The organism is Gordonia zhenghanii (genome assembly GCF_021738965.1).
GTDB lineage: Bacteria > Actinomycetota > Actinomycetes > Mycobacteriales > Mycobacteriaceae > Gordonia > Gordonia zhenghanii.
In genome coordinates, this window is sequence record NZ_JAKKOQ010000008.1 from 288,358 (window position 1) to 336,504 (window position 48,147).

General features: G+C 66.6%; 47 protein-coding genes, 1 pseudogene and 1 riboswitch (1 of these 49 only partly in view). Of the genes and pseudogenes, 21 read left to right on the forward strand and 27 right to left on the reverse strand.

The genetic code is table 11. The annotated features are described in order from the left end of the window. Both L5G32_RS11580 and poxB read left to right on the forward strand, forming a co-directional pair. Positions 1-2,309, forward strand: the 3' portion of a protein-coding gene (locus L5G32_RS11580) for a DEAD/DEAH box helicase (protein ID WP_237011179.1). 1,093 nt of this gene lie to the left of the window's left edge; the window shows 2,309 of its 3,402 coding nt (coding positions 1,094-3,402); its start codon lies beyond the left edge, outside the window; its stop codon occupies positions 2,307-2,309. Between the two features lie 48 nt (positions 2,310-2,357). Further along, positions 2,358-4,091, forward strand: a complete 1,734-nt coding sequence (poxB, locus tag L5G32_RS11585; protein ID WP_237011180.1) for a ubiquinone-dependent pyruvate dehydrogenase — start codon at positions 2,358-2,360, stop codon at positions 4,089-4,091. 26 nt (positions 4,092-4,117) lie between these two features. On the opposite strand, the gene L5G32_RS11590 is transcribed toward poxB, so the two are convergent. From L5G32_RS11590 to L5G32_RS11600, 3 genes are read right to left on the reverse strand one after another with little or no spacing between them, the layout of a single operon-like run. Further along, complete coding sequence (locus tag L5G32_RS11590; RefSeq protein WP_372491689.1) at positions 4,118-5,521, reverse strand: acyl-CoA synthetase; 1,404 nt, start codon at positions 5,519-5,521, stop codon at positions 4,118-4,120. A gap of 26 nt (positions 5,522-5,547) precedes the next feature. Then, positions 5,548-6,837, reverse strand: a complete 1,290-nt coding sequence (locus L5G32_RS11595; RefSeq protein WP_265738961.1) for a deoxyguanosinetriphosphate triphosphohydrolase — start codon at positions 6,835-6,837, stop codon at positions 5,548-5,550. Continuing rightward, positions 6,812-7,315: a cold-shock protein gene (locus L5G32_RS11600; protein ID WP_237011252.1), complete on the reverse strand. Its 504-nt coding sequence runs from the start codon at positions 7,313-7,315 to the stop codon at positions 6,812-6,814. The genes L5G32_RS11595 and L5G32_RS11600 overlap by 26 nt, the downstream gene beginning before the upstream one ends. 229 nt (positions 7,316-7,544) lie before the next feature. Here L5G32_RS11600 and L5G32_RS11605 point away from each other — a divergent pair, with 229 nt between their 5' ends. Together L5G32_RS11605 and L5G32_RS11610 are read left to right on the forward strand one after the other, a co-directional pair. Beyond that, the gene (locus tag L5G32_RS11605; protein ID WP_237011183.1) at positions 7,545-8,528 is read left to right on the forward strand and encodes an ATP-binding cassette domain-containing protein; all 984 of its coding nucleotides are present in this window, start codon (positions 7,545-7,547) and stop codon (positions 8,526-8,528) included. A gap of 3 nt (positions 8,529-8,531) precedes the next feature. Continuing rightward, positions 8,532-9,344 (forward strand): ABC transporter permease, encoded by an 813-nt coding sequence (locus L5G32_RS11610; protein WP_237011184.1) that lies wholly within the window; start codon positions 8,532-8,534, stop codon positions 9,342-9,344. Here the strand turns inward: L5G32_RS11610 and L5G32_RS11615 are convergent. The 5 genes from L5G32_RS11615 to L5G32_RS11635 form a co-directional block, all read right to left on the reverse strand. Beyond that, on the reverse strand, positions 9,323-12,433 hold the full coding sequence (locus tag L5G32_RS11615) for an ATP-binding protein (RefSeq protein ID WP_237011185.1): 3,111 nt from the start codon (positions 12,431-12,433) through the stop codon (positions 9,323-9,325). The genes L5G32_RS11610 and L5G32_RS11615 overlap by 22 nt on opposite strands. Positions 12,434-12,535: 102 nt before the next feature. Beyond that, a complete protein-coding gene (locus L5G32_RS11620; protein WP_237011186.1) occupies positions 12,536-13,303 on the reverse strand; it encodes an ABC transporter ATP-binding protein in 768 nt (255 codons plus the stop codon). Then, positions 13,300-14,319 (reverse strand): FecCD family ABC transporter permease, encoded by a 1,020-nt coding sequence (locus L5G32_RS11625; RefSeq protein ID WP_237011253.1) that lies wholly within the window; start codon positions 14,317-14,319, stop codon positions 13,300-13,302. Before L5G32_RS11625 ends, L5G32_RS11620 begins: the two co-directional genes overlap by 4 nt. A gap of 5 nt (positions 14,320-14,324) precedes the next feature. Then, entirely contained in the window at positions 14,325-15,356 is a 1,032-nt protein-coding gene (locus L5G32_RS11630) for an ABC transporter substrate-binding protein (protein WP_372491690.1), read from the reverse strand. A gap of 80 nt (positions 15,357-15,436) precedes the next feature. Beyond that, positions 15,437-15,632, reverse strand: a riboswitch (cobalamin riboswitch). Between the two features lie 85 nt (positions 15,633-15,717). After that, the gene (locus L5G32_RS11635) at positions 15,718-16,425 is read right to left on the reverse strand and encodes a hypothetical protein (protein ID WP_237011188.1); all 708 of its coding nucleotides are present in this window, start codon (positions 16,423-16,425) and stop codon (positions 15,718-15,720) included. Between the two features lie 204 nt (positions 16,426-16,629). Between L5G32_RS11635 and L5G32_RS11640 the strand changes: the two genes are divergently transcribed. The 4 genes from L5G32_RS11640 (at position 16,630) to L5G32_RS11655 (ending at position 19,886) form a co-directional block, all read left to right on the forward strand. Further along, complete coding sequence (locus L5G32_RS11640; protein ID WP_237011189.1) at positions 16,630-17,529, forward strand: alpha/beta fold hydrolase; 900 nt, start codon at positions 16,630-16,632, stop codon at positions 17,527-17,529. Positions 17,530-17,568: 39 nt separating this feature from the next. Further along, complete coding sequence (locus L5G32_RS11645; RefSeq protein ID WP_237011190.1) at positions 17,569-17,964, forward strand: VOC family protein; 396 nt, start codon at positions 17,569-17,571, stop codon at positions 17,962-17,964. A 171-nt stretch (positions 17,965-18,135) separates the two neighbouring features. Further along, a complete protein-coding gene (locus L5G32_RS11650) occupies positions 18,136-19,032 on the forward strand; it encodes an alpha/beta fold hydrolase (protein ID WP_237011191.1) in 897 nt (298 codons plus the stop codon). Then, entirely contained in the window at positions 19,029-19,886 is an 858-nt protein-coding gene (locus L5G32_RS11655) for an SDR family NAD(P)-dependent oxidoreductase (RefSeq protein ID WP_237011192.1), read from the forward strand. Before L5G32_RS11650 ends, L5G32_RS11655 begins: the two co-directional genes overlap by 4 nt. 31 nt (positions 19,887-19,917) lie before the next feature. Here the strand turns inward: L5G32_RS11655 and L5G32_RS11660 are convergent, their stop codons facing one another. Then, positions 19,918-21,339, reverse strand: coding sequence for a WS/DGAT/MGAT family O-acyltransferase (locus L5G32_RS11660; protein WP_237011193.1), 1,422 nt, complete (start codon positions 21,337-21,339; stop codon positions 19,918-19,920). Between the two features lie 137 nt (positions 21,340-21,476). Between L5G32_RS11660 and L5G32_RS11665 the strand changes: the two genes are divergently transcribed. Beyond that, positions 21,477-22,091, forward strand: a complete 615-nt coding sequence (locus tag L5G32_RS11665) for a pyridoxamine 5'-phosphate oxidase family protein (protein ID WP_237011194.1) — start codon at positions 21,477-21,479, stop codon at positions 22,089-22,091. 44 nt (positions 22,092-22,135) lie between these two features. Here the strand turns inward: L5G32_RS11665 and L5G32_RS11670 are convergent, their stop codons facing one another. Next, complete coding sequence (locus L5G32_RS11670) at positions 22,136-22,291, reverse strand: hypothetical protein (RefSeq protein WP_237011195.1); 156 nt, start codon at positions 22,289-22,291, stop codon at positions 22,136-22,138. Positions 22,292-22,321: 30 nt separating this feature from the next. Next, positions 22,322-23,713, reverse strand: a complete 1,392-nt coding sequence (locus L5G32_RS11675) for a glycine--tRNA ligase (RefSeq protein ID WP_237011196.1) — start codon at positions 23,711-23,713, stop codon at positions 22,322-22,324. Positions 23,714-23,933: 220 nt separating this feature from the next. On the opposite strand from L5G32_RS11675, the gene L5G32_RS11680 reads away from it, so the two are divergent. Beyond that, positions 23,934-24,326 (forward strand): hypothetical protein, encoded by a 393-nt coding sequence (locus L5G32_RS11680; protein WP_237011197.1) that lies wholly within the window; start codon positions 23,934-23,936, stop codon positions 24,324-24,326. A gap of 5 nt (positions 24,327-24,331) precedes the next feature. Here L5G32_RS11680 and L5G32_RS11685 read toward each other — a convergent pair whose 3' ends face one another. Next, positions 24,332-24,781 (reverse strand): nitroreductase family deazaflavin-dependent oxidoreductase, encoded by a 450-nt coding sequence (locus tag L5G32_RS11685; protein WP_237011198.1) that lies wholly within the window; start codon positions 24,779-24,781, stop codon positions 24,332-24,334. Between the two features lie 140 nt (positions 24,782-24,921). Between L5G32_RS11685 and L5G32_RS11690 the strand changes: the two genes are divergently transcribed. Further along, on the forward strand, positions 24,922-25,254 hold the full coding sequence (locus L5G32_RS11690; RefSeq protein ID WP_237011199.1) for an ArsR/SmtB family transcription factor: 333 nt from the start codon (positions 24,922-24,924) through the stop codon (positions 25,252-25,254). Next, complete coding sequence (locus L5G32_RS11695) at positions 25,251-25,661, forward strand: Fur family transcriptional regulator (RefSeq protein WP_237011200.1); 411 nt, start codon at positions 25,251-25,253, stop codon at positions 25,659-25,661. Before L5G32_RS11690 ends, L5G32_RS11695 begins: the two co-directional genes overlap by 4 nt. Here L5G32_RS11695 and L5G32_RS11700 read toward each other — a convergent pair. From L5G32_RS11700 to hrcA, 12 genes are all read right to left on the reverse strand, one after another. Then, positions 25,658-26,542 carry a hypothetical protein gene (locus L5G32_RS11700; RefSeq protein WP_237011201.1) on the reverse strand — a complete coding sequence of 295 codons (885 nt, stop codon included), beginning with the start codon at positions 26,540-26,542 and terminating at the stop codon, positions 25,658-25,660. The genes L5G32_RS11695 and L5G32_RS11700 overlap by 4 nt on opposite strands. A gap of 185 nt (positions 26,543-26,727) precedes the next feature. Then, complete coding sequence (locus tag L5G32_RS11705) at positions 26,728-27,531, reverse strand: isoprenyl transferase (protein ID WP_237011202.1); 804 nt, start codon at positions 27,529-27,531, stop codon at positions 26,728-26,730. Continuing rightward, entirely contained in the window at positions 27,531-28,301 is a 771-nt protein-coding gene (recO, locus tag L5G32_RS11710; protein WP_237011203.1) for a DNA repair protein RecO, read from the reverse strand. Before recO ends, L5G32_RS11705 begins: the two co-directional genes overlap by 1 nt. Positions 28,302-28,373: 72 nt before the next feature. Then, positions 28,374-29,204: an alpha/beta fold hydrolase gene (locus L5G32_RS11715; protein ID WP_237011204.1), complete on the reverse strand. Its 831-nt coding sequence runs from the start codon at positions 29,202-29,204 to the stop codon at positions 28,374-28,376. 178 nt (positions 29,205-29,382) lie between these two features. Continuing rightward, the gene (era, locus tag L5G32_RS11720) at positions 29,383-30,300 is read right to left on the reverse strand and encodes a GTPase Era (RefSeq protein ID WP_237011205.1); all 918 of its coding nucleotides are present in this window, start codon (positions 30,298-30,300) and stop codon (positions 29,383-29,385) included. Then, a complete protein-coding gene (locus L5G32_RS11725; protein WP_237011206.1) occupies positions 30,297-31,646 on the reverse strand; it encodes a hemolysin family protein in 1,350 nt (449 codons plus the stop codon). Before L5G32_RS11725 ends, era begins: the two co-directional genes overlap by 4 nt. Positions 31,647-31,652: 6 nt before the next feature. Further along, the gene (gene ybeY / locus L5G32_RS11730) at positions 31,653-32,198 is read right to left on the reverse strand and encodes an rRNA maturation RNase YbeY (protein ID WP_237011207.1); all 546 of its coding nucleotides are present in this window, start codon (positions 32,196-32,198) and stop codon (positions 31,653-31,655) included. After that, positions 32,195-33,259, reverse strand: a complete 1,065-nt coding sequence (locus L5G32_RS11735; RefSeq protein WP_237011208.1) for a PhoH family protein — start codon at positions 33,257-33,259, stop codon at positions 32,195-32,197. Before L5G32_RS11735 ends, ybeY begins: the two co-directional genes overlap by 4 nt. A gap of 108 nt (positions 33,260-33,367) precedes the next feature. After that, a complete protein-coding gene (locus L5G32_RS11740) occupies positions 33,368-34,135 on the reverse strand; it encodes an alpha/beta hydrolase family protein (RefSeq protein ID WP_237011209.1) in 768 nt (255 codons plus the stop codon). A gap of 3 nt (positions 34,136-34,138) precedes the next feature. Continuing rightward, a complete protein-coding gene (locus L5G32_RS11745; RefSeq protein WP_237011210.1) occupies positions 34,139-34,891 on the reverse strand; it encodes a 16S rRNA (uracil(1498)-N(3))-methyltransferase in 753 nt (250 codons plus the stop codon). Further along, the gene (gene dnaJ, locus L5G32_RS11750; protein ID WP_237011211.1) at positions 34,888-36,048 is read right to left on the reverse strand and encodes a molecular chaperone DnaJ; all 1,161 of its coding nucleotides are present in this window, start codon (positions 36,046-36,048) and stop codon (positions 34,888-34,890) included. The genes L5G32_RS11745 and dnaJ overlap by 4 nt, the downstream gene beginning before the upstream one ends. Positions 36,049-36,155: 107 nt before the next feature. After that, positions 36,156-37,190 (reverse strand): heat-inducible transcriptional repressor HrcA, encoded by a 1,035-nt coding sequence (gene hrcA / locus L5G32_RS11755; RefSeq protein WP_237011212.1) that lies wholly within the window; start codon positions 37,188-37,190, stop codon positions 36,156-36,158. 76 nt (positions 37,191-37,266) lie between these two features. Between hrcA and L5G32_RS11760 the strand changes: the two genes are divergently transcribed. After that, positions 37,267-37,788 (forward strand): type II toxin-antitoxin system VapB family antitoxin, encoded by a 522-nt coding sequence (locus tag L5G32_RS11760; protein ID WP_237011213.1) that lies wholly within the window; start codon positions 37,267-37,269, stop codon positions 37,786-37,788. 13 nt (positions 37,789-37,801) lie between these two features. On the opposite strand, the gene L5G32_RS11765 is transcribed toward L5G32_RS11760, so the two are convergent. Further along, on the reverse strand, positions 37,802-38,518 hold the full coding sequence (locus L5G32_RS11765) for an HD domain-containing protein (RefSeq protein WP_237011214.1): 717 nt from the start codon (positions 38,516-38,518) through the stop codon (positions 37,802-37,804). Beyond that, the gene (locus tag L5G32_RS19390; protein ID WP_308192037.1) at positions 38,515-39,102 is read right to left on the reverse strand and encodes a TetR/AcrR family transcriptional regulator; all 588 of its coding nucleotides are present in this window, start codon (positions 39,100-39,102) and stop codon (positions 38,515-38,517) included. Before L5G32_RS19390 ends, L5G32_RS11765 begins: the two co-directional genes overlap by 4 nt. A gap of 32 nt (positions 39,103-39,134) precedes the next feature. On the opposite strand from L5G32_RS19390, the pseudogene L5G32_RS11775 reads away from it, so the two are divergent. Then, positions 39,135-39,488: pseudogene (locus tag L5G32_RS11775) on the forward strand (PaaI family thioesterase); the annotation flags it as partial. Between the two features lie 27 nt (positions 39,489-39,515). Here the strand turns inward: L5G32_RS11775 and hemW are convergent. Then, positions 39,516-40,736 (reverse strand): radical SAM family heme chaperone HemW, encoded by a 1,221-nt coding sequence (gene hemW / locus L5G32_RS11780; protein ID WP_372491687.1) that lies wholly within the window; start codon positions 40,734-40,736, stop codon positions 39,516-39,518. 346 nt (positions 40,737-41,082) lie between these two features. Here hemW and L5G32_RS11785 point away from each other — a divergent pair, with 346 nt between their 5' ends. The 7 genes from L5G32_RS11785 to L5G32_RS11815 form a co-directional block, all read left to right on the forward strand. Next, positions 41,083-42,798, forward strand: a complete 1,716-nt coding sequence (locus L5G32_RS11785) for a nitrite/sulfite reductase (protein ID WP_237011217.1) — start codon at positions 41,083-41,085, stop codon at positions 42,796-42,798. A 7-nt stretch (positions 42,799-42,805) separates the two neighbouring features. After that, entirely contained in the window at positions 42,806-43,591 is a 786-nt protein-coding gene (locus tag L5G32_RS11790) for a phosphoadenylyl-sulfate reductase (RefSeq protein ID WP_237011218.1), read from the forward strand. Further along, a complete protein-coding gene (gene cysD, locus L5G32_RS11795) occupies positions 43,588-44,541 on the forward strand; it encodes a sulfate adenylyltransferase subunit CysD (protein WP_237011219.1) in 954 nt (317 codons plus the stop codon). The genes L5G32_RS11790 and cysD overlap by 4 nt, the downstream gene beginning before the upstream one ends. Next, positions 44,541-45,863: a sulfate adenylyltransferase subunit 1 gene (locus L5G32_RS11800; RefSeq protein WP_237011220.1), complete on the forward strand. Its 1,323-nt coding sequence runs from the start codon at positions 44,541-44,543 to the stop codon at positions 45,861-45,863. The genes cysD and L5G32_RS11800 overlap by 1 nt, the downstream gene beginning before the upstream one ends. Next, positions 45,863-46,594: a sirohydrochlorin chelatase gene (locus L5G32_RS11805; protein ID WP_237011221.1), complete on the forward strand. Its 732-nt coding sequence runs from the start codon at positions 45,863-45,865 to the stop codon at positions 46,592-46,594. The genes L5G32_RS11800 and L5G32_RS11805 overlap by 1 nt, the downstream gene beginning before the upstream one ends. A gap of 132 nt (positions 46,595-46,726) precedes the next feature. Continuing rightward, a complete protein-coding gene (locus L5G32_RS11810; protein WP_237011222.1) occupies positions 46,727-47,542 on the forward strand; it encodes a hypothetical protein in 816 nt (271 codons plus the stop codon). After that, positions 47,529-48,147, forward strand: a 619-nt coding sequence (locus L5G32_RS11815; RefSeq protein ID WP_237011223.1) for a helix-turn-helix domain-containing protein, incomplete at its 3' end; no start/stop codon positions are given. The genes L5G32_RS11810 and L5G32_RS11815, both read left to right, overlap by 14 nt.

The following is a 48,147-nucleotide window of genomic DNA, read 5'->3' on the forward strand; positions in this document are numbered from 1 at the left end:
CGTTCGGGGACGACGTCTTCCCTCCCGACGACGTCGACGGGCCGCACCCGGTACTGGTCGTCGACTATTCCGGGTACGGAGCCACCACACGCTGGGAGGCCGAGTACATCGCTGAAGGCGAGTCGATCCGCGGAGCACCCGACGACCATTCGAATCCCCGCCGGGTCCGGCGCCGCAAGGACGAGCAGCGGATGTGGAAGTCGCTCGTCCCGGAGCTCGCGGACGTCGCCCAGGTCTACGGGGAATGGTTCGACGAGACCGCCGAGCACCTCATGCGACGCGTCTACCAGGCACCCAGACCGGACGACGCCACCAAACTCGTCGACCTACGCCGACGACTCGCCGAGGCGAACACCGTCGCGGAGACCGCCGACTTCCTCCCGGTCAGTCACTTCCTACGCGATTGGTCCCTCGACCCGGTCGAGGCCGCCGTCCTGTCCGGCGAAGTGCTTCCCGACCTCGTCGAAGGCGGCAAGGTTCGCGTCGAGGTGATCGGCGAGCAGCCCGACTACCGCCGCCCGGACCAAGCGCCGGTTCTCCGTTTCAGTGGCGACGCGACCACCGATTGGTTCGACCTGTCGATCGCGCTCGACGTCGACGGCCATCAGGTCCCGATCGCCGACATCATCGCTGCGCTCGCACGCGGCGAGACGCACATGCTGCTGTCCGACGACACCTACTTCCCGCTCGACACCCCAGAACTGACGACGCTGCGCGACCGTCTCACCGAGGCTCGTGAACTCGGGGACCTCACCAGTGACGGCGTCTCGGCGTCGACGTTGAACGTCACGCTGTGGGAGGAACTGCTCGAACTCGGCGTGGTCGACGAGCAGCTCGCGGACTGGCGGGATCGGCTCGCTCGGCTCGCGATCGCCAAACCGCCTGCCCCGGTGACACCGCCCGCCAGGTTGGACGCCGACTTGCGAAGCTACCAGCAGGACGGACTCGATTGGCTCACGTTCTTGTGGGACAACGGCCTCGGCGGCATCTTGGCCGACGACATGGGACTCGGCAAGACCTTGCAGACTCTCGCACTCTTCCAACACGTCGTCGACGACGATCCGATCGCTCGCTTCCTGGTGGTCGCGCCGACCTCCGTCGTCGGCAACTGGGCGGCCGAGGTCCGACGGTTCGTCCCCGATCTGCGGGTCGCAGTGGTCGGTTCCACCGAGAAGCGCGCGGGGACCTCCCTGTCCGAACAGATCGCAGGCGCGCAGATCGTCGTGACGTCGTACGCGTTGCTGCGGATCGATTACGAAGCGTTCGAGGACATCACGTGGTCGGGCATGGTCCTCGACGAGGCACAGTTCGTGAAGAATCGGGCGTCCAAGACCCACCAGGCGGCTCGACGTCTGCCCGCCGCGTTCAAGCTCGCGATCACCGGCACCCCGCTGGAGAACCGCGTTATGGAGCTGTGGTCCCTGGTCTCGATCGTCGCGCCGGGACTGTACAGCTCGCCGAAGACCTTCAACGAACACTTCGCCGACCCGATCGAGAAGGGTTCCGAGCCCGAGCGGCTCGCCGTCCTACGACGACGCCTGCGGCCGATCATGTTGCGCCGCACCAAGGCTCAAGTACTCGCCGACCTGCCCGAGAAGCAAGAGCAACTGCTCCCCCTCGACCTGAACGACGACCACCGCAAGATCTACGACACGTTCCTCGCCCGCGAGCGCCAGAACATGCTCGGCCTCCTCGACGACTGGGAGGGCAACCAGATCAAGATCCTGCGCGCCCTCACCCGCCTGCGTCAGCTCAGCCTGCACCCGGGCCTCGTCGACGAGCAGCATGCCGGGCTGGAGTCGGCGAAGATCGCCTACCTGTCCGAGCAGATCCCGATCCTGGCCGCAGAGGGGCACAGCGCCCTCATCTTCTCCAGCTTCACCGGGTTCCTGAAACTCGTCGCCGCTCAGTTCGAGAAAGACTGCGTCGAGTACAGCTACCTCGACGGCACGATGTCGGCAGCCAAGCGAGCCGAACAGATCGAGCAGTTCACGGCCGGGCACACCGGCGCGTTTCTGATCAGCTTGAAGGCAGGCGGTTTCGGACTCAACCTGACGGCGGCCGACTACTGCTTCATGACCGACCCGTGGTGGAACCCGGCAGCCGAAGCGCAGGCCGTCGATCGCGCCCACCGCATCGGCCAGCACCGTGCCGTCACGGTCTACCGCATGGTGTCGACCGGCACGATCGAGGAAAAGGTCATCGACCTGCAGGAGCGCAAGCGCGAACTGTTCAACGCACTCATCGACGACGGCGCGGCCTTCTCGGGCAAGGTCACCGCCGCCGATGTCCGCGGCCTGCTGGAGTAACCGCGCATGCCCTGTCGAGACGAGACAGTCGGCGTACCGTGAGATGTCATGAGCTACACCGTCGCTGACCTCATCGTCGAGACCGTCGAAGCCGCAGGTGTGGAGCGGGTGTACGGCATCCCCGGAGACTCGCTCAACGGTTTCACCGACTCGCTGCGCGAACACCCGCGCGTCGCATGGCAGCACGTTCGCCACGAAGAGGCTGCGGCTTTCGCAGCGTCCGCCGAAGCAGCGATGACCGGTTCGCTCGCGGTCTGCGCGGGCAGCTGCGGCCCGGGCAACCTCCACTTGATCAACGGCTTGTACGACGCCCACCGGTCACGGGTCCCGGTGCTCGCGATCGCCGCTCAGATTCCAGGGTCGATGGTGGGCACCGGCTATTTTCAGGAGACGCACCCCGAGAGCGTCTTCGCCGAATGCAGTTCGTACTGCGAGACGATCAACACCGTCGACCAGCTGCCGTATGTGCTCGACATCGCGATCCGCACCGCAGTCGAAGAAGGCGGGGTGTCGGTGCTGGTGATTCCCGGCGAGCTGTTCCTCTCCGCCATCGATCGACCCGCACGGGTCACCCGGATCCGCGCGACGGACACGGTGGCCCGACCGAGCGACGAGTCGCTCGCCGTCGCGGCGACCCGGCTCAACGAGTCCGAGCGGGTGACCATCCTCGCGGGCGCAGGCGTTCAGGGCGCGCACGACGAGCTCGTCGCACTCGCCGACACCCTCCAGGCCCCGATCGTTCATGCGCTGCGCGGCAAGGAGTTCGTCGAGTACGACAACCCGTTCGACGTCGGCATGACCGGACTCCTCGGATTCTCGTCCGGTTACCGCGCCGTGGAACACTGCGACACCCTGGTCATGGTCGGCACCGACTTCCCGTATCCGCAGTTCCTGCCGTCTGACGCCTACGTGATCCAGCTCGACATCCGAGGCAGGCAGATCGGTCGGCGTACCCGCGTTGACCTGCCTCTCGTCGGGTCCGCGCGAGACACTCTGCCCGCGCTCACCGCGTTGATCCGCGGCGGCCGCGACAGCAAACACCTGTCCAAGTCGGTCGACCACTACCGGCGTACCCGTGCATCTCTCGACGACCTGGTGACGCCGTCGGACGCAGGCGACGCGGTGCACCCGCAGTATCTGACCCGGCTCGTCTCCGACTCCGCGGACGCCGACGCAGTGTTCATCCCGGATGTCGGATCCCCGGTCGTGTGGGCGGCCCGCTACCTGGAGATGAATGGTCGACGACGCCTGATCGGCTCGTTCAGCCACGGGTCGATGGCCAACGCGCTGCCGCAGGCGATCGGTGTGGCGTCGGCGTGCCCCGGCCGTCAAGTGGTTGCACTCGCGGGCGACGGCGGCCTGTCGATGCTGTTCGGCGAACTGTTGACGCTGGTTCAGGCCAAACTGCCGGTCAAGATCGTGGTCTACAACAACTCGTCGTTGAACTTCGTCGAGTTGGAGATGAAGGCGGCGGGCTTCGTCAACTTCGGAACCGAGCTGGAGAACCCCGACTTCGCGCGAGTCGCCGATGCGATCGGGATACGCGGCTTCCGCGCAACCGACTCGCAGACCCTGTCCGAGACCGTCCAGGAGTTCCTCGCGCACGACGGCCCCGCGCTCCTCGACGTCCGAACCACCCGGCAGGAGCTGTCGATCCCGCCGACGATCTCGGCGGCTCAGGCCAAGGGCTTCGCGCTCTACGCCCTGCGCACCGTGATGTCCGGGCGCGGCGACGAACTTGTCGATCTCGCCGAGACGAACCTGCTGAAGCGACTGTTCTGAACCAGCCGCCCGATGCGGGCCAGCCCTCAGATGCGATCTAGCAGCGCCTTCTTCTGCACCTTGCCCATGGCATTGCGCGGCAGTTCGTCGACGACGCGCACCTCACGGGGACGTTTGTGAACTGACAGTTCCGCGGCGACCGCGTCGATCAGGTCCTCGGGTCGGCCGAGGCCGCCGACGACGAACGCGACGATCCGCTGCCCGAGATCGGGATCGGGCACGCCAACGACTGCGGCTTCGCGGACCCCTGGCTGGGACAGCAGGACGTGCTCGATCTCCCCTGCCCCGATCCGATAGCCGCCGGACTTGATCATGTCGACGGACTCGCGCCCGACGATCCGGTGAAAGCCGTCGGAGTCCACCGCGGCGATGTCGCCGGTCCGGAACCACCCGTCCTCGGTCGTCACCTTCGCGGTGGCCTCCGGGTTGCCGAGATACCCCCCGAACACGGTCGGCCCGGTCACCTCGAGTTCGCCGAGAGTCTCGCCGTCGTGCGGCGCCAACTGACCGTCCTCGCCTCGGATCCGGGTCTGCACGCCGGCGATCGGCAGCCCGACCCAGCCGGGGCGTCGCTCCCCGTCGGCCCTGACCGACAGGGTGATGACGGTCTCGCTCATCCCGTAACGCTCCACCGGCGGCTTCCCGGTGAGCGCGGTGAGCTTCTCGAACACCGGGACTGGGAGCGGCGCACTTCCGGACACAAGCAGCCGGGCCGACGACAGCGCTCGCGCCGCAGTCTCGTCGTCACAGACGCGGCTCCACACCGTCGGGACACCGAAGTACAGGGTTCCACCGGCGGCGGCGTACGCGGTCGGAGTGGGGCGCACGGTGTGGACGAGCGGCGACCCCACGCGCAGCGCACCGATGACCCCGAGGACGAGTCCGTGCACATGGAAGAGCGGGAGGCCGTGAACGAGGACGTCGTCGGAGGTCCACTCCCACGCGTCAGCGAGCCCGTCGATGGATGCGGCGAGTGCACGCCTGGCGAGTCGGACGCCTTTCGGCTTGCCGGTGGTGCCCGACGTGTAGACGATCAGTCCTATCGCCGCCTCGTCCGGCTCCTCGAAGCGATGTTCGCTGCGTGCCGTCACATCGACCTCGTGTCGTTCCATGCCCGGATCGGTGTCCGTGCCGGGCGCGCACAACCACATCTGTGCGCCGCTGTCGCCGAGGATGTGTGCACGTTCGGAGTCACCTGCGTCGGCAGGCACCGGAACTGCGGGCACGCCTGCCATCAGCGCTCCGACAACAGCGACGACGGTTTCCATGCTTGCGGATCCGTCGACGGCCACGGCGCTCTTGCCCGCCACCGCATCGGCGACTACCGCTGCGGCACTGAGTAATTCACCGCGAGTCAGTTCACCGCCACTCGATGCGTGGTCGCCGACGCGCACCGCTCGCCGATCGAGATCACCGGTCAGTGATGTCAGCAGTGGTCCGTACACGGATTCCTCCTCTAACCCAGATGTGCCTGCACATCGGCACTCGACTTGTCCAAGCGTTCGAGTCGCCCTTCGGTCATCGATGCGATCTGGTCGACCACGACCCGGACCTTCTGCTCGTCTGTCTCCGCCCGCGTCCACCGGGCCGCGAAGAACGGGTCCAGTCCGCCCGGCGATGTCACGAGCAGCATCTCGGCCACCCGGTGAATGCGTTCGCGCTGACGGTCCTGTCGTGCGCGGTGGCGGGGATCGGAGAAGATGAACCGCAACGCGACGGTCTTGAGGACGGCCACCTCGGCGGCCACATCGTCGGGGACGCTCAGGTCCGCGTCGTACCGGCAGACTGGACGATCGTCGACAGCGGCGCGCGTGGAGGCGATCGCGGTGGTCGCGAACCGGCCGATCAGCTCGGAAGTGAGCCGCTTCAACCGGACAGACGCGTCGAGTGATCCGTCGAAGCCGCCGAGTCGGGCAAAGATGTCCATCTCCGAGAGTCGTTGCGCGGCATCGACGAGCAGCGTCGGATCGTCGCCGCCGAAGTACCTCATTCCGAGTTGCGCGAGCTCGTCCTGATCGTCTCGAGACCCCAACTGCTGCAAGTCGATACGGCCACCGATCACGCCGTCTTCGAGATCGTGGACGGAGTAGGCGACGTCGTCGGACCAGTCCATCACTTGAGCTTCGAGGCAGCGCCGACCGTCCGGAGCACCGTCACGGACCCAGGCGAGCGCTGCCTCGTCCTCGACGTAGGCGCCGTACTTGCTGCCGGGGGCCGTCCGCGACCACGGATACTTCAACGTCGAGTCCAGCGAGGCGCGAGTCAGGTTCAGGCCCGCGCTCTCGCCGTCGGGCAACAGGATCTTCGGCTCCAACGCCGTCAAGATCCGCAGGTTCTGAGCGTTGCCCTCGAACCCGCCGTGACCGCCCGCGAACTCTTCGAGCGCACGTTCACCGTTGTGCCCGTACGGCGGATGACCGATGTCGTGGGCCAGTCCGGCCAGTTCGACGAGGTCCTGATCGCAGCCCAGACCGGCCGCGATACCGCGGCCGATCTGGCCGACTTCTAACGAATGCGTCAGACGCGTGCGCGGGTTGTCGCCCTCACGCGGGCCGACGACCTGCGTCTTGTCCGCGAGGCGCCGCAATGCTGCCGAATGCAGCACACGGGCGCGGTCGCGGGAGAACGCGCTTCGATGTTCGGTGGCGGAACCGGTGTCGGCGAGCTTGCGCCCTTCGACGACCATCCGCTCCACATCGTGAGCGCGATACGCAGCCGAATTAATCGTTCGACCACCCGCGCGCAGCGGCCAGGTCCAGGATCCGCGAACGGATCGACGTGATCTGACGTGCCGTCAGGTCCGGCGACGAGTCGAGCAACAGTTCGGTGATCTCGCTTGCCAGCGGACCACCCGAGTGCCGGGGGCGACGCGGCGCACGGTCGTCCCGGCTGCCGCGATCGTCACGCCCGCCACGATCATTACGGTCACGGCGGTCGCCGCGATCCCGATCGCCGAACCGGCCGCGGGTCTCTTCGCGACGGTGAGCGCGCTCGCCCGCGGCGTCGCCTGCGGGAGCTTCCTCGGTCACCTTGACGTTCATGGCCTTCGAGCCACGGTCGGTGCTCTCGACTTCGAACTCCACGACCGCGCCGGGGCGCAGCAGGTTCTCATCGATGCTGATGTCGTTGATATGCAGGAACACGTCGTCCCCGCCGTCCTCCGGTGCCAGGAATCCGAACCCGCGATTCGAGTCGAAATGCACAACTTTGCCGCTGACAGCCACCACTTGCTCACTCTCTGTAGGACGCCTTGGTCGCGGACCCCTTGCCCGCGCGACGCACACTGCCTCCCATTGTGCCTCATCGGCCCGCCCGCACGTAGCCGAAACACCTGGTCTAGACGCGAATCACGTTGCGTGGTCGCCCGTCGACGTCGGCTCTGCGTCGAGCACACGTAAGGCGACGTAAGCGCATGTAAGGACGACGACAGAATGCCGGCGCATCGTCGTCGCCATGACATCCACACTCTCGGCACACACAGCCGCCACCAACCAGGGCCCGGCAGCCGATCTCGCGATCGACGCGCAGGGTCTCGTCAAACACTTCGGATCCACGAAAGCAGTCGACGGCGTCGACCTCACCGTCCCGACCGGGTCGGTCTACGGCGTCCTCGGCCCCAACGGAGCAGGAAAGACCACCACGGTCAGCATGCTCGCCACTCTCCTCCGGCCCGATGCGGGCAGCGCCAAGGTGTTCGGCCTCGACGTCGTCGACGACGCGGTCGCCGTGCGCTCGCTGATCGGTGTCACCGGCCAGTACGCATCGGTCGACGAGGATCTCAGCGCTCGACAGAACCTCATGCTGTTCGGTCGACTCCTGGGCAAGTCACGCGCTCAGTGTCGTTCGCGCGCCGAGGAACTCCTCGCCGACTTCGCCCTCGAAGAAGCAGCGGATCGACCGCTGAAGGAGTTCTCCGGCGGCATGCGGCGCCGCCTCGATCTGGCTGCGAGCCTCGTCGACACACCGCCGCTGCTCTTCCTCGACGAACCGACCACAGGTCTCGATCCGCGGACACGGGCACAGATGTGGGAGACGATCCGCAAGCTCGTCGCCGACGGATGCACCGTCCTGCTCACCACCCAATACCTCGACGAGGCCGATCAGCTCGCCGACCGGATCGCCGTCATCGACCGCGGCCGCGTCATCGCCGACGGCACCGCCGACCAACTCAAGCAGTCGGTCGGAACCAGCACTCTGACCCTCACCCCGGTCGACCGCGACCACGCGTCCGTCGTCGCCGAACTCGCCGAGTCCGTTCTCGGCGAGCCCGCGGTACTCAGCGCCGAAGCCGGCCGCGTCACCGCACCACTGCACCGCCAGGACCTCGTTCCCGACCTGCTCGTCGCACTGCGCGACCGCGGAATCACGGTCGACGAGATCACCGTCTCCAAGCCAAGCCTGGACGAAGTGTTCCTGACCATCACCGGAAAGGCCTGATCAATGACCACCACATCCATCGCCATCGGCACCGTCCGCGAGCCTCAGCGCTCGGTGAGTCTCGCCCAGACCGTCACCCAGTCGTTCTCGTTCGCCTATCGCGGGCTCATCAAAGTCCGCCGAAACCCCGAACAACTCTTCGACGTCGTCCTACAGCCGATCATCTTCACTCTGATGTTCACGTACATCTTCGGCGGCGCGATCAGCGGCGACATCTCCAGCTATCTGCCGGTGATCATCCCCGGCATCCTCGTGCAGACCGTCATCACGACGTCGATCGTCACCGGAACCCAATTGCGGGAGGACATGAACAAGGGAGTCTTCGACCGGTTCCGTTCGCTGCCGATCGCTCGGATCAGTCCGCTCGCCGGAGCACTCCTCGCCGATGTCGTCCGCTATCTGATCGCGTCCGTCATCACGTTCGCCGTCGGCTTCGCGATGGGCTGGCGCCCCGAACTGCTCGGCGTCCTCGGGTCCGTGCTCCTCGTGCTGGTCTGCAGCTTCGCTGTGTCGTGGATCTTCGCACTCATGGGCTGCCTGGTGAAGAAGGCATCGGCCGTGCAGGGCATCTCGATGCTCATCATGTTCCCGCTGACCTTCATGTCGAACGCCTTCGTCCCCGTCGACACCATGCCCGGTTGGCTGCAGGGCTTCGTCAACGTGAACCCGATCAGCCACCTGATCACCGCGATCCGCGAACTGTGCAACGACGGCCACGTCGGAACCCACGTCGTGTGGAGCCTCGTCGGCGCCGCCGTACTGGTCGCCGTGTTCGCCCCGCTGGCCGTTCGCGCCTACATTCGCAACGCCAAGTAGCCGATCGCCTCGTCCAGGGCTCGTCTGCGCGCCGACCGGTGCGCAGACGAGCTGATCTGTTCCCACGCGTCCGCTTCGCAGCCCGACAGCCGTCGAGCATCGACGAGCAGTTCGTGCAGTGCCGGATAGTCGTGGCGCGCACCGAGCCGGATCGCCAACGCCATCAGGCGTGCACCGGTCTCGTCCCCTGGCGACGCTATGCATTCGAGCGCACCGAAAGTGAAGATGACTCCAGCCGTCTGCGGAACGTCGACCCACCCGGTGTCGGCGGCGACCACGGCCTTGGCAAGGCCGGTGACATACTTTCGCGCGCGGTCGTAGGCGCCGACTCGGATCAGCCCGGCGATCGCCGCCGTGACGGTGCCGAGGACGCCGGGGTCGAGACGTTCGGTCGCCTCCTCGCCCACCAGCAGGTCGGCGGCGCGGCACAGAAGCGCGGCGACGGCCTCGTCGGATGCGGTCGCAGTGATCCGCTGATATTCGGCCAGGACGGCCATGGTGCCGGCGACCGACTCGGCGCTCCCCTGCGGTGTCGGATCGCCCGGCTTCCAGCCGCCGGTCAGATCGTCGAGGTGTTCGCGGGCGCCGTCGACGTCGCCGAGCGCGAGCAGAGTCGCCACGATGTAGACGCCGACCTGCTGCGCGTCGTCGTCGGCTCCGAGTTCCGCGAAGTGCACCGCGGTCCGTTGATACAGCTCCAGCGCCCCGGCCCACTTCCCCTGCTGCCCCAGCAGACTCGCCGTCGTCATGTCGGTCATCGCCGCAGCGAACGAGTCCGAGGCCCCGGCCGTCTCCGCCACTTCCAGGCTGTCGCGCAATGCCCCCTCGAGGTCGCCGATGTTCTCCCGCACGTTGAATCGGAGACTCAAGGCCACCCACCGCACCAGATCGGGCCGTCCAGGCTCCAAGCCGCGCAACATAATCCGGTAGGCGGCAGGCATCCGGTGCGCCAGGAGGACTGCGACGACGAACTCGACCGGGTCGGTGTACGCACTCTCCGGGCGATGAAGTCGGCGCAGAATCAACAGTGCCCGTGCGAGTGGGCGCCGAGCTCCGACCGCCATCAGGTGCGCCACCGACGCGACTGCCGTCATCTCCCACGCCTCATGGAGACGGCCGACGTCACCGGCGGGGATCGGCAGCATCTCGATCACCCGCACGGCCCATGCCCCCGCTTCGGCGTGCAGACCGCGGCTCGCCCAGAACGCGACGACGACAGGGAAAACGGTCACCGCCGTCTCGACGTCCGCGTCGTCGACGGCGCGACGCAGCACCCACACGAAGTTCTCGATCTCGGTCACGGTCTCGGCGATCAGCACCCGGTCGGGCTCGTGACGGTACCGATTCCGTAGGTCGCCGCACACCAGCCGCGCCCACGTCGCCATCGCCGCTGCCACGCTCGCGGTCTCCCCCGCGGATTCCAGACGCTCCTCACCGAACTCGCGCACCATCTCGAGCATTCGATACCGCGTACGCCCGTCCGCCTCGTAAACCTGCAGCAACGACTGGTCGACCAACGCGGTCAGCACGTCGGCCAACGCCACGCCCGACATACCGGTCGTGTGTTGGGCTGCGACCGTCGAGAAGCCGTTCGGGAACAGACACGTCCGACGCAGCGCCGCACGCGCGTCGTCGTCGAGCAGATCCCAACTCCAGTCGATGACGGCCTCGAGGGTGCGGTGGCGGTCGGGAGCGTTGCGATCGGCTGAGCGCAGCAGCGCGAACCGTTGCGCGAGGCCCCCGACGATCTCGTCCACTCCCATCACCCGGATCCGTGCGGCGGCGAGCTCGATCGCCAGCGGGAGTCCGTCGAGTTGGGCACACAGCGTCGCGACGGCGTCCGGATCGAGGGCTGCGTCGGGGCGCACCGATCGTGCGCGCAGGGTGAACAGTTCGACGCCCGCCGACATGGCTCCCTCGGTCGGTAGCACCGGGAGTTGATAGACCTGTTCGGCCGCGATGAGCAGCGGCGACCTGCTCGTCACCAGAACCCGAAGGGACGGGAGGGTCGCGATCAGTTCGCCGATGAGTGCGGCTGCCGCGTCGATCACCTGCTCGCAGTTGTCGAGGATCAGCAGGGTGTCGTTGCCGCGAAGCGCGTCGCCGAGTCGCTGCGACAGGTCGCCTGCGAGTCTCGGCACGGCACTGGTCCGCACATCCGATTCGCCGACGCCGAGGGTCGCCGCGACCACTCCGACGAGGTCGGCGGCGTCGCGGACTGCGGCGAGCGGCACGAAGTACACCGACGTGCCGCCGTCGGCGAAGGCATCGCCCACGGTCGAGGCGATAGAGGTCTTTCCCACTCCGCCCGGCCCCTGCACGGTGACCACTCGGTGCTCGGCGAGGAGGCCGGCCAGTGCGGTGAGGTCGTCATCGCGGCCGATCAGCAGGTCCGATCGGAGACGGTGTGCGCGATGTGCGGGTCGCGCTGCCCCGGCGAGGAGATCGGCGCTGAGCGCTGCCGCTTCGGATCCCGGGTCGGCGCCGAGTTCCTCGGCGAGCGAGCGCCGTAGACGCGCGAAGACGGCGAGCGCTTCGGAGGTCCGGTGGCTGCCCGCCAACGCCCGCATCCACGCGACGTGCGCCGCCTCGTCGATCGGGTCGACTTCGGCGCGGACGGCGGCGAGCCGCTCTGCCGTCGCATAGTCGCCTGCGGTGAGCGCGTCGTGCATGCGCCGATCGTCGATTCGGCGGCGGAGGCGTTCTGCGTCCGCGCGCACCCCGTCGGCTGGATCGCCCCGGAAATACCCCGCGGCCGTCTCTGGATCACCTTGTGTCAGAGCTTGTTCGGCAAGCGCGAGATCGGTTGTCGCGCCGTCGATCCGGTACCGCCCGTCCGATCCGCTGATCCCGACGAGCCCACGCAGCCGTGAGATCTGGGTGTGCAGCGCTGCCTGAGCGGACTTGGGCGGATCGTCGCCCCACACCTCGTCGATCAACCGGTCGCTCGAGACCGGACGACCGGCCGCAGCCAACGCGACGAGCAGCCGTTGCGCTCGCGCCCCAGCTACCTCGTGGCCGTCCACGGTGATCGGTCCGAGCACGCCGATCACCGGCACAGCACGCGGATTCGAGGTGTCGGACGGCATTGGTTCAAGCGTAGTACGGTCCGGTCGCCGCACTGCCCCTCGTGCGGCCAGGACTTCGGCACTTTTCATCGGCCTGGCGCCGATGAACAGTGCCAAAGATTTCTAACTGCGATGTACCCGTACCCACACGCCGTCGTCGTCGACGATTCGGGCCTGTACTCCGAAGACTTCGTCCAAGATCTTCTCGGTGATCGTGTCGGCGGGTGCGCCCTCCCCGACGACGCGGCCACCCGCAAGCACCACGATGCGGTCACAGAACATCGTCGCGAGGTTCAGATCATGCAGGGCGATCACCGCCGATGCGTCGGTGTCCCGCACATGGGCGGCCACCAGTTCCAGCAGACTCAGCTGGTACTTGATGTCGAGATGGTTGGTCGGCTCGTCGAGGATCATCACCTCCGGCTCCTGCACGAAGGCACGCGCGATCTGCACGCGTTGTCGTTCGCCGCCCGACAGCGCGCCGTACCGTTCGCCGAGCATCTCGTCGACCTCGGTCTCCTGTGCCACCGTCTCGATGATCTTCCGGTCGCGAGCCGACCCGAAGGCCCACGTCCGGCGATGCGGTGTCCGTCCCAACTCCAGGACATCGGCCACCGTCGGATTCTGGTCGGTCACCGCGGCCTGCTCCACGAACGCGACCCGTTGCGCGATGGTGCGTCGCGGCAGATCGTCCAGCCTCGACCCGGCCAACGACACGGTGCCGCGACTCGGTCGTCGCAACCCCGCCAGCAGCCGCAGCAGCGAGGTCTTGCCCGAGCCGTTCGGTCCGATCAGCCCGACAACCTCGCCAGCACTGACGGCCAGGTCGATGTCGTGGAGAATCGCCTTGCTGCCGACCGCCCAGCCGATCCCCTCGGCTTGCAGGATCATCGACGCCCCTGACGGATCAGGACCAGCACGAACATCGGGACGCCGACGATCGCGGTGATGACGCCAATCGGCAGTTCGCGCGGGGCGATCAGAACGCGGCCTACGACGTCGGCCCACACGAGGAACAGTGCACCGATGATCGCCAACGTCGGCATCATGACGCGGTGGCGGACTCCGACGATCGCCCGAGCCGCGTGCGGCAGCACCAAGCCGACGAAGCCGATCGCCCCGGACACGCTCACCACCACGGCCGTGATCAGCGCGGTGACGCACAGCAATGCGAGCCGAATGCGGGTCACGTTCACACCGAGGGAAGCCGCCGCGTCGTTCCCGAACGCGAATGCATCCAATACGCCCGACGACAGCAGACATACGACGAGGCCTGCGACGGTCGCGACTCCGCACACGGTGACCTCCGTCCACGACGGCGACGACAACGATCCGAGCAGCCAGAACAGCACGCCGCGCGTCTGCTCGGCGTCAGCCGACGTGTACACGATGAACGAGGTCAACGCCGAGAAGAGTTGGGTCGCAGCGATTCCGGCAAGGACCACCCGATCGGTCGTGCCGCCGGCGAGACGGGCGAGCAACAAGACCAGAGCGAATGCCGCGAGCGCGCCCAGGAACGCTCCGCCCGCCATGCCGATGACCCCGGCGCCGACGCCGAGGAGGATCACCGACACCGCTCCCACCGACGCACCCGACGAGACGCCGAGGACGAAAGGGTCGGCCAGCGGGTTTCGCAGGAGAGCTTGCAACACACCGCCGCAGACTGCCAGGCCTGCGCCGCACGCCGCCGCGAGTACCGACTGCGGCAGCCGCAGCTTCCAGACGATCGACTCCTGAAGTCGCGACAGACCCGAATCGCCGCCGAACAGCTCCGCGCGGACCGACGACCACACGTCAGACAGTCCGAGGCCCGACGGGCCGATGGTGATCGCGAACCCGATCGACACGAGCAGCAGTATCAGTCCGCCGAGCCACAGTGCGGCGACGGCCGGCAGCCGGGTCTGCAGCACGCTCACGTGCCCAGACCGAGCTTCTTCAGCCCGTCGGCGACGTTCTGGATCCCGTAGACCGTGCGCAGCGAGGGATTCATCTCGGCCCCCGTCGCGACGATGTACCGCTTGTTCTTGACGGCGTCCATCTCACGCGTGACCGGGTTCGACTCCAGGAAGTCGATCTTCTTCTGTGCCGACTCGCCGGACTGGATGTCGCGGGTCAGGTTCCCGATCACCAACACCTGCGGGTTCCGGCTGGCGACCTCCTCCCAACTGATCTGCGGCCATTCGTCGTGCGTGTCGTCGAAGACGTTCTTGAGGCCGAGCTCCTTCGAGACGACGCCCGGCGCACCGCAACATCCTGCGATGTACGGCGACTCCGAATCGGAGAACCAGTACAGGACCGTCGTGCCCTGCGCGTGCACCGTGTCGGCTGCCGCCTTCACCCGGTTCTTCAGATCGGCGACGACGTCGGCGGCCTTCTGTGAGGTTCCGGTGAGCTCGCCGAGTTCGGTGATCTCCTTGTAGACGAGGTCGAGCGTGAAGTCGGTGCTGCGCGATCCGTCCCCGCCGGTGTCCTCTTTCCCTTCGCAGTCCGACGGCGCGAGGTAGGTGGGGACGCCGAACTCGGTGAACCGTGCGCGCGGCGCGGTGCCGCCCTTGTCGAAGGTCGAACCGAACGACGCCGTCACCAGATCCGGTTCTTCGGCGAGGACCGCCTCGAGCGACGGCCAGTTGTCATCGATACGCTTGACCTTCTCGTTGGCTGCGGCCAGCGACGGCAGGACCGGGTCGGTCCACGTGGCCGTGCCCGCCATCCGGTCGGCCAGCCCGAGCGACAGCAGCGCCTCGGTGGTCCCCTGGTTCAGCGAGACGATGTTCTGCGGCGGCGCATCGACGGTCACCTGCTCACCGCAGTTCGTGAGCGTGACCGGGAACCCTTCGACGGCCGGGGCGGACGACGAGGTGTCGTCCGACGCTCCGCATCCGGCGAGGAGCGCTATGGACGAGGCGAGAGCGGCGGCACTGATCAGGCAGTTGCGGCCGATCATCGGGTTGAGGGAGAGGCGAGACATCACAATCTTTCGGGCCCGAGCTCAGAACGCGAAGCTCGCATGCGGATCCCGCGGGGTTGCTCCCGCGCGAGCCAGCAGGTCTTCGGACTCGAGGTCTGCCGCTGCCGGACGTCTTCCCAGGTGTGGCCCCAACAGGATTCCACCCAGTGACATGTGATCCGGTGCGTCGCTCTCACCGCTGCGCGTCAGTCCCGGATTCGCACCGGATTCCCTACCCGACGTATCGGGCGCGCTGGCACGCCGATTATAACTTTCATCGTGGAACGACTGTGCCCGGGACCACCGGACAGGTGGCCCCGGGCACAGGATTGCTCAGTGCGCTGCGGTCAGTCAGCGACTACTTCGCGGTCGCGATGCCCAGCGACGGGAAGAAGAAGCACGTCGCGTCACCCTTCTTGACCGTGCCGTAGATCGCGGAGAGGACGGTGCCTGAGCCGGTGTCGACAAGGCCACCACGGACGCCGTTGGACGGGAGGACGTTGAGTGCGGCCTTGAGGGGTGCAACCGCGGGGCCCGTAATTATCTCGGGCAGGCCCGCTTCGCTGATTCGTTTCTCCACAGCGTCAACGATGACATCCGTGATTCCGCCCATTGGTGCGCCCAGTTCGCCCTTGAACGTGTTGACGTTGAACCATGCGACCCGCATGCCGGACTTGTCTCCGGAGTCGTTAATCACACCAACCGGCACGAAACCGTAGAGGATCTCGCCCTTCTTCACTGCATTTAGGTCGACGCCCAGAAGCTCGAAGTCACCCAAGAATGGCGTATTCGGTCCCGGCATCGCACCACCCAGTGCCAGCGGGAACGAGAAGTCGGTGCAAGCACCGATCGTCGGGGTGAACGGAGTGATCCCGAGTTGTTTGAGAACGGCATTCGCCGCCGCGATGCCGTCGATGACGCCTGCTGCGTCGTTCGGCTGCGGCTGAATCGAGTCCAGTGCCGCTTTAGCGGCGGCACCATTGTTGGCGGGCGCGGCCTGCGCGACGGGTGCGCCGAGGAGAGCCGCAGACGCTGCGGCGGCAGCTAGTGCGAGACGAATCTTCATGGGAACTCCTGATCGAGAGATGGGCGGGACTAAAACGGCATCTCTCGCAACTTAAGCACCACTGGCTATCAGGATTCTCTTAAATACGACGATTAGTACGTTCAGAGGACGCAACACCCAGACTCTCTACCCGGACGGCCGACTATTTCTGTGACATAGTGACCACGAACTAGAACTGGTTTCAGTCCGTTGGTCGGGGGTCCGATGAGCACGCAGCGCCGCGAGCTGGGCACACGCCTGCCCACTTCTGTACGCATTCAGCAGGTCGACGTACCCGACGGGCGGATGCTGCATCTGCCCGGCCGTGGCACGACGTTCATCACCGACACCCCGGGCCCCACCGACGACGCACCAGCCATCCTGCTTCTGCACGCCGTGTCGACGACGGGACGCCTCACCTGGTTCCCCAGCATCGGTCCCCTCTCGAAGCGATTCCGGGTCGTCACCATGGACCAACGGCTGCACGGGCGCGGCATCCACACCGACTCGTTCACCCTGCACGACTGCGCGGACGACGCAGCAGCCGTCCTCGACGAACTCGGTATCGACTCCGCGATGATCGCGGGATTCTCGATGGGATCGTTGGTGGCACAGCGAGTGTGGCGGCAGCACCCGGACCGCGTCGGCGGTCTCGTCTTGTGCGCGAGCTCCGACCGCATGCAGTCGCGGGTCACCGAACGCCTCTTCCACCAGAGCGTCGGCGCATCGGTGCGCGCCGCCCGGCGGCCCCGGCGTCAGGATTTCGACGACGATCTGCGCGGAGTCGATCCGCGCGAGGACATCAACCGCTGGGCGCTGGCCGAGTTCCGCTCCACCCGGCCACTCGCGGCAGTGAACGCACTCGCCGCCATCGGCCGCCACCACAGCAGGCCGTGGATCCGGGAGGTCGACGTCCCGACCGCTATCGTCGTCCCGTTGCGCGACAAGGCGATTCCGCCGCAACGTCAGCGCGAGTTGGCCGCCCGCATCCCCGGGGCGACGCTGCACGAGGTCGACGCAGGCCACTCGTGCTGCGTCATGAACGCCGACGCCTTCGTCCCCGTCCTGATCGAAGCAACCACCACAGTCCTGGCACGGTGGACCGAGAACCGGTCGATCGGATAGACCGAGCGAACCAAGCCTCGGCACCTAGACTGTGGCCGTATGAAGGCACGCATCGAGCTGACAAGCATCTTCGTCGACGACCAGGCGAAAGCCCTCGACTTCTATACGAACCGACTCGGCTTCGTCGTCAAAGACGATGTGCCGACCGGCGAGTACCGGTGGCTCACCGTCGTCAGCGGCGACTCCCACGGCGGCCCTGAACTCCTCCTCGAACCGAATGCGCACCCGGCCGCGCAGGCTTACCAGGAGGCGTTGGTCGCCGACGGCATACCGTGCGCCTCGTTCGCCGTCGACGACGTCCACGCAGCCTGCACCGAACTGGCGGCCGACAGTGTCCGCATCGCCACGCAGCCGATGGAGGCGGGCCCGGTGGTCGTCGCCGTCGTCGACGACACCTGCGGCAACCTCATCCAGTTGATGAGCCGCCAGCCCTAGACCACTGTTCTTCGAGCGAACCGCGTACGACGTAGGCAGTTCAACGTCGCGCCGGTCTCCCGCTGGGTGGGGACACGACTGGCCCGATCGACCATCTGTGGCATAGTGACACGCGACACTGAAACACGTTCTAGTTCCGTTGCTCGGCTTCGGAACGAAGGGTTGTACTCGATGAAATCGTCACGCCGCGACCTCAGCTCGCTGCTGCCGTCCTCCGGACGCCTCCCCGACGTGGAGGTGCCCGCAGGTCGCATCGTCGACCTCCCCGGACGGGGCACCACCTTCATCACCGACAGTCCCGGTCCCACTCCGGATGCGCCTGCGATCCTGTTGCTGCACGCCCTGTCGACCACCGGCCTGCTCACCTGGTTCCCGAGCATCCCCGCGCTCACCGAACGCTTCCGGGTCATCACCATGGATCAGCGGCTGCACGGACGCGGCATCCAGTCACCGGAGTTCTCCCTCCGCGACTGCGCGGACGACGCCGCGGCCGTGCTCGACGCCCTCGACATCGACCAGGCCGTCATCGCGGGCTACTCGATGGGATCACTTGTCACACAGCGCGTCTGGCGTCAGCATCCGGACCGTGTGGGCGGCCTCGTCCTGTGCGCAGGCACGGACCAGTTCCAGACCAACGCGACCGAGCGACTCTTCCACCGAGGCATGGGCGTCTCGTTCGGTCGTCGGCGTCGCGTCGCACCCACCGTCACCGAACGCACGCGCGCACCACTCGACCCCGAGGACGACCTTCGCCGGTGGGCCATCGCCGAACTCCGGTCCACCCGGCCGTTGGCCATGAGCCGCGCGGTCGCCGCGATCGGTCAGCATCACACGAAGCCGTGGGTGCATGAGATCAATGTCCCGACTGCCGTCGTCATCCCGCTGCGCGACAAGGCGATCCCGCCGGAACGTCAGCGCGCGATGGCGCAGCGCATCCCCGGCGCCACCGTCCACGAGGTGGACGCCGGACACTCCTGCTGCGTGATGCGGGCCGACCTCTTCGTTCCGAAGCTCATCGAAGCGACGAACACCGTCCTCGCACGATGGACAGAGAAGGAGCAGGCATGAGCACACCGAAGATCGCCGTCGTCACCGGAGCGTCGCGAGGTGCAGGCAAGGGGATCGCACTCGCGCTCGGCGCGGCAGGCGCCACCGTGTACGTCACCGGCCGGACCACCGCGGCAAGCGCCGCCGACCTGCCGGGAACCGTCGCCCAGACCGCCGACGAGGTCACCAGACGCGGCGGCACCGGCATCCCGGTGATCGTCGACCACTCCGACGACGACCAGGTCGCTGCGCTCTTCGACCAAGTCCGGACCGACCACGGGCGGCTGGACATCCTCGTCAATAACGCGATCACCCTGCCACACGCCCTGACTAAAAAGGGTCCGTTCTGGGACAAGCCGCTCGACCTCACGGACCTGTTCGACGTCGGGATGCGCTCGGCATACGTCGCCACGTACTACGCGGCGCCTCTACTGGTCGCGAACGGCACCGGGCTGGTGGTGAACACCTCGTCGTTCGGCGGCAGTTGCTACATGCACGGCCCCGCGTACGGTGCCGGGAAGGCTGCGGTCGACAAGATGGCACACGACATGGCCGTCGACTTCAAACCGTTCGACGTCGCCGTGATCTCGTTGTGGATGGGACTCCTCAAGACCGAACGGAACGTCGCCGCGTTCGAAGCCGACCCCGCGATGTACGAGGGGCTCGCCGCATCAGCCGAATCCGTCGAGTTCCCCGGCCGCATCATCGCGGCCCTGTCGAGTCACGAGTCTCGGATGGAGCGCACTGGACAGGTCCTGATCGGCGCCGAGGTGGCCGAGGAACTCGGAGTGAGCGACGTCGACGGCAACCAGCCGCCGTCTCACCGTCCGTTCCTCGGCGATCCGCCGACGTTCAGCTCCTCCGTCATCGAATAGCCCGTACGAGCAGTCGGACCGCCGCGGTCGACTAGGGCTGTTCAGCTCCGCTCACGGCGACCTCGGCCTTGAGCCGCTCCAGCTCCCGCGGAAAGTGCTCCACCATGGTCTGCGGAGTGCGCACGCTCTCCTCGCAGGCGATGATCCCGACGTGCACGACACCGTTGTTCGACAACACGGTGATGTTGAGCCCGGCGCCATGGAACACCGGTCCCAACGGGTACATGCCCAACACCTGCGCACCCAGGAAGTACAGCGGCACCGGTGGTCCCGGAACGTTCGAGATGACGAGGTTGTGCACGACGGGGTGCTTCTCCGCGAGACGCAGACCCGCGTATGCCCGGACCGCCAGACCGAAGACTCGAGGCGCGGCGAATTCGGCCCAGTCCTGCAGCATGTCGGCCGAGATCGCCTTGTTGTGCTCCTTGGCGTTCCGATTGTCCTCGGTCATCTGGCGGAGCCGCTCGAGCGGATCGTCGATGTCGGTGCCCAGACGCGCGAACAGCGACGACACCTTGTTGGCTCCGACGTCACGCGACGAATCCTCGCGCACCGAGACCGGCACCGATGCAAGAAGCGGCTCGTTCGGCAGTTCCCCGCGCTCCTCCAGATAGCTGCGGAGCGCGCCGCCCGCGATGCTCAGCACGATGTCGTTGACCGTCGCACCGGTCGCGCGCCGCACCTCCTTGATGTCCTCGAGTTTCATATCGGCGATCGCGATGGTGCGATGCCCGTTGATGGTCCCGTTGAAGGAGGTTCGAGGAGCCGTCAGCGGAGCCGCCATCGCTGTCCCCTGCCGGGCGCGGTCGATCGACTGGGCGATCATGCCGATTGACGCCGGAACGAGCTTCGGAATCCCGAGCGGCCGCATCAGCGTCTCGACGACACCGCGACCGAGCAGTTCCAGACCGCCCGGCGCGCGCGAAGCCTTCGGCGGATCATCCGGAGCCAACGGCGGGGCGTCCGGCTCGAGGCTGCACAAGTACGAGATCAGGTTCGAGCCCGACGCACCGTCGACCGTCGCGTGATGCATCTTGGAGAACACCACGAGCTTCTCGACGCCGTCGGCGTCGTGATAGCCCTCGATCAGGACCATCTCCCAGAGCGGACGGCTGCGGTTCATCGGCTGACCGGCGAGATGACCGCAGATCTCCATCAGCTCGGCGTACCCCGCAGGCTGAGGCAACGCCATCCGGTGGAAATGGTGGTTGATGTCGAAGTGGTCGTCACGTACCCACACCGGATGCCCGACGTCGAGCGGCACGCGTCGCACCTTGCGCGTGAACTGGTCGACCTTCTTCACCCGTGAGTCGAGAAGATCCCGCATCGCCGAGAACGTGTAGCCGCCGGGCACCGTCTCTGGGTCGAGCACGATCAGCCCGCACACGTGCATCAGTTGCTCTGGGGTCTCCAGGTACAGGAAGCTGGCATCGAGGCCACTCAGACGATCCATGCGGAACAGAGTACAACACGAATTAGAACGTGTTCTATTTTAGTTGAAGTCGTCGTCTACCTGCTGTTCGCGTCACCACGAGCCCCGACGGGACAGCCTGCCTACGCACCGACTGACTGCCGGTGTTAAGTGGAGGCATGGGCACTCGCTATCAACACCTCGCATACGGCGACGCCGCGCGAGCCCGTCAACACGCAGTGGCGGACGCTGCCGTACCGGGAGCCGCGATCCCCGACGACGGCCCCCAGGAACTGACCTCTCGCGAGCTCCGCATGCTCACCCGCGCTTTCCAACTCCACCTAGCCACCGTGACCGAATCCGGCTGGCCGTATGTGCAGTACCGCAGCGGCCCAACCGGATTCGTCCACCATCTCGGCGGCAATCGGATCGCGTTCGCCGACTTTCGGGGCAACCGTCAGTTCGTGTCGACCGGCAACATCGACGCCGACGGCCGCGTCGCACTGTTCGTCGCCGACTATCCGCTCCGCAAACGCCTCAAAGTGTTCGGCCGCGCCGTGGTGTCGGACGACCCCGCACTCCTCGAACGACTGCGGCGCGTGGACGACGGTGAGATCTCGGCCGTCTGCGAACGCAGCATCGTCATCGGCGTCGAAGCCTTCGACTGGAACTGTTCACGCAGCCTCGTCCCGCAGTACACCGACGTGCAGGTCCGCGAACGGACGCAGCCGTACATCGACCGCATCACCGAGTTGCAGGACGAGGTGGCCGCGCTGCGCGCGCGACTCGACTGACGTTCGGCTCGTTCGAGGTGGTCTACGGGACCAGCGCCAGGGCTCTACCGCGTTCGTTCGCGGTAGAGCCACGCTCCCAGGACGATCAACCAGATCGGCACGACGACGCCGAACATCAGCCATGCGCCCTGACTGATCATCATGACCGCGGCGATCACCATCAACACGCCGCTGATCAGCGCGACCACTTTAGGACTCACGTCGTCCTTTCGTGACGAGTCGGACGGCCGTCAGACGCCGATCAACTTGCCGCCGAGGTACTCGACGACCTTGTCCAAGGCCACGCGCTCCTGCGTCATCGTGTCGCGTTCACGGATGGTGACCGCCTGGTCGTCGAGGGTGTCGAAGTCGACGGTGACACAGAACGGCGTGCCGATCTCATCCTGGCGGCGGTAACGCTTGCCGATGCCCTGCGCGTCGTCGAACTCGATGTTCCAGTGCTTGCGGAGGTCGGCCGCGAGGTCGCGCGCCTTCGGCGACAGCTTCTCGTTCCGCGAGAGTGGCAGCACGGCTGCCTTCACCGGAGCCAGACGACGATCCAGCTTCAGGACAGTGCGAGTATCGGTGCCCCCCTTGGCGTTCGGCACTTCCTCGTCGGTGTACGCGTCGACGAGGAACGCCATCATCGAACGGCCAAGGCCGGCAGCAGGCTCGATCACGAACGGCGTGAACCGTTCGCCAGTCGCCTGGTCGAAGAACGACAGGTCCTCGCCGGAGGCCTTGCTGTGCGTCGACAGATCGTAGTCGGTCCGGTTGGCGACACCCTCGAGTTCGCCCCACGGGTTGCCGCTGAAACCGAACTTGTACTCGACGTCGACGGTCCGCTTGGAGTAGTGCGACAGCTTCTCGGCCGGGTGCTCGAACAGACGCAGATTCTCGGGATCGATGCCGAGGTCGACGTACCACTGGAAGCGGGCATCGATCCACTCCTGATGCCACTGCTCGTCGTCGCCGGGCTTGACGAAGAACTCCATCTCCATCTGCTCGAACTCGCGCGTGCGGAAGATGAAGTTTCCGGGCGTGATCTCGTTGCGGAAGCTCTTGCCGATCTGCGCGATGCCGAACGGCGGCTTGCGACGCGACGTGGTCATCACGTTCTTGAAGTTGACGAAGATGCCCTGCGCGGTCTCCGGGCGAAGGTAGGCCAGGCCGTCCTGATCGGCGACCGGACCGAGGAACGTCTTGAGCAGGCCCGAGAACGCCTTCGGCTCGGTCCACTGCCCCTTGGTGCCGCATTCGGGGCAGCCGACCTCCGACATCGGGACCGTGTCCGGATCGTCGATGCCCTTCTTGAGCGCGTACGCCTCTTGCAGATGATCCTGACGCTGGCGCTTGTGGCAGTTGGTGCACTCGATCAGCGGATCGGTGAACACGTCGACGTGGCCGGAGGCCTCCCACACGCGACGCGGCAGGATGACCGACGAATCGAGACCCACGACGTCCTCGCGTGAGGTGACCATCGTGCGCCACCACTGGCGCTTGATGTTGTCCTTCAACTCCACGCCGAGCGGACCATAGTCCCAGGCGGACCGGGTTCCGCCGTAGATCTCACCGCAGGGATACACCAGACCGCGCCGCTTGGCGAGGTTGACGACAGCATCGACTTTGGACTGGACAGCCACGGTTAACTGATCTCCACGAGTGTAGGGGTTAGGGAATGTAGGGGTTAAGGGTTCGTTTACAGGGTAGTCGGTGGTCGAGACATCGCGCTGATCGCATACGTGATGCCGGTTTGCGCAGTGTCATCCGAACGTCCGAATAGCGAAGAATTGTCGTAGGCGCGTCGTAAGTTCACCGCATCGGTCAGGCAGTCGGCCCGACCACTCCCAAGGAGAACCCCCGATGAGAATCTCAACCCGCCTTGCCGTCGCCGCTGTGGCCGTCGCTGCCGTACTCGCCCCCTCTGTCGCTGTCGCATCCGCGAGCTCCAGCGAGCCGACTGCCGGCGACACCGTGCGCTACACCTTCTACAGCGATGTTCAGAACAACGAATCGACGAACTGGTTCGACGGCGACAACGACATGGACTCGTTCGAGACGACTCGCCTGTCCGGCTATTCACGGTCCACGACGAAGTGGTTCGGATCGAAGAGTGTCGTCTCACGCTCCACGTACCAACTGACCGGCAGTTCGTTCCAGACCAGCGGGTACTACGCCGGATGTGCGATCTACGTGAACGGCACCCTCGTCTCGTCCGATTCGGCGACCGGCCGATACGCGGTCGCCGTCTGCTGACACGGCTAGCTCGGATCGAGCCCGATCTCGACACACGGGACGGTGTCGATCGTCAGTCCGGTGGCCTCTTCGATGACTCCCGAGAGCTCGGCGTAGGCCTTCGGCGACCGCGTGCGGTACCGCTCGATCACCGCGCGGCCTTCGTCTGCCCCGAGGACGCGGGCCGTGCCCGGCCGGCGACGGATGAAGCCGATGCTGATCCAGCACCGTGGCTCGGCGACGAGGTTGCGGTACCACTGCGACCCGTCGCCGAAGCCGGACGCCAGGATCACATGCGCGTCGTCGGGACGTTCGACGCACTCGAGGACGACGAACCGGTGCTCCCCCGACCTACGACCGATGTGTTCGAGCAACACCAACCGGCCACCGAACAGAAAGCCGAGCCCCACTCGAAACAGCGGAATCGGAGCCCTGAGCAGCCACCGCGTCTGTAAGAGTCGCGCACCGATACCCATGGCTTCGACCGTACAACCGAGTCGTCTGCCACACGGCTCTATCGTTGCGCTTGACGGACGGTCCGGGCGCCCGAGGCTCAGGACTCGCACCGTCGTCTTCCTCACTGCAAAATGACAATCAATTCCCATAAGATGGCTGCATGACTTCCCCGACCGCGCCCGCAGCCCTCGTCGGCGACCACTCGGCGCACTCCGCCGCGAGCGACCTGCTGCGCGCGTTGTCCGCGCCGGCTCGTGTCGCGATAGTTCTCAGCCTGCAAGACCGGGCGATGTGCGTCCACGAACTGGTCGATGCCCTCCATCTCAACCAACCGCAAGTCAGCCAGCATTTGAGTGTGTTGAAGCGTTCTGGTGTGGTGGTAGGGACGCGACGCGGACGGGAGATCGAGTACGCGCTCGCCGACGACCACGTCGCACATATCGTCGTGGACGCCTTGGTGCACGCCACCGAACGTCGAGAAGGACAGCTGTGACCACGAATCCAACCAGGCCGGTCACCGGGCAGCGCGCAACTAAACAGCGCGCGGCGATCGCCGACGTCCTGTCGACCACCGACGACTTCTTGTCTGCGCAGCAGCTGCACGACAAACTGCGCGACCGCGGCGAGTCGATCGGACTGACCACCGTCTACCGCAACCTGCAGGCACTCACCGAGTCTCAGCAGATCGACGCGATCTGGGACGGCTCCGGCGAGACCCGATACCGGCACTGCTCGTCGGGCCATCACCATCATCTCGTCTGCCGCGAGTGCGGAACCACCGTCGAAGTCCAGGCCGACCCGGTGGAACGATGGGCGTCCAAGATCGCGAACGAGAACGGCTTCTCGGACATCACCCATACCGTCGAGATCTTCGGGACCTGCACCGACTGCAGACGCTAGAGGCCTTCGCGGGCGGTACGGAGCACCGAATCCTCGATCATCGTCGTGAGCTTCGGTGTCCGGGCCCGATGCCGATCCCGTCCCGTGATCTCACGGATGTCGGCGAGGACTGCGTCCCAGCCGTAGACGATGTCGTCGTACGTGAGCCGGATGGTGAGCCAGCCGTCGACGAGCGCCCGCCGATCGCGGTGATGGTCGCGCTCATAGTCGTCTCTACTCGCGTGGTACATGAAGCTGTCGCACTCGATGAGTAGCTTGCCGATCCGCAGATCGGTGTGCCCGACCCCCTCGATCGACGGTTGGACCACGACGTCGTACCCCTCTGATTTGAGCCGAACCCGTGCGATGCTCTCGGTTCCCGACTGAGACTTCGCATCTGTCCTGTCCACTGCGTGACTCAGCGTCACACTGATCGTGCCCATACCGACCCGGAGGTCGGCCGCGCCGGTTCCAGTCGAATTCATATACGAGTCGGCCACCGCGATCCACCCCTCGACCGGCAGACATCCGCTCGCATACTTGAGGGCGACCGGCAACGGGTCGACGGCCTCGGCCGCCATCCGCTCGGCGCCCACTGAGACCCGACACGCTTTGTGCTTGCCCGACTTGTTCTTGCTGCGCCGCAGATGAAGACTCGCTCGATAGCCGGGCGGTGTCCACATTCCGTGAAAGCGCAACGCGTCGACACAGGTCAGGATGCCGCCGTCTCGGACAGCCGACACGACCGTCGCGTCATGAAGGCGTGTGGCGTACCACCAGGGCCGCAACCTGATGAGGTCGCCGCTCACGAGCATCCGCTCGATCATCCGGTCGTCGAACTCCATCGCGACCAACTGCTTCTTGGTGTAGACACCCGACGTGTTCATACCCGACGTGCTCATACCCGACGTGCTCATACAAGGTCAGACGCAACGCACCGCTGCCCGGTTCCACAGCCGGCCGTCGACGCGAGGACCGGCCAATTCTGGGCTGGCTAATTCGAGTACTGGAAAATTCAGGCCGATCAGGACTCTCCGAGGGAAATCTTCCCTCGGAAGGTCGTATCCCGCCTGAATTTCCAGTTAGGTCAGGCGCTGCCGAAGCGCCGATCGCGCTTCGCGTACTCCAGGCAAGCGGCCCAGAGGTCGCGACGGTCGAAGTCCGGGAACAACTTCTCCTGGTAGACCATCTCGGCGTACGCGCTCTGCCACAGCAGGAAGTTCGACAGTCGCTGCTCGCCGGACGGACGGAGGAACAGGTCGACGTCGGGCATGTCCGGCTCGTCGAGGTATTTGCCGAAGCTCGCCTCGGTGATCCGGTCCGGGTCGATCTCGCCGCGGGCCGCGCGACGCGCGAGTTCGCGGGCCGCGTCGACGATCTCGGCGCGGCCACCGTAGTTGACGCACATCGTGAGCGTCATGACGGTGTTGTCCTTGGTGAGTTCCTCGGCCACTTCGAGTTCTTTGATGACGCTCCGCCACAGGCGGGGTCGTCGACCTGCCCACCGCACGCGGACGCCCATCTCGTTCATCTCGTCGCGACGTCGCCGGATCACGTCGCGGTTGAAGCCCATCAGGAACTTGACCTCGTCGGGGCTCCGCGACCAGTTCTCCGTCGAGAATGCGTACGCCGACAGCCACTGGACGCCCATCTCGATGGATCCACAGACCGCGTCCATGAGAACGGCTTCACCCCGCTTGTGCCCTTCAGTCCTGGGCAGTCCACGGTCCTGCGCCCACCGGCCGTTGCCGTCCATGACCAGCGCGACGTGCTTCGGCACGAACTGCGCCGGAATGTTCGGCGGAATCGCACCCGACGGGTGCGGGTCCGGTGGACGCACCGATCGCGCCGGAACCTGATCGGCAGACGAAGCTCGGGAGAATCGGGCCATCAGACAACCTGGTCTTCCTGCGCCACCAGCCTGTGCGGCGCATGTCGTTCGATGAGCGGCAGCGTCCGGAGTTGGCGCTCCAGGTGCCATTGCAAGTGAGCCGCGGTGAGGCCTGTCGCCTGACGTCGCTGCGAATCGGAGGCGGTCGCCACGTGATCCCACTCGCCGCGGGCGAGCGCATCCATCAACTCGAGGACGCCGACGGACGGCGTCGCCGCCCCCGCCGGACGGCAGTGCACGCACACCGCGCCGCCTGCCGACACGTGGAAGGCGCGATGCTGCCCCGGCTGCGCGCACCGCGCGCACACGTCGAGTGCAGGCATCCAGCCCGCGGCAGACATGGCGCGAAGCAGGAACGCGTCGAGGATCCACTGCCGATCACGGCGGTCCTCGGCGAGCGCTTGCAATGCTCCGACCGTCAACCGGTGCAGTTGCTTCGCAGGAGCGCGCTCCTCGCCTGCTAATCGTTCAGCGGTCTCCAACACCGCGCACGCCGTGGTGTACCGGCCGTAGTCGGAGGCTATGTCGTCGGAGAACGCGTGCAGACTGTGCACCTGGGTGACGATGTCGAGGTTGCGACCCGGATAGAAGTGGACGTCGACGTGCGCGAACGGCTCCAGACGTGCACCGAATTTCGAACGGGTCCGTCGGACGCCCTTCGCGACTGCACGCACCAGTCCATGCTCGGCGGTGAGGAAGGTTATGATGCGGTCGGCCTCGCCCAGCTTATGCTGGCGCAGCACCACCGCTTCATCGGAATATAACCTCACCGAGACATTCTCTCACCGGCCGACGACAAACGGTGGATCGACTCGCATCGTGTGGCCGCGACCGACGTCGCGTCACCGACCGCCGACGAAGTCGGCGAGCTCCGCCGCGACGCGTTCGGGCTGGTCTTCGGGAAGCAGGGTCCACGAGTCGTCGACCTCCACCAACCGTGCGTCGGGAAATTCCTTCACCATCCTCCGGGCATGATCGATCGGCATCATCCGGTCCTCGACCGCCCACAACAGAAGGACCGGCCTGTCGAGACTCACCACCTTCCGGTGCCAATCGTTCAGGACCGACTTCGACGGCGAACCGGTCGCGAATTTCGCGAGGTCACGGCGGATGGCGGCATCCCGACTCGCGGGCCCGAACCAGTCGTCCATCACGTCGTCAGGAATCCTGGCCTTGGCGAGCCCTCCGTATGCCGGAGTTCCGTGCCGGAACAAGGCAGTCCGGGTGATCTGCATGAGCAGCCACGATCCGCCCGGGACCCGGCACAGCGCACACGCAGGCCTGGCCGGTTTCGGCGGGAAGTTGTCGAACGCCTCGCACGAGGCGAGGACCATCCGCGCGAGCCGGTGGTCGCGACCTTCGGAGACGATAAACTGCCCGCCGCCCCAGTCGTTCAAGACGAGGGTGACCTCGTGGAGGTCGAGCGCGTCGAGGAAGTCGGCGATCAGATTCGCGACGCCAGACTGGGACAGGTCGGCATCTGGATGCATAGGTCGCCGATGCGCGCCCAACGGCCACGTCGGAGCGATGCAACGGAAACCGTCGAGCAGCGGGATCACGGCACGCCACTGGGTCTCGTTCATCAACAACCCGTGACCGAACACCAGCACCGGCCCGTCACCGCCGGAGTCGGTGTAGTCGATCGGGCCTGCGGGTAGATCGATGGAGGGCATGCCTCCACGGTGCGCTCTTGTGGCGAACGTGTCCAGGGTTCTGGACTCTCGATCGACGGTCTCGACTCCGCTCGACCAGCGGGAAGGGTCTCGACTCCGCTCGACCAGCGGGAAGGTCTCGACCCTTCGACTCGCTTCGCTCGCTCAGGACAGCGCTCCGCTCGACCAGCGGGAAGGGTCAGAACCCCAAGCGGCCCAACTGCTTCGGGTCGCGCTGCCAGTCCTTGGCCACCTTCACGTGCAGGTCGAGGTACACCTTGGTGCCCAGCAACCGCTCGATCTGACCGCGGGCCACGGTGCCGACCTGCTTGAGTCGCGCCCCCTTGTGCCCGATGACGATGCCCTTCTGACTGTCGCGTTCGACGAACAGATGCGCGTACACGTCGATGATCTCCGAGTCGTCACGCGGGACGACCTCTTCGATCACGACGGCCAACGAGTGCGGAAGCTCGTCCCGCACGCCTTCGAGCGCGGCCTCGCGAATGAACTCGGCCATGAGGACCTGCTCGGGCTCATCGGTGAGCTCACCGTCCGGATAGAAGGCGGGCCCCTCCTCGCAGAGTGAGACGAGGACGTCGGAGAGAGTGTCGAGCTGGCGTCCCGACTTGGCCGAGCACGGCACCACTTCGGCGTCGGGCCCCATCAGCGCGGACAACGCCATCAGCTGCTTGGCGACCTTCTCCGGACCAACCCGGTCGATCTTGGTGACGATTCCGACCTTGCGGGTCTTCGGCGCGACAGACTTCACCTGTTCGACGATGAGGCGGTCGCCGGGGCCGATCGCCTCGTCGGCGGGGATGCACACACAGACCACGTCGACTTCGGAGTAGGTATCGCGCACCAGGTCGTTGAGGCGCTGACCGAGGAGCGTGCGCGGCCGGTGCAGACCCGGAGTGTCGACGAGGATGAGCTGAGCGTCGGGCCGGTTCACGATCCCGCGGATGGCGTGCCGCGTGGTCTGCGGACGGTTCGACGTGATGGCGACTTTGTCGCCGACGAGCGCGTTCGTCAACGTCGACTTGCCGGTGTTCGGCCGGCCGACGAAACAGACGAAACCCGAACGGAATTCGGGTTGCGACGACGTGGGGTTGCTCAAGCGGACTCTCCGATCGATGTGTCTTGCTTCTGGTGCAGCGTATCGTCATCGCCCCACTCCTCGCGGACACCGTCCTCCGAGTGCTTCTTGCCACGTCGGACGACGACAGTCGTGATCCGCTGGCGCCCCGACTTGGTCGGACCGCCTTCGGCGGTCAGCTTGAGCCCGTGCGATTTCACCTTCGCGCCGGGCAGCGGAACGCGGCCGAGACGCAGACCGAGCAGTCCGCCGACGGTCTCGACTTCGTCGTCGTCGATCTCGATGTCGAAGAGTTCACCGAGATCCTCGACGGGCAGCCGTGCCGACACCCGGTACTTGTCCTCGCCCAGCTTCTCGACGGGCGCCACTTCGTCGGTGTCGTACTCGTCGGAGATCTCGCCGACGATCTCCTCGAGAACGTCCTCGATGGTGACGAGGCCTGCGATGCCGCCGTACTCGTCGACGAGGAGCGCCATGTGATTGCGCTCGGCCTGCATGCCTTCGAGGACGTCGTCGAGCGGCTTCGAATCGGGAACGAACTGCGGTTCCCGCATCACCTCGCCGACGTCGAAGCCCGCGACCGACAGCTTCGGCAGCATCTTCTCGACGATGTCCTTGAGATACACGACGCCGACGACGTCGTCGGGGTTCTCGCCGATCACCGGGATACGGGAGTGCCCGGACCGGACCGCAAGACTCATCGCCTGGGTTGCGGACTTCTCGGCCTCGATCCACACCATCTCTGGCCGCGGCACCATCACCTCGCGGGCGTTCGTGTCGCCGAGGTCGAAGACGGACTGAATCATTCGGCGTTCGTCGTCGTCGACGACGCCCTGCTCCTGCGCCAGATCCACCACTTCGCGGACTTCCACTTCCGTCGCGAACGGGCCGTTGCGAAACCCCTTGCCGGGAGTCAGCGCGTTACCCATGAGGATCAAGACCCGCGTGACGGGCCGCAGCACGACGCCGATCGCGGTCAGCACGGGTGAGGCGATCAGCGCGATCGAGTACGCGTGCTGGCGGCCGAGGGTGCGCGGGCCGACGCCGACCGCCACATAGGAGACGAACGTCATGGCGAAAATGGTGACGAGCAGTCCCCAACCGGTTCCGAGGCCGTCGACGGCGATCACGGCGACGAGACCGATCGCGGCAGCTTCGCAGAACACGCGGAGTAGGACGGCGAGGCCCACGTACGTGGCGCGCTGCTCGAGGACGACGCGGAGCCGCTTGGCTCCACCGCGCTCGTCTTTGACCATGTCGTCGACGCGGGCCGCAGACACGGTCTGCAAGCCGACGTCGATGGCCGCGAACACGCCTGCGATGAATGCCAGTCCAGCGGCCGCGACGAGGAAGACGATGTCTCGCATCACAGGTCAGCGCCCGCCCGTGCCGTCGGCGAATCCGGTGTTGCGGAGCAGTCGCGCATCGCGTTCGGCTTGAGCCTGGAGACGGACACGGTCGTCGCGCGCCGAATACCAGTCGACGATGATCTGGCCCTGAAGCCCGAACATCTCTTTCTCTTCGTCCGGTTCAGCGTGGTCGAACCCGAGAAGATGCAGCACCCCGTGCACCGTGAGAACGGCGACCTCGTGCTCGAAGCTGTGCCGCTGGCTCTTGGCCTGGCCCGCGGCGAACTCTGGGCAGATCACGATGTCGCCGAGCATCGCCGGACCGGGGTCGGCAGCGTCGGGGCGTCCGCCCGGAGTGAGCTCGTCCATCGGGAAGCTCATGACGTCGGTCGGCCCGGGCAGGTCCATCCACTGCACGTGCAGTTCGGCCATCGTCTCCGAGTCGACGAGTGTGATCGACAGTTCGGCGCCGGGATGGACTTCCATCCGGGCCATCGCGAAGCGCGCGGCTTCGATGACGAGGTGCTCGGGCACGTCGACGCCCGACTCGTTGAACAGTTCGATGCTCATCGGCGGTGCCCTCCGTCGGATCGACGCATGCCGTCACGGCGGGCTGCGCGGTTCCCGTGCACGTCCCCGGTCGCCCCGCGACTCTCGGCTTCCTCCGCGCGGCCGTACGCGTCGACGATGTCGGCGACGAGCCGATGTCGGACGACGTCAGAGCTGGTCAGTTCGGCGAAGTGGATGTCGTCGATCCCGTCGAGGATGCGCGCGGCGACCCGCAGGCCGCTCTTCGCACCGCCCGGCAGGTCGATCTGCGTGGCGTCGCCGGTGACGACCATCTTGGCTCCGAACCCGAGGCGCGTGAGGAACATCTTCATCTGCTCGCCGGTCGTGTTCTGCGCTTCGTCGAGGATGATGAACGCGTCGTTGAGCGTCCGGCCGCGCATGTACGCGAGCGGCGCCACCTCGATCACGCCCGCCTCCATGAGCTTCGGGATCGCCTCCGGATCCATCATGTCGTGCAACGCGTCGTACAGCGGACGCAGATACGGGTCGATCTTCTCGCTGAGAGTGCCGGGCAGGAAGCCGAGCCGCTCCCCCGCTTCGACGGCGGGCCGCGTCAGAATCACGCGACTCACCTCTTTGTTCTGCAGCGCCTGGACGGCTTTGGCCATCGCGAGGTAGGTCTTGCCGGTGCCCGCGGGCCCGATGCCGAACACGATCGTGTTCTTGTCGATGGCGTCGACGTAGTGCTTCTGGTTGAGGGTCTTGGGCCGGATCGTCTTACCGCGCCGCGACAGGATGTCCAGGCTGAGCACCTCGGCGGGCGACTCGTTGGACGCGGACAGGATCGACAGGCTCTGCCGCACCAGGTCCGGAGTCAGCGTCGTCCCACCGCGCACCACCTTGACCAGTTCGGCGATGACCCGCTCGGAGGCTGCGACGTCGGCAGGCGCACCCTTGAGCGTGATCCGATTGCCGCGGACATGGATGTCGGCCGGAAGCTGCGCTTCCAGGGTTCGCAGGTTGACGTCGGTCGCGCCGAGCAGTCCCAATGCAAGATCTTGCGGGACTTCGATCTTCGAAGTCGCTGCCGCGTCCGCCGGGTCGCGGCTCATCTCACTCATTCAGCCCGTCACTCACTAAAATCCGTCACTCCTCGACGTTCGTCTGGACTCCCGCACGTGCGGGAACGACTTCATTCTATCGCCGGACAGATCGGACGCCATCGGTGATCAGATCCCCAGCACACGCAGCGTCTGCCTCGTGGCAGCCGACTTCGGATCGACGAACGCGTCATGCCCCTCGCCGGGCACCTCGTACAGAACGGCCGATTGACCGCGGACGGTCGCATCGGCGACGTATCGCCTGCTCATCGCGATCGGCATCGATTGGTCGCCGACCGTGTGGATCACCGCGACCGTCGAGTCGAACGGCTCTTGCTCCGACGGCGACGCCTCTCGATAACGGTCCGGGATCTGGGCGAACGGCGCGCCCATCAGGTCGACGACCGACGGCCGGTCGAACGCACCGGTCTCGGTGAAATCGAGTACCGGCGACTGCGCGATCACCGTCCCGAACGTGAACCGCCGGGTGGCTCCGCCCAGTCGGGCCGCCGAGTACACGGCGAGTTGACCGCCCGCCGAGTGTCCGACGACCGCCGCGTGCGCGTGATCGACGGTGATGTCGGCCGTCGCGAGCTGATCGCTGACCGGACCGTCGAGTGCGCTGAGGGCGTCCACCACGTCGCGCCCGGTCGTCGGCCACCCGCCTGCTTCCTCACCGACCCTGCGGTACTCGACGTTCCACACGACGGCTCCGCGTTGCGCGAGCAATCGGGCGAGACCGGTGTAGACGACGAGGGAGTACTCGGTGGACCAGTAGCCGCCGTGGATCAGGACGACGAGCGGCGCAGGTCCGTCGCCACGTGCGGTCTCGGCCGGGAGGTACAGGTGGCCGTACGTGCTCGGTGCGTCCCCGTACGGAATCTTGATGCGGCGCACTGGTCAGCGGCTCCACCGGTCGGTGACTGCGCCCAGAGCGCCGAGGGCGACCGCGCCCGCCGCTGCCGTTCGCAGCACTTCGGGACCGAGGACGACCGACTGTCCGCCGAGCGCCGTCAGATCGGCGATCTCGGCGGGATCGAGGCCTCCTTCGGGTCCGATCACCAGGACGATCTCCGGTGCGTCTGCGAAATCGAGCGAACGGAACGGCGTCGCACCCTCTTCGTGGAGCAACGCGACCATTCCGCCGTCGCCCACGACGCGCGCGCAGCGGGCGCGTACGTCCATCGTGGTCGCCAGGTCGGCGACCTCCGGGATCCACGGACGACGCGCCTGTTTGGCAGCCGTCGCCGCTGCCGACCGCCATTTGTCGACGCCGCGCTCGGCCTTCGATCCAGCCCAGCGGGCGACGCACCGCGACGCCTGCCACGGCACGATCACGTCGACGCCAGCCTCGGTCATGAGGTCGACGGCGAGTTCGCTTCGCTCCGATTTCGGCAACGCCTGCACGATGGTGACGAGCGGCTTCGGACGGGTGACGAACTCGACGCGTCCGACGCGTACCGACAGCCGGTCCTTGCCCGACGTGTCGAGCACTTCACAGTCGGCGAACGTGCCTCGCCCGTCGCCGAGGATCACCGTCTGCCCGCGCCTGATGCGCGTGACGGTGACCGCATGTCTGCCCTCCGAGCCGGACACCGTCGCCTGCTCACCGGCGGCGGCGACCTCGTCGACCCAGAAGAGCGGCGGGGTCATCGGCCTGCGAAAGCGTTGCGCAGCTTGGAGAAGAGCCCACCGGATCCGGCCGATTTCGACGTCGTGCTGACGAGTTCGACGTCGTCGTCGATTGCTTCGCGCAGACTGTTGAGCAGTTCGGTCTGGGTCGGGTCGAGCTTGCGTGGCACGACGACGTCCAGGTGCGCGTGCAGGTCGCCGCGCATCCCGGTGTTCAGATGCGGCATGCCGTGACCGCGCACCTTGACGACGGCTCCCGGCTGGGTCCCCGCATCGACGACGACCGTCCCGACACTGCCGAGCACGGTCGGCACCTCGATCTCCGTTCCCAGTGCGGCGTCGGCCATCGGGACACGGACGGTGCAGTGCAGGTCGTCGGCGTCACGGACGAACACGTCATCGGATGCTTCGCTGACCTCGACGTAGAGGTCGCCTGCCGGTCCGCCGCCGGGCCCGACTTCGCCCTGCCCGGTCAGGCGGACGCGCATGCCTTCCTGCACGCCTGCCGGGATCTTGACGGTCAGGGTGCGGCGCGATCGGACACGTCCGTCGCCTGCGCACTTGAGGCACGGGTCGGGAATGGTCTCGCCGACGCCGTGGCACTCGGGGCATTCGCGGACGGTCATGACCTGGCCGAGGAACGAACGCTGGATCGCTTGGATCTCGCCCGCTCCCTTACAGGTCGCGCACGTCACCGGCTTGGAGTCGTTCCGCGTACCCGAGCCGGTGCAGGTGTCGCACAGGACCGCCGTGTCGACGGTGATCTCCTTGCGTGCCCCCTCGGCGATCTCGTCTAGATCGAGAGTGACGCCGACGAGGGCTGCTTCACCTGGGCGGACGCGTCCACGTGGGCCGCGACCGCCGCCGAAACCGCCGCCGCCTCCGCCGCCGAAAAAAGTCTGGAAGATGTCACCGAGGCCTCCCGAACCGAACGGGTCGCCACCGAAACCGCCTGCGCCGCCGGGCCCCGCGAGCGGGTCGCCGCCCGCGTCGACCACTCGGCGCTTCTCCGGGTCCGACAGCACCTCGTAGGCGGTCGTCACCTCTTTGAAGCGGTCCTCTTCGTTCGGGTTGACGTCCGGATGCAGTTCACGAGCGAGCTTTCGGTACGCGCGCTTGATCTCTTGATCGGTCGCGCCGCGAGCGACGCCCAGAGTTCCGTAGTAGTCACGAGCCACAGTGAATACAGTCCTTACGCTTCACATAGTTCCATCGGTCGGCATAGTCGCTTCGACCAGCCGAATTCCCGTTCGACCAGTCGGGCTTCGTCTCGGTCGCCGAGTAGTCATCGGTCGGCGAGCACTTCGCCGACATATTTCGCAACTGCTGCCACCGACGCGATTGTTCCCGGATAGTCCATCCGAGTGGGTCCCACCACACCGACGCTGCCGAACACAGTGCCCGAAGCACCGTACCCGGTAGACACCACCGAGGTGTTGCGCAGGTTCTCCGTGTTCGTCTCCTTGCCGATCTGAACCGTCACCTGCCCGGTGCGCTGGGTGTGCGCGAGCAGTTTGAGGACGACGACCTGCTCCTCGAGTGCTTCGAGCACGGTGTCCATGCCGCCGGTCGCGGGCGTGAAGTCCGCGGCCGACCGTGCCAGATTCGACGTCCCGCCCAGCACGAGTCGGTCTTCGCCCTGTTCGACGAGCGTCTCCACCAGTACCGTCGCGATCGTGACGACGGGTTCCTGCAGTTCCGGCGGAGCCTGCGAAGCGAGTTCGGCCACCGCGACGGACGCGTCTTCGAGCCGTTGACCGTCGAGCGCCTGCGAGAACATGGTCCGCAGCCGGGCGAGCGTCTCGTCGTCGATGACCTCGTGGACGGCCACCATCCGCTGCTCCACTCGGCCGGTGTCGGTGATGACGACGAGCAGCAGCCGCGACGGGCTGAGGGCGACGATCTCCAGATGGCGGACCCGCGCCGTCGACAGCACGGGGTACTGGATGACCGCGACCTGACGGGTGAGTTGCGCCAGTAGCTTCACACTGCGCCGGAGCACGTCGTCGAGGTCGACGCCGGAGTCGAGGACTGACAGGATGGCGCGACGCTCGGCCGATGACAGTGGTTTGATCTCGCTGATCCGGTCGACGAACAGGCGGTATCCCTTGTCCGTGGGGACACGGCCCGAGCTCGTGTGCGGCTGAGTGATGTACCCCTGCTCTTCGAGCACGGCCATGTCGTTGCGGACGGTCGCGCTGGACACTCCCAGGTGATGCCGATCGACTAGGGCCTTCGACCCGATCGGTTCCTGACTGTCCACGAAATCGGTGACAATGGCGTGGAGAATCTCAAAGCGGCGGTCATCTGTTACCGACACGGGGCGCCTCCTCGCGCTGTATGCATACAGTGGACTACGACCATTCTACGAAACCGGCGGAAAGACCAGGAGGGCGATGATCTTCAAAGGGGTTCACGAGGGCAGGCCATACCCCGATCATGGTCTCTCCCCGCGTGATTGGGCCAAGATACCGCCCCGCCAGTTTCGTCTCGACCAGCTGACCACGGTGACGACGGTGCTCGCACTCGACAAACTGCTCGCCGAGGACTCCACGTTCTACGGCGACTTGTTCGCGCACATCGTTCAGTTCGAGAACGTGATGTACCTGGAGGACGGGTTGCACCGGGCCGTCCGGTCCGCATTGCGGAATCGGACGTTGATTCACGCTCGCCTGTTCGACCTCGACGCCCACCTGGCGAGCGTCGGCACGCCCTCGGGGCGCGACGCGTCTGGCTTGGAGACGACGGAGCCGCTGCAACCGGTGTCCGCTCCGTTCCCAGTGAGTCAGGCGTCTGGACTCACGACGTCGGGCTTTCAGACCTCTGGCAGTCACGCGACCGCGAGTCATGTGGCCGAAAGCTCGCTGCCCGTGCATCCGCAGCGGAAACGAACCGGCGCTCACCGCATGCCGGAGTGAGACGCAGCGCGGGTCACCTCGGTGATCGCGGCGCCCCGCGCGCGAGCGGATTCGACACCAACGGCAGACGTGCTCCCGCACGCCACAGCACGGCTGCGGCGGAGCGCGGGCGACGTCGGACCTCGACCCGCATCGCGGCGCCGAACTCCTCCCGGAATCCCTCGCGAGGGTGGGCTGTCTCCGTCGCCGTCACCAGTTTCGCGTCGAGTTCGCGGAGCCGGTAGCCGACCACGTCGAGATTCACCGCACAGTGAAGACTCTGCGCAACCGGTTCGTCGGGCTCGCGCGGATGGAAGTGGACGGCGATCGCATTCCTGATCGCCTCGGCGTCTTCGACCGTCCGGTGCCGCGCGACGAGACGCGCCGCAGCCTCGCCGCCGATCGCGGCGAAGCATCCGAAACCGGCCACGTCGGGACCGCCCAGTGCCAGGTCGTGCAGCATCGCGGCCGCCCAGAGCTGTTCCGGATCGACACGCAGGCCGTCGATCGCGGCGAAGGCTGTCGACCATTGAAAACACCGGTAGCTGTGGGCGAGAACGGCGGGTGAGAGTTCGTCGACGGCGCACTCGACGACCTCTCGTGCGTACCGCGAATCCGGTGGCCGGACCAGCTCTCCGCCCGCCTCGTGCGGGACGCGGTGGAGGTACCCGGGAACGGCGCGGGTCGCCGCAGCCGTCCCCGTGACGGCGACGACGACGCACTGACTCATGGTCAGCTCACCGATCCTCATCGGCCGGCAACCCTGGCCGCGAGTTCGGACCGCACCGTGGCGAGGATGGCGTCGACCTCTGATGCCGATGCGAACCCCTGTGTCCGAAGAGCGATCAAGCCGTTCACCGCACTCCACAGGCGGAGAGCTTCGGCCCGGGCCGTCCGCGGGTCCGACGACGATGCGGACACCGCCTGGGCGAGGACTCCGCCGAGCAGCTCGTGTACCCGCCGCCGGGCCTCGACGAACAGGTCCGAGTCGTCCGGCCCCAAGTCCGAGAGGCCGAGGATCCGGAAGGCCGCCGGCCGAGCGGTATGGAAGCGGAGGTAGGCGTCGAACACGGCGAGCTCCACCGGTTCCTCGGCTCCGGCGATCGCCTCCGTCATCTCGTCGGCGTGCACGCTCGCGATTCGGCAGGCCAACGCCGCGTAGACGTCGGCCTTGCCGCCGGGGAAGTTGGCGTAGATCGAGCTGAGCGCCACGTCCGCGACCTCCGCCAACTCGTCGACGGAGGTCTGCCGAAACCCCCGGCTCGCGAACAGATCTGCGGCGGCGTCGAGGACCGCCGCGTGTGTACGGCGTCGCCGACGGTCAGTCGGCTCGATGACTCTTTCCCACGTCGCCGTTCGTCTCGACGCTCGGGGTGGAGATCATCGACCTCGGCGAGGGGACAGCACGCCTGCGAATGCCGTTCCGCGACACCAACACAACCGTCGGCCCGATGATCCACGGCGGTGCGATAGGCGCCTGCGTAGATCTCGGCGTCATGGCGGCCGCGTGGTCGGGCACCGCGCCGGCACCCGAGCAGCCGAGGGGCGTCACCGTGTCCATGTCGGTCAACTTCGTCGCACCCGCGGTCGACGACGACGTCGACATCGTCGCGACCCGCTTGAGGAAGGGCCGCAGACTGTCGCACTGCGCTGTGGAGATCCGCACCCGGTCCGGCGATCGCCTCGTCGCGACGGGCAGCGGCGTCTACCAGATCGGGTGAAGCCGACTCGGGGTCACCCGAGGACGCTCAATCGAGGATGTCCCGGACCACGCCATCGGCGAGCAACCGTCCGCGGTCGGTGAGCACGTAGGCGTCGCCGATGCGTTCAAGCAGACCGGACACGACGGCGACGTCGGCGCGTGCACGTTCACGGTCGTCGAGCAGATCTGCGGCGAGGCCCTCCCGCATCCGCAACCGCAGCATCACTGCCTCCGTGTGCGTGTCCTCGGCACTCAAGATCTCCTGGCCCGCGACGGGCAGTGCACCGTCGGCGAGCGACGCCGAGTACGTCGCCGGGTGTTTCTGGTTCCACCAACGGACACCGTTCACGTGCGAGTGCGCACCCGGTCCGATGCCCCACCAATCATCGCTGCGCCAGTACATCTCGTTGTGCCTGCACGCCGACTCCGACTCGGGAAGTCCGGAGTCTGCTTGCGCGCGGGCCCAATTCGACACCTCGTACCAAGTGAGTCCAGCCTCGCGGAGCCGTTCGTCGAGCATCTCGTACCGGGCGGCGAGGACGTCGTCGTCGGGCATCGGCACCTCGCCTCGTCGAACCTTACGAGCGAACGCGGTGCCGTCCTCGACGATGAGCGCATACGCGGACACATGGTCGATGGGCACCGACAGCACCGCGTCGATCGACGCGGCCAGGTCGGCGTCGGTCTCCCCCGGCGTCCCGTAGATCAAATCCAGGTTGAGGTGCTCGAAACCGGCGTCGGCGGCCTCGCGGGCGGCGTCGAGTGCTCGCCCCGGCGTGTGCGTGCGATCCAGCACGGACAACACGTGCGGCGCAGCCGACTGCATACCGAGGGAGATGCGGGTGTAGCCGGCCTCGCGCAGCGTCGCGAAGAACTCGGGCGACGTCGACTCCGGGTTCGACTCAGTGGTCACTTCAGCCCCAGGCGCGAGGTCGAACGAGTCGCGCACCGCGTCGAGGAGATCCGCGAGACCGTCGCCGCCGAGCAGTGACGGCGTCCCGCCGCCGACGAAGATCGTCGAGACCTTCCTCACAGGCGACAGCAGTCCCGCAGCCGCGTCGAGTTCCTTGCGGACGCCCTCCATCCACGACTGCGGCGACGACGATGACCCGAGTTCGCCCGCCGTATAGGTGTTGAAATCGCAGTATCCGCATCGCGTCGCACAGAACGGGACGTGCAGGTAGAGACCGAACGGACCAGTGTCGACGGTGCTCAACGCTGCCAGAGCCTGTTCGGAGAGGGGCTCGGGGGCCTGTCGATTCACCACACCTCCATGATGCACGGCGGCGCTCGACCAGCACGTGTTGCGCTCGACCGGCCGGCGACAGAACACCGTTCAAGGGTTTAAATCTCATCGTGAGCGAAAATATTCCCAAGTAGACGGCTTACAGTGGCCCGTGGCATGATGGATCTCGTGACTTACCCCGGAGTGTGGCTCGCCGAACGGCGGCACATCGATCTCAAGCGCGTCAACAGCGCATTCTGTCGGCTCTGACCGACGATCACTCCGGCATCGCCGCTTCGATGCGGCGCGCCGAGTTCACGTCACTTCACCCCTGAGTAACAGCCCACCGTCGTGCTGCCGTTTTCGCAGCACGCCATCAGGAGATCCGATGACGCTCACGTCAACCGAGTCGGCCGAGCAGACCCCTGCCGCCGCAGCACCCAAGAGGGCGCGCCCCAAGAAGCGAAAGTCCGAGGGCCAGTGGGCTCTCGGCTACCGCACCCCGCTCAATCCCAACGAGCAGTCCAAACGCGATGACAACCCGCTCAACGTTCAGCGGCGCATCATCGACATCTATTCGAAGGTCGGATTCGACGGCATCGACAAGGCCGATCTGCGTGGACGTTTCCGTTGGATGGGGCTCTACACCCAGCGCGCCGACGGCTACGACGGCACCTGGAGCCACGACGACAACATCGACGTCATCGAAGCCCCGTACTTCATGATGCGCGTGCGCACCGACGGCGGACAGCTCACGATCCCGCAGGTCCGCGCCTTGGCGGGCATCTCGCGCGACTTCGCACGCGGCACCGCCGACGTCACCGACCGGCAGAACATCCAGTACCACTGGATCGAGATCGAGAACGTCCCGGAGATCTGGCGTCGCCTCGACGAAGTCGGCCTCGAGACCACCGAGGCGTGCGGCGACTGCCCGCGCGGAATGCTCGGCTCCCCGCTCGCCGGACTCTCCGTCAACGAGGTCCTCGACGCGAGCCCCGCCCTCGCTGAGATCAAGCGCCGCTACATCGGCAACCCCGAGTACTCGAATCTTCCGCGCAAGTTCAAGACCGCGATCTCCGGACTGCAGGACGTCGTCCACGAGATCAACGACGTCAGCTTCGTCGGCGTCGAACACCCCGAACACGGGCCCGGCCTCGACCTGTGGGTCGGCGGCGGTCTCTCGACCAACCCGATGCTCGCGCAGCGCGTCGGCGCCTGGATCCCGCTCGACGAGGTCCCGGACGTGTGGGAAGGCGTCGTCGGCATCTTCCGCGACTACGGCTACCGTCGCCTGCGCTCCAAGGCACGCCTGAAGTTCCTCATCAAGGACTGGGGCATCGAGAAGTTCCGCCAGGTCCTCGAGGACGAGTACCTGCACCGCAAGCTGATCGACGGCCCGGCTCCGGTCGCGCCGACGCAGCCGATCGACCACGTCGGTGTCACGAAGCAGAAGAACGGCAAGGTCGCGGTCGGGTTCTCCGCCGTGTCCGGTCGTCTCTCGGACACCATCCTCGACGCAGTCGCCGACTCCGCAGAGAAGGTCGGCAGCGACAGCGTCCGACTCACCCCGTACCAGAAACTGGTCGTGGTGAACGTTCCCGACGACAAGGTGACCGAGCTCGACGCCGACCTGTCGGCCGTCGGACTGCAGTCCCGTCCGTCCAACTGGCGACGCAACCTGATCGCCTGCACCGGCCTCGAGTACTGCAAGCTCTCGTTCACCGAGACCCGCAGCCGCTCACAGCAACTGGTGCCCGAGCTGGAGACCCGCCTCGCCGAGCTCAACGAGGGGCTCGACGTGCCGATCACCATCAACTTCAACGGCTGCCCCAACTCCTGCGCCCGAGTGCAGGTCGCCGACATCGGGCTCAAGGGCCAGTTGATCGACGACAACGGCACCCCCGTCGAAGGCTTCCAGGTGCACCTGGGCGGCAGCCTCGGCACCGACATCGGATTCGGCCGCAAGCTGCGTCAGCACAAGATCTACGCGTCCGAGGCCAACGACTACATCGAGCGCCTGGTCCGCAACTTCATCGGCGACCGCACCGAGGGCGAGCGCTTCGCCGAGTGGGCCGGGCGCGCCGACGACGAGAAGCTCAGGTAGGGACATCATGACCAAGGATCTCGACTCCGCTCGATCAGCGGAAAGCACCGCTCGATCAGCGGGAAGCACAGCGGAGAAGAACATCGACGAACTGCGGGCGATCGCCGAGGCGGGCGCGCAGCAGCTCGGACCGGACGCTACCGCGGAGGAACTGCTCCGTTGGACGGCGCAGACCTTCGGTGCCGACTTCGTGATCGCCGCGAACATGCAGGACGCAGTCCTCATCGACGTCGCGAAGAAGGCGATCGACCCGGCAGCGATCGACGACCAGAGGCTCAAGGCGCTGTTCCTCGACACCGGTTACCACTTCGCCGAGACCATCGGCACGCGGGACGCGGTCACCGACGTCTACGACCTCGAGCTGATCAACGTCACACCGGAGCAGACCGTCGAGCAGCAGGACGCGCTCGTCGGGAAGAACCTGTTCGCGTCCGACCCCGGCGAATGCTGCCGGCTGCGCAAGGTGGTTCCGCTCAAGGGATCTCTCGCACCGTTCAGCGCGTGGGTCACCGGCATCCGCCGGGTCGAGTCCCCCACCCGCGCCGAGGCTCCCCTGATCTCGTTCGACGAGGGCTTCGGATTGGTCAAGATCAATCCGCTCGCCGCGTGGACCGACGAGCAGTTCCAGGACTACATCGACGCGCACGGCGTCATCGTCAACCCGTTGGTCGACGAAGGCTACCCCTCCATCGGGTGCGAGCCGTGCACCGTCAAACCCAAGGCCGGAGAAGATCCGCGCAGCGGCCGTTGGGCCGGGCGCACCAAGACAGAATGCGGGTTGCACGCGTCATGACCATTTCCGACAACACCCCGATCACGCCGCTCGACCGCACCCTGACGGTCGACACGGACGAGTTCACCACTCTCGACGCACTCGAATCGGAGTCGATCCACATCTTCCGCGAGGTCGCGGGCGAGTTCGAACGACCGGTGATCCTGTTCTCCGGCGGCAAGGACTCCACCCTGCTGCTGCACCTGGCGCTCAAGGCTTTCTGGCCCGCTCCGCTGCCGTTCTCGCTGCTGCACGTGGACACCGGCCACAACCTGCCCGAGATCATCAAGTTCCGCGACGAGATCGTCGAACGGCACAACCTGCGTCTGCACGTCGCGAAGGTCGAGGACTACCTGGCCGACGGGCGTCTCACCGAGCGTCCCGACGGCATCCGCAACCCCCTGCAGACCATCCCGCTGCTCGACGGCATCACCGAGAACCGCTTCGACGCGGTATTCGGCGGCGCTCGCCGAGACGAGGAGCGGGCCCGTGCCAAGGAGCGGATCTTCTCGCTGCGCAACGCGTTCGGACAGTGGGACCCCAAGCGTCAGCGCCCTGAACTGTGGAACCTGTACAACGGTCGCCACGCCCCGGGCGAGCACGTGCGCGTGTTCCCGCTGAGCAACTGGACCGAACTCGACGTCTGGCGCTACATCGCCCGCGAGCAGGTGCTGCTCGCTCCGCTGTACTACGCGCACGAGCGCGAGGTGTACGAGCGCGACGGCATGTGGATGACGTCCGGCGCGTGGGGCGGACCGCGCGAAGGCGAGACCGTCGAGACCCGCATGGTGCGGTACCGCACCGTCGGCGACGGCTCGACGACCGGAGCCGTCCTGTCCGACGCCGTCGACAACGAATCCGTTCTGGCCGAGGTCGCAGCGTCGCGCCTCACCGAGCGCGGCGCCACCCGTGGCGACGACCGCGTCTCCGAGGCCGCCATGGAAGACCGCAAGCGCGAAGGATATTTCTGATGACTGCTCCCCACACCGGTCTCGCCCCGGCCCCCGACCTGCTCCGCATCGCCACCGCGGGCAGCGTCGACGACGGCAAGTCGACACTCGTCGGCCGTCTCCTGTTCGACACGAAGTCGGTGCTTGCCGATCAGATCGACGCCGTCACCAAGGCGTCCGTCGACCGCGGCATGGACACCCCCGACCTGTCGCTTCTGGTCGACGGGCTGCGTGCCGAGCGTGAGCAGGGCATCACGATCGACGTCGCCTACCGTTACTTCGCGACTCCGAACCGGTCGTTCGTCCTCGCCGACACCCCCGGTCACGTCCAGTACACGCGCAACACCGTGTCGGGCGCGTCCACCGCGCAGCTCGTGATCCTACTGGTCGACGCCCGCACCGGCGTCGTCGCCCAGACCCGTCGCCACGCGGCGGTCATGGCACTGCTCGGCGTCCCGCGTCTCGTGCTCGCCGTCAACAAGATCGACCTCGTCGACAATGCGGCCGAGGTGTTCGCGCAGATCTCCGCGGACTTCAACTCGGTCACCGCGGCTCTCGGATACTCCGCCGAGCAGGTTCAGGAGATCCCGGTGTCGGCGCTGCACGGCGACAACGTGGCGATCAAGTCGGAGAACACGCCGTACTACGACGGCCCGACCTTGATCGAGCACTTGGAGACGGTGCCGAACGTGATCGACCGCAGTCCGGTCGGGCTCCGGTTCCCGGTTCAGTACGTGATCCGCCCGCGCACTCCCGAGTACCTGGACTACCGCGGATACGCGGGTCAGATCGCTGCCGGTCGCGTGTCGGTCGGCGACGAGATCGTCATCGCGCCCTCGGGCATCCGTTCGACGATCGCGAAGATCGACACGGCCGACGGCGAGCTTCAGACGGCCCACACCGGCCGTAGCGTCACGCTGTTGCTGACCGACGACGTCGACGTCTCCCGCGGCGACTTGATCGCCTCCGTCGACGACGCTCCGGAGCCTGCTCAGGAGTTCTCGGCGACGGTCTGCTGGCTGGCGGAGAAGGCGTTGCGCCCCGGCGCACGCCTGCTCCTCAAGCACGGGACCAAGACGACGCAGGTCATCATCGGCTCGCTCGACGCCCTGTTCGACGAGCAGAACCTCGCTGTGCTCGACGCCCCGGAGTCGTTGGAGCTCAACCAGATCGGCCGCATCTCGTTGCTGACGGCCGAGCCGATCGCCGCGGACGACTACCAGGTGGACCGCGAGTCGGGCAGCTTCCTGATCATCGACCCGCAGGGCGGAAACACCCTGGGCGCGGGCCTGATCGGCGATGCTCTCGCTCCGCTGCACCTGTCTGAGGCCGCAGCAGTCTGATGAGTACGACTCTCGTGCTCGCCGCACACGGCAGCCGAGACCCGCGTTTCGACGCGACCGCTCGCCGGGTGGCCGACGCCGTGCGCGTCGGTCTGCCCGGCGTGCGCGTCGAACTGGCCTATCTGGACTTGACCGAGCCGTTGATCGGCGACGTGCTCGCTCGTCTGTCCGGCGACGCCGTCGTGGTTCCGCTCCTGTTCGGCAACGGCTTCCACGGCAAGATCGATCTGCCCGCGATGCTCGCGGACGCCTCCGCGTCGAACCCGGCGTTGTCGGTGCGACAGACCGAAGTGGTCGGCGTCCACTCCCCGGTCCCCGCACTGGTGGATCGGCTCACCGAGGCGGGGCTCAGTGACGACGACGGCGTGCTGATGATCGCGGTCGGCTCATCGGATCCGACGTCGGACGCGTCGATCACGGCGCGCTCGGACGAGCTCGCCGCTGCCCTCGGACGGCCCGTCGAATTGGTGTTCGCGACTCGGATCGGGCACGACGGATCCGTGGTGCGCGACGCCGTCGACGCACTGCTGGCGCGCGGCTGCTCGCGGATCGCGCTCAGCCCGCTGTTTGTGTCCGCTGGCCTGCTGACCGAGCGCGTCGAGCGCGTCCTCGACTCCCTCGACGCTCCTGCGCTGGTCGCGGGCCCGGTCGGCGCACATCCCACATTGGTCGATGCGATCGCCGCGCTCTACACGGCGCACGCCGCGGTCGCACCGGCCGTCTCCGCTTAACGCTGTAGTTTGCTGCCACATAGTGGCAGTGATCTACAGCGTTAAGGATCTACAGCGTTAACGTCCGACGCGTGTTCGCCCCTGTGGATAACGTGCTGTACACATCGGCGGACCGTGGCGATGATCCTGGGTATGCGCGCACCGCCCGAGATCGCGGATCTCCCGCAAAGGCAGGACGGTGTCGTGTCACGCAAGCAGGCCCTCGAGTGCGGCTGCACCGCGGCCGATGTGCGCCGCAGACTTCGGCGCCGCGAATGGGCGACGATCTACCCGGGCGTGTACGTCGATCACACTGGTCCGCTGACGTGGCGCCAACGAGCGTGGGCTGCAGTCCTCGACGCGTATCCCGCTGCGCTCTGCCACACGTCCGTGCTGCCCGACCCCGGCGACACGATTCACATCGTCATCGAGGCAGACCGCAAGGTGGCCAGTCGCCCAGGGGTCGAAGTCCATCGTCGGACGGGACTGCAGCCGCATGTCGCCTGGAACATGTGCCCGCCGCGACTCCGAATCCACGAGGCTGTCCTCGACATCGCAGCGTCGGCCCGCAGTGAGACCGAGGCGATCGCCGTCCTCGCAGACTCCGTGAATGCGCGGATCACCGCTGTCCCGCAGTTGCGGCAGGCACTGGCCGCCCGAGCGCGAATGCCGCGACGCGCCCTCGTCGTCGCTGTGTTGACGGACATCGCCGGCGGCACGTGCTCGATACTGGAACACCGGTACCTGACCGGGGTGGAACGGCCGCACGGATTGCCAGTGCCGGTCAGACAAGCCCCGACTAGCTTCGGTCGCAAGGGTTTCCGCGATCTCGACTATCCAGACTGGGGAACCGTCGTAGAACTGGACGGGTGGCGGTTCCACGACACGGCGGCCGACCGTGACCGGTGGATTCAAGTGGTCGTTGCAACGCCTTCACCAGTGAGGGTGTTTCGAGATGGACCGTTTTGAGCAGTGTGAGAAGGCTGTGCGGTGGTACGGGGCGGGTGTCCCGGCCGCGGAGATCGCGAGCCTTGTCGGAGTAGCGGGGTCGGTGCAGGTGTACGCACTCCTGCAGGAGGCCGGGTATCGGGCCGGGATCGGGTACGGGCCCCGCACGATAGTCACCGACGACGAGGTGATCGCCGCCTATCTGGCGCGTGGCTCGATCAAACAAGCCGCGCGGGTGGCCGCGATCTCGCAGGCCAAGACCCGCCGGATCCTGGTGGAGGCCGGACTCGTCCCAGCGGTACCGCGCCCGTATCGACGGTGGCGGGTGCTCGAGCGGGCGCCGTGGGATCGCGGGCCGGGCACCGCGCCCGAGACTGAGAGTGTGATGGCGCGCGAGATCGCGGTACTGCAGTCGGCTATCACTGAGCAGGTGAATCCCTGCACGCTGTCTTCTCCGAGCCGATTGTTGACCCTGGCCGATCGGCTGGTGATCGCCGACGGCCTGATCCACCACTGGTCCTACGCCAGGATCGGTACGGCGATCGGTAAACACAAATCGACCGTGAGCCGCGAAGTCCGTAACCACAGCGTCAACGGGCACTACCTGCCGTATCAGGCCGATCATG

Coding starts and splice junctions, on each gene's coding strand:
- poxB (WP_237011180.1), top strand. CDS start 2,358: ATGAGCTACACCGTCGCTGACCTCATCGTCGAGACCGTCGAAGCCGCA.
- L5G32_RS11605 (WP_237011183.1), top strand. CDS start 7,545: ATGACATCCACACTCTCGGCACACACAGCCGCCACCAACCAGGGCCCG.
- L5G32_RS11610 (WP_237011184.1), top strand. CDS start 8,532: ATGACCACCACATCCATCGCCATCGGCACCGTCCGCGAGCCTCAGCGC.
- L5G32_RS11615 (WP_237011185.1), bottom strand. CDS start 12,433: ATGCCGTCCGACACCTCGAATCCGCGTGCTGTGCCGGTGATCGGCGTG.
- L5G32_RS11620 (WP_237011186.1), bottom strand. CDS start 13,303: ATGATCCTGCAAGCCGAGGGGATCGGCTGGGCGGTCGGCAGCAAGGCG.
- L5G32_RS11630 (WP_372491690.1), bottom strand. CDS start 15,356: ATGATCGGCCGCAACTGCCTGATCAGTGCCGCCGCTCTCGCCTCGTCC.
- L5G32_RS11635 (WP_237011188.1), bottom strand. CDS start 16,425: ATGAAGATTCGTCTCGCACTAGCTGCCGCCGCAGCGTCTGCGGCTCTC.
- L5G32_RS11640 (WP_237011189.1), top strand. CDS start 16,630: ATGAGCACGCAGCGCCGCGAGCTGGGCACACGCCTGCCCACTTCTGTA.
- L5G32_RS11645 (WP_237011190.1), top strand. CDS start 17,569: ATGAAGGCACGCATCGAGCTGACAAGCATCTTCGTCGACGACCAGGCG.
- L5G32_RS11650 (WP_237011191.1), top strand. CDS start 18,136: ATGAAATCGTCACGCCGCGACCTCAGCTCGCTGCTGCCGTCCTCCGGA.
- L5G32_RS11655 (WP_237011192.1), top strand. CDS start 19,029: ATGAGCACACCGAAGATCGCCGTCGTCACCGGAGCGTCGCGAGGTGCA.
- L5G32_RS11660 (WP_237011193.1), bottom strand. CDS start 21,339: ATGGATCGTCTGAGTGGCCTCGATGCCAGCTTCCTGTACCTGGAGACC.
- L5G32_RS11665 (WP_237011194.1), top strand. CDS start 21,477: ATGGGCACTCGCTATCAACACCTCGCATACGGCGACGCCGCGCGAGCC.
- L5G32_RS11680 (WP_237011197.1), top strand. CDS start 23,934: ATGAGAATCTCAACCCGCCTTGCCGTCGCCGCTGTGGCCGTCGCTGCC.
- L5G32_RS11685 (WP_237011198.1), bottom strand. CDS start 24,781: ATGGGTATCGGTGCGCGACTCTTACAGACGCGGTGGCTGCTCAGGGCT.
- L5G32_RS11690 (WP_237011199.1), top strand. CDS start 24,922: ATGACTTCCCCGACCGCGCCCGCAGCCCTCGTCGGCGACCACTCGGCG.
- L5G32_RS11700 (WP_237011201.1), bottom strand. CDS start 26,542: ATGAGCACGTCGGGTATGAACACGTCGGGTGTCTACACCAAGAAGCAG.
- L5G32_RS11705 (WP_237011202.1), bottom strand. CDS start 27,531: ATGGCCCGATTCTCCCGAGCTTCGTCTGCCGATCAGGTTCCGGCGCGA.
- L5G32_RS11715 (WP_237011204.1), bottom strand. CDS start 29,204: ATGCCCTCCATCGATCTACCCGCAGGCCCGATCGACTACACCGACTCC.
- L5G32_RS11725 (WP_237011206.1), bottom strand. CDS start 31,646: ATGCGAGACATCGTCTTCCTCGTCGCGGCCGCTGGACTGGCATTCATC.
- ybeY (WP_237011207.1), bottom strand. CDS start 32,198: ATGAGCATCGAACTGTTCAACGAGTCGGGCGTCGACGTGCCCGAGCAC.
- L5G32_RS11735 (WP_237011208.1), bottom strand. CDS start 33,259: ATGAGTGAGATGAGCCGCGACCCGGCGGACGCGGCAGCGACTTCGAAG.
- L5G32_RS11745 (WP_237011210.1), bottom strand. CDS start 34,891: ATGACCCCGCCGCTCTTCTGGGTCGACGAGGTCGCCGCCGCCGGTGAG.
- L5G32_RS11760 (WP_237011213.1), top strand. CDS start 37,267: ATGATCTTCAAAGGGGTTCACGAGGGCAGGCCATACCCCGATCATGGT.
- L5G32_RS11765 (WP_237011214.1), bottom strand. CDS start 38,518: ATGAGGATCGGTGAGCTGACCATGAGTCAGTGCGTCGTCGTCGCCGTC.
- L5G32_RS11785 (WP_237011217.1), top strand. CDS start 41,083: ATGACGCTCACGTCAACCGAGTCGGCCGAGCAGACCCCTGCCGCCGCA.
- L5G32_RS11790 (WP_237011218.1), top strand. CDS start 42,806: ATGACCAAGGATCTCGACTCCGCTCGATCAGCGGAAAGCACCGCTCGA.
- cysD (WP_237011219.1), top strand. CDS start 43,588: ATGACCATTTCCGACAACACCCCGATCACGCCGCTCGACCGCACCCTG.
- L5G32_RS11800 (WP_237011220.1), top strand. CDS start 44,541: ATGACTGCTCCCCACACCGGTCTCGCCCCGGCCCCCGACCTGCTCCGC.
- L5G32_RS11805 (WP_237011221.1), top strand. CDS start 45,863: ATGAGTACGACTCTCGTGCTCGCCGCACACGGCAGCCGAGACCCGCGT.
- L5G32_RS11810 (WP_237011222.1), top strand. CDS start 46,727: ATGCGCGCACCGCCCGAGATCGCGGATCTCCCGCAAAGGCAGGACGGT.